At 64.7% G+C, this 54,253-nt stretch carries 57 protein-coding genes and 1 tRNA gene (1 of these 58 only partly in view); 32 read left to right on the top strand and 26 right to left on the bottom strand.

Going from position 1 to position 54,253, the window contains the following annotated elements; translation table 11 throughout:
• On the bottom strand, positions 1-114 hold the 5' portion of the coding sequence (locus AC2TZ7_RS15085) for a pentapeptide repeat-containing protein (RefSeq protein WP_489864848.1). 1,266 nt of this gene lie to the left of the window's left edge; only the first 114 of its 1,380 coding nucleotides appear in the window; the start codon lies at positions 112-114; its stop codon lies beyond the left edge, outside the window.
• A gap of 133 nt (positions 115-247) precedes the next feature.
• On the opposite strand from AC2TZ7_RS15085, the gene proS reads away from it, so the two are divergent.
• The 5 genes from proS to AC2TZ7_RS15060 all read left to right on the top strand — a co-directional run bounded on the left by proS (position 248) and on the right by AC2TZ7_RS15060 (position 4,518).
• Positions 248-1,585 (top strand): proline--tRNA ligase, encoded by a 1,338-nt coding sequence (gene proS / locus AC2TZ7_RS15080; RefSeq protein WP_098411329.1) that lies wholly within the window; start codon positions 248-250, stop codon positions 1,583-1,585.
• The gene (locus AC2TZ7_RS15075) at positions 1,572-2,084 is read left to right on the top strand and encodes a hypothetical protein (RefSeq protein WP_489864847.1); all 513 of its coding nucleotides are present in this window, start codon (positions 1,572-1,574) and stop codon (positions 2,082-2,084) included. The genes proS and AC2TZ7_RS15075 overlap by 14 nt, the downstream gene beginning before the upstream one ends.
• A gap of 145 nt (positions 2,085-2,229) precedes the next feature.
• Entirely contained in the window at positions 2,230-3,522 is a 1,293-nt protein-coding gene (locus tag AC2TZ7_RS15070) for a lipoprotein-releasing ABC transporter permease subunit (protein WP_489864846.1), read from the top strand.
• Positions 3,515-4,198: an ABC transporter ATP-binding protein gene (locus AC2TZ7_RS15065; protein ID WP_078606113.1), complete on the top strand. Its 684-nt coding sequence runs from the start codon at positions 3,515-3,517 to the stop codon at positions 4,196-4,198. Before AC2TZ7_RS15070 ends, AC2TZ7_RS15065 begins: the two co-directional genes overlap by 8 nt.
• On the top strand, positions 4,195-4,518 hold the full coding sequence (locus AC2TZ7_RS15060; protein WP_489864845.1) for an arsenate reductase family protein: 324 nt from the start codon (positions 4,195-4,197) through the stop codon (positions 4,516-4,518). The genes AC2TZ7_RS15065 and AC2TZ7_RS15060 overlap by 4 nt, the downstream gene beginning before the upstream one ends.
• A 91-nt stretch (positions 4,519-4,609) precedes the next feature.
• On the opposite strand, the gene AC2TZ7_RS15055 is transcribed toward AC2TZ7_RS15060, so the two are convergent.
• The 5 genes from AC2TZ7_RS15055 to phaC all read right to left on the bottom strand — a co-directional run bounded on the left by AC2TZ7_RS15055 (position 4,610) and on the right by phaC (position 10,417).
• The gene (locus tag AC2TZ7_RS15055) at positions 4,610-4,816 is read right to left on the bottom strand and encodes a cold-shock protein (protein WP_075775516.1); all 207 of its coding nucleotides are present in this window, start codon (positions 4,814-4,816) and stop codon (positions 4,610-4,612) included.
• Between the two features lie 228 nt (positions 4,817-5,044).
• Positions 5,045-6,994, bottom strand: a complete 1,950-nt coding sequence (thrS, locus tag AC2TZ7_RS15050) for a threonine--tRNA ligase (protein WP_489864844.1) — start codon at positions 6,992-6,994, stop codon at positions 5,045-5,047.
• 338 nt (positions 6,995-7,332) lie between these two features.
• Positions 7,333-7,881: a polyhydroxyalkanoate synthesis repressor PhaR gene (gene phaR, locus AC2TZ7_RS15045; RefSeq protein ID WP_098411325.1), complete on the bottom strand. Its 549-nt coding sequence runs from the start codon at positions 7,879-7,881 to the stop codon at positions 7,333-7,335.
• A 150-nt stretch (positions 7,882-8,031) separates the two neighbouring features.
• The gene (locus AC2TZ7_RS15040) at positions 8,032-8,481 is read right to left on the bottom strand and encodes a phasin, PhaP (RefSeq protein WP_078542726.1); all 450 of its coding nucleotides are present in this window, start codon (positions 8,479-8,481) and stop codon (positions 8,032-8,034) included.
• A 142-nt stretch (positions 8,482-8,623) separates the two neighbouring features.
• Complete coding sequence (gene phaC, locus AC2TZ7_RS15035) at positions 8,624-10,417, bottom strand: class I poly(R)-hydroxyalkanoic acid synthase (RefSeq protein ID WP_489864843.1); 1,794 nt, start codon at positions 10,415-10,417, stop codon at positions 8,624-8,626.
• A gap of 110 nt (positions 10,418-10,527) precedes the next feature.
• Between phaC and phaZ the strand changes: the two genes are divergently transcribed.
• Positions 10,528-11,838 carry a polyhydroxyalkanoate depolymerase gene (gene phaZ / locus AC2TZ7_RS15030; protein WP_098411323.1) on the top strand — a complete coding sequence of 437 codons (1,311 nt, stop codon included), beginning with the start codon at positions 10,528-10,530 and terminating at the stop codon, positions 11,836-11,838.
• 90 nt (positions 11,839-11,928) lie between these two features.
• Here the strand turns inward: phaZ and AC2TZ7_RS15025 are convergent, their stop codons facing one another.
• The 7 genes from AC2TZ7_RS15025 to pepN all read right to left on the bottom strand — a co-directional run bounded on the left by AC2TZ7_RS15025 (position 11,929) and on the right by pepN (position 20,771).
• Positions 11,929-13,176 carry a multidrug effflux MFS transporter gene (locus tag AC2TZ7_RS15025; RefSeq protein ID WP_489864842.1) on the bottom strand — a complete coding sequence of 416 codons (1,248 nt, stop codon included), beginning with the start codon at positions 13,174-13,176 and terminating at the stop codon, positions 11,929-11,931.
• 126 nt (positions 13,177-13,302) lie between these two features.
• Positions 13,303-14,013, bottom strand: a complete 711-nt coding sequence (locus tag AC2TZ7_RS15020) for an alpha/beta fold hydrolase (RefSeq protein ID WP_489864841.1) — start codon at positions 14,011-14,013, stop codon at positions 13,303-13,305.
• 97 nt (positions 14,014-14,110) lie between these two features.
• Entirely contained in the window at positions 14,111-14,854 is a 744-nt protein-coding gene (locus AC2TZ7_RS15015) for an alpha/beta hydrolase (protein WP_489864840.1), read from the bottom strand.
• Between the two features lie 72 nt (positions 14,855-14,926).
• On the bottom strand, positions 14,927-15,898 hold the full coding sequence (locus tag AC2TZ7_RS15010; protein ID WP_489864839.1) for a DUF808 domain-containing protein: 972 nt from the start codon (positions 15,896-15,898) through the stop codon (positions 14,927-14,929).
• Positions 15,899-16,041: 143 nt separating this feature from the next.
• Complete coding sequence (gene gatB, locus AC2TZ7_RS15005; RefSeq protein ID WP_489864838.1) at positions 16,042-17,559, bottom strand: Asp-tRNA(Asn)/Glu-tRNA(Gln) amidotransferase subunit GatB; 1,518 nt, start codon at positions 17,557-17,559, stop codon at positions 16,042-16,044.
• A gap of 86 nt (positions 17,560-17,645) precedes the next feature.
• On the bottom strand, positions 17,646-18,059 hold the full coding sequence (locus AC2TZ7_RS15000) for a hypothetical protein (RefSeq protein ID WP_489864837.1): 414 nt from the start codon (positions 18,057-18,059) through the stop codon (positions 17,646-17,648).
• A gap of 141 nt (positions 18,060-18,200) precedes the next feature.
• Positions 18,201-20,771, bottom strand: coding sequence for an aminopeptidase N (pepN, locus tag AC2TZ7_RS14995; protein WP_489864836.1), 2,571 nt, complete (start codon positions 20,769-20,771; stop codon positions 18,201-18,203).
• A 215-nt stretch (positions 20,772-20,986) separates the two neighbouring features.
• Here pepN and AC2TZ7_RS14990 point away from each other — a divergent pair, with 215 nt between their 5' ends.
• From AC2TZ7_RS14990 to AC2TZ7_RS14950, 9 genes are all read left to right on the top strand, one after another.
• Positions 20,987-21,121, top strand: a complete 135-nt coding sequence (locus tag AC2TZ7_RS14990) for a hypothetical protein (RefSeq protein ID WP_489864835.1) — start codon at positions 20,987-20,989, stop codon at positions 21,119-21,121.
• A gap of 167 nt (positions 21,122-21,288) precedes the next feature.
• Positions 21,289-23,454: a malate synthase G gene (locus AC2TZ7_RS14985; RefSeq protein WP_489864834.1), complete on the top strand. Its 2,166-nt coding sequence runs from the start codon at positions 21,289-21,291 to the stop codon at positions 23,452-23,454.
• Positions 23,451-23,873, top strand: coding sequence for a GlcG/HbpS family heme-binding protein (locus AC2TZ7_RS14980; RefSeq protein ID WP_078547435.1), 423 nt, complete (start codon positions 23,451-23,453; stop codon positions 23,871-23,873). Before AC2TZ7_RS14985 ends, AC2TZ7_RS14980 begins: the two co-directional genes overlap by 4 nt.
• A gap of 155 nt (positions 23,874-24,028) precedes the next feature.
• Positions 24,029-25,774 (top strand): arginine--tRNA ligase, encoded by a 1,746-nt coding sequence (gene argS, locus AC2TZ7_RS14975; RefSeq protein WP_489864833.1) that lies wholly within the window; start codon positions 24,029-24,031, stop codon positions 25,772-25,774.
• Between the two features lie 74 nt (positions 25,775-25,848).
• Positions 25,849-26,895 (top strand): SPOR domain-containing protein, encoded by a 1,047-nt coding sequence (locus tag AC2TZ7_RS14970; RefSeq protein ID WP_489864832.1) that lies wholly within the window; start codon positions 25,849-25,851, stop codon positions 26,893-26,895.
• A complete protein-coding gene (gene nagZ / locus AC2TZ7_RS14965) occupies positions 26,895-27,896 on the top strand; it encodes a beta-N-acetylhexosaminidase (protein ID WP_489864831.1) in 1,002 nt (333 codons plus the stop codon). Before AC2TZ7_RS14970 ends, nagZ begins: the two co-directional genes overlap by 1 nt.
• Complete coding sequence (locus AC2TZ7_RS14960) at positions 27,889-28,671, top strand: segregation and condensation protein A (protein ID WP_078522820.1); 783 nt, start codon at positions 27,889-27,891, stop codon at positions 28,669-28,671. Before nagZ ends, AC2TZ7_RS14960 begins: the two co-directional genes overlap by 8 nt.
• Positions 28,668-29,333, top strand: a complete 666-nt coding sequence (scpB, locus tag AC2TZ7_RS14955) for an SMC-Scp complex subunit ScpB (RefSeq protein WP_078547427.1) — start codon at positions 28,668-28,670, stop codon at positions 29,331-29,333. The genes AC2TZ7_RS14960 and scpB overlap by 4 nt, the downstream gene beginning before the upstream one ends.
• Positions 29,334-29,343: 10 nt before the next feature.
• Positions 29,344-29,559, top strand: coding sequence for a hypothetical protein (locus tag AC2TZ7_RS14950; RefSeq protein ID WP_489864830.1), 216 nt, complete (start codon positions 29,344-29,346; stop codon positions 29,557-29,559).
• 65 nt (positions 29,560-29,624) lie between these two features.
• On the opposite strand, the gene AC2TZ7_RS14945 is transcribed toward AC2TZ7_RS14950, so the two are convergent.
• Positions 29,625-30,626 (bottom strand): aldo/keto reductase, encoded by a 1,002-nt coding sequence (locus AC2TZ7_RS14945; RefSeq protein ID WP_489864829.1) that lies wholly within the window; start codon positions 30,624-30,626, stop codon positions 29,625-29,627.
• Positions 30,627-30,673: 47 nt separating this feature from the next.
• A complete protein-coding gene (locus tag AC2TZ7_RS14940) occupies positions 30,674-31,516 on the bottom strand; it encodes an AAA family ATPase (RefSeq protein ID WP_489864828.1) in 843 nt (280 codons plus the stop codon).
• Positions 31,517-31,754: 238 nt separating this feature from the next.
• On the opposite strand from AC2TZ7_RS14940, the gene dksA reads away from it, so the two are divergent.
• Positions 31,755-32,177: an RNA polymerase-binding protein DksA gene (gene dksA, locus AC2TZ7_RS14935; RefSeq protein ID WP_075775492.1), complete on the top strand. Its 423-nt coding sequence runs from the start codon at positions 31,755-31,757 to the stop codon at positions 32,175-32,177.
• A gap of 123 nt (positions 32,178-32,300) precedes the next feature.
• Positions 32,301-33,473, top strand: a complete 1,173-nt coding sequence (locus tag AC2TZ7_RS14930) for an FAD-dependent monooxygenase (RefSeq protein WP_489864827.1) — start codon at positions 32,301-32,303, stop codon at positions 33,471-33,473.
• Positions 33,474-33,738: 265 nt separating this feature from the next.
• Here AC2TZ7_RS14930 and AC2TZ7_RS14925 read toward each other — a convergent pair whose 3' ends face one another.
• From AC2TZ7_RS14925 to AC2TZ7_RS14890, 8 genes are all read right to left on the bottom strand, one after another.
• Positions 33,739-34,821: a 2'-deoxycytidine 5'-triphosphate deaminase gene (locus AC2TZ7_RS14925; RefSeq protein ID WP_489864826.1), complete on the bottom strand. Its 1,083-nt coding sequence runs from the start codon at positions 34,819-34,821 to the stop codon at positions 33,739-33,741.
• A gap of 61 nt (positions 34,822-34,882) precedes the next feature.
• Positions 34,883-34,960, bottom strand: a tRNA-Pro gene (locus tag AC2TZ7_RS14920).
• Positions 34,961-35,047: 87 nt separating this feature from the next.
• Complete coding sequence (locus tag AC2TZ7_RS14915) at positions 35,048-36,013, bottom strand: MerR family transcriptional regulator (protein WP_489864825.1); 966 nt, start codon at positions 36,011-36,013, stop codon at positions 35,048-35,050.
• Between the two features lie 27 nt (positions 36,014-36,040).
• Positions 36,041-36,340 carry an integration host factor subunit alpha gene (ihfA, locus tag AC2TZ7_RS14910; protein ID WP_075775489.1) on the bottom strand — a complete coding sequence of 100 codons (300 nt, stop codon included), beginning with the start codon at positions 36,338-36,340 and terminating at the stop codon, positions 36,041-36,043.
• Positions 36,341-36,485: 145 nt separating this feature from the next.
• Entirely contained in the window at positions 36,486-37,460 is a 975-nt protein-coding gene (locus tag AC2TZ7_RS14905; RefSeq protein WP_489864824.1) for a beta-ketoacyl-ACP synthase III, read from the bottom strand.
• Complete coding sequence (gene plsX, locus AC2TZ7_RS14900) at positions 37,457-38,578, bottom strand: phosphate acyltransferase PlsX (RefSeq protein WP_098412533.1); 1,122 nt, start codon at positions 38,576-38,578, stop codon at positions 37,457-37,459. Before plsX ends, AC2TZ7_RS14905 begins: the two co-directional genes overlap by 4 nt.
• Before the next feature lie 78 nt (positions 38,579-38,656).
• Positions 38,657-38,863, bottom strand: coding sequence for a 50S ribosomal protein L32 (gene rpmF / locus AC2TZ7_RS14895; protein WP_078522810.1), 207 nt, complete (start codon positions 38,861-38,863; stop codon positions 38,657-38,659).
• A gap of 216 nt (positions 38,864-39,079) precedes the next feature.
• Positions 39,080-39,670, bottom strand: a complete 591-nt coding sequence (locus tag AC2TZ7_RS14890; RefSeq protein WP_489864823.1) for a YceD family protein — start codon at positions 39,668-39,670, stop codon at positions 39,080-39,082.
• A 170-nt stretch (positions 39,671-39,840) separates the two neighbouring features.
• Between AC2TZ7_RS14890 and AC2TZ7_RS14885 the strand changes: the two genes are divergently transcribed.
• The 10 genes from AC2TZ7_RS14885 (at position 39,841) to proB (ending at position 48,976) form a co-directional block, all read left to right on the top strand.
• Positions 39,841-40,293 (top strand): outer membrane protein assembly factor BamE, encoded by a 453-nt coding sequence (locus AC2TZ7_RS14885; protein ID WP_489864822.1) that lies wholly within the window; start codon positions 39,841-39,843, stop codon positions 40,291-40,293.
• 50 nt (positions 40,294-40,343) lie between these two features.
• The gene (locus AC2TZ7_RS14880) at positions 40,344-41,060 is read left to right on the top strand and encodes a GNAT family N-acetyltransferase (RefSeq protein ID WP_489864821.1); all 717 of its coding nucleotides are present in this window, start codon (positions 40,344-40,346) and stop codon (positions 41,058-41,060) included.
• Positions 41,061-41,201: 141 nt separating this feature from the next.
• Positions 41,202-43,031, top strand: coding sequence for an ABC-F family ATP-binding cassette domain-containing protein (locus AC2TZ7_RS14875; RefSeq protein WP_489864820.1), 1,830 nt, complete (start codon positions 41,202-41,204; stop codon positions 43,029-43,031).
• 154 nt (positions 43,032-43,185) lie between these two features.
• The gene (locus AC2TZ7_RS14870) at positions 43,186-44,304 is read left to right on the top strand and encodes a CaiB/BaiF CoA transferase family protein (RefSeq protein WP_489864819.1); all 1,119 of its coding nucleotides are present in this window, start codon (positions 43,186-43,188) and stop codon (positions 44,302-44,304) included.
• A 192-nt stretch (positions 44,305-44,496) separates the two neighbouring features.
• Positions 44,497-45,129 carry a 50S ribosomal protein L21 gene (locus AC2TZ7_RS14865; RefSeq protein WP_489864818.1) on the top strand — a complete coding sequence of 211 codons (633 nt, stop codon included), beginning with the start codon at positions 44,497-44,499 and terminating at the stop codon, positions 45,127-45,129.
• A 12-nt stretch (positions 45,130-45,141) separates the two neighbouring features.
• Positions 45,142-45,411 carry a 50S ribosomal protein L27 gene (rpmA, locus tag AC2TZ7_RS14860; protein ID WP_075775480.1) on the top strand — a complete coding sequence of 90 codons (270 nt, stop codon included), beginning with the start codon at positions 45,142-45,144 and terminating at the stop codon, positions 45,409-45,411.
• Between the two features lie 209 nt (positions 45,412-45,620).
• On the top strand, positions 45,621-46,157 hold the full coding sequence (locus tag AC2TZ7_RS14855; protein ID WP_489864817.1) for a GNAT family N-acetyltransferase: 537 nt from the start codon (positions 45,621-45,623) through the stop codon (positions 46,155-46,157).
• Between the two features lie 72 nt (positions 46,158-46,229).
• Positions 46,230-46,745: a GNAT family N-acetyltransferase gene (locus AC2TZ7_RS14850; RefSeq protein ID WP_489864816.1), complete on the top strand. Its 516-nt coding sequence runs from the start codon at positions 46,230-46,232 to the stop codon at positions 46,743-46,745.
• Positions 46,746-46,841: 96 nt separating this feature from the next.
• Positions 46,842-47,870 carry a GTPase ObgE gene (gene obgE / locus AC2TZ7_RS14845; protein ID WP_489864815.1) on the top strand — a complete coding sequence of 343 codons (1,029 nt, stop codon included), beginning with the start codon at positions 46,842-46,844 and terminating at the stop codon, positions 47,868-47,870.
• On the top strand, positions 47,858-48,976 hold the full coding sequence (proB, locus tag AC2TZ7_RS14840; protein ID WP_489864814.1) for a glutamate 5-kinase: 1,119 nt from the start codon (positions 47,858-47,860) through the stop codon (positions 48,974-48,976). The genes obgE and proB overlap by 13 nt, the downstream gene beginning before the upstream one ends.
• A 19-nt stretch (positions 48,977-48,995) precedes the next feature.
• Here proB and AC2TZ7_RS14835 read toward each other — a convergent pair whose 3' ends face one another.
• A complete protein-coding gene (locus AC2TZ7_RS14835) occupies positions 48,996-49,784 on the bottom strand; it encodes an enoyl-CoA hydratase (RefSeq protein ID WP_078542758.1) in 789 nt (262 codons plus the stop codon).
• A gap of 63 nt (positions 49,785-49,847) precedes the next feature.
• Here AC2TZ7_RS14835 and AC2TZ7_RS14830 point away from each other — a divergent pair, with 63 nt between their 5' ends.
• The 3 genes from AC2TZ7_RS14830 (at position 49,848) to rpsI (ending at position 51,481) form a co-directional block, all read left to right on the top strand.
• Positions 49,848-50,276, top strand: a complete 429-nt coding sequence (locus AC2TZ7_RS14830) for a PaaI family thioesterase (protein ID WP_075775475.1) — start codon at positions 49,848-49,850, stop codon at positions 50,274-50,276.
• Positions 50,277-50,516: 240 nt separating this feature from the next.
• The gene (rplM, locus tag AC2TZ7_RS14825; RefSeq protein WP_078522797.1) at positions 50,517-50,978 is read left to right on the top strand and encodes a 50S ribosomal protein L13; all 462 of its coding nucleotides are present in this window, start codon (positions 50,517-50,519) and stop codon (positions 50,976-50,978) included.
• A 2-nt stretch (positions 50,979-50,980) separates the two neighbouring features.
• Entirely contained in the window at positions 50,981-51,481 is a 501-nt protein-coding gene (gene rpsI / locus AC2TZ7_RS14820; RefSeq protein ID WP_078522796.1) for a 30S ribosomal protein S9, read from the top strand.
• Positions 51,482-51,754: 273 nt separating this feature from the next.
• On the opposite strand, the gene bfr is transcribed toward rpsI, so the two are convergent.
• Together bfr and AC2TZ7_RS14810 are read right to left on the bottom strand one after the other, a co-directional pair.
• A complete protein-coding gene (bfr, locus tag AC2TZ7_RS14815; protein ID WP_078542760.1) occupies positions 51,755-52,240 on the bottom strand; it encodes a bacterioferritin in 486 nt (161 codons plus the stop codon).
• The gene (locus tag AC2TZ7_RS14810) at positions 52,224-52,481 is read right to left on the bottom strand and encodes a (2Fe-2S)-binding protein (protein WP_078547388.1); all 258 of its coding nucleotides are present in this window, start codon (positions 52,479-52,481) and stop codon (positions 52,224-52,226) included. The genes bfr and AC2TZ7_RS14810 overlap by 17 nt, the downstream gene beginning before the upstream one ends.
• Before the next feature lie 182 nt (positions 52,482-52,663).
• Here AC2TZ7_RS14810 and AC2TZ7_RS14805 point away from each other — a divergent pair, with 182 nt between their 5' ends.
• Together AC2TZ7_RS14805 and pssA are read left to right on the top strand one after the other, a co-directional pair.
• Complete coding sequence (locus AC2TZ7_RS14805) at positions 52,664-53,362, top strand: phosphatidylserine decarboxylase (RefSeq protein ID WP_078547370.1); 699 nt, start codon at positions 52,664-52,666, stop codon at positions 53,360-53,362.
• 21 nt (positions 53,363-53,383) lie between these two features.
• Positions 53,384-54,130 (top strand): CDP-diacylglycerol--serine O-phosphatidyltransferase, encoded by a 747-nt coding sequence (gene pssA / locus AC2TZ7_RS14800; protein WP_489864813.1) that lies wholly within the window; start codon positions 53,384-53,386, stop codon positions 54,128-54,130.
• Positions 54,131-54,253: the final 123 nt, after the last annotated feature.

Here is a 54,253-nt window from a genome sequence, read left to right as displayed (position 1 = left end):
CGAAGACAGAACGAAGCCGACCAACCGTCCATAGGGGCGGGCCAGCCTCCAGTCCGGGGCGTCGGTCAGCCCAATCCAGTCGAGAAGGTCTTCGGGACGAGGTTTCTTTGCCATTAAATGCTCGCGTTACAATACCCGTAGCATGGAACAACTCTGCGACGCTGCCAAGACGCCACCATCTTGCCCAACGCCCCCGTTTCCTCTAGGCCAAACGCAACGTCTGACACCAACCCTCGAAGGACCGCTCATGCGCCTGTCCCGCTATTTTCTTCCCGTTCTCAAGGAAACCCCCGCCGAGGCGCAGATCGCCTCGCATCGGCTGATGCTGCGTGCGGGTATGATCAAGCAGCAGCAGGCAGGGATCTATTCCTGGCTGCCGATGGGCTTCAAGGTGCTGCGCCGGATCGAGCAGATCGTGCACGAGGAGCAGGCGCGCGCCGGCCATCTCGCGATCCAGATGCCGACGCTGCAATCGGCCGATCTGTGGCGCGAGTCGGGCCGCTATGACGGCTATGGCGAAGAGATGCTGCGGATCACCGACCGGCAGGGGCGCGATATGCTCTATTCGCCCACCGCCGAGGAAATGGTCACCGATATCTTCCGCGCGCATGTGTCGAGCTACAAGCAGCTGCCGCTGACGCTCTATCAGATCCAGTGGAAATTCCGCGACGAGATCCGCCCGCGCTTCGGCGTGATGCGCGGCCGCGAATTCCTGATGAAGGACGGCTACAACTTCGACCTCAGCAAGGAAGACGCGCTGCACGCCTATAACCGCCACCTCGTCAGCTACCTGCGCACCTATGAGCGCATGGGGCTGCAGGCGATCCCGATGCGCGCCGATAGCGGCCCGATCGGTGGCGATTACACGCATGAATTCCTCGTGCTGGCCGAGACGGGCGAGTCGGAAGTGTTCTACGACAGCGAGATCACCGATCTGACCTTCGGCGACCGCGAGATCGACTATGACGACGTGGCGCAGTGCCAGAGCGTGCTGGAGGAGTTCACCTCGCGCTATGCCCGCACCGACGAGACCCACGACGAGGCGGCCTTCAACGAGGTCCCGGAAGAACGTCGCCGCGTCGCGCGCGGCATCGAGGTCGGTCAGATCTTCTATTTCGGCACGCAGTATTCCGAGGCGCTGGGCGCATCCGTCCAGACCCCGGATGGCACGAAAGTTCCGGTCCATATGGGCTCGCACGGGATCGGCGTGAGCCGTCTCGTCGGCGCGCTGATCGAGGCGAACCACGACGACAAGGGCATCATTTGGCCCGAGGGCGTGACGCCGTTCCATGTCGGTATCGTCAATCTCAAGCAGGGCGATGTCAGCTGCGACAGCGCCTGCGAAGCGCTGTATCGCGCCTTCCTCGATCACGGGCTCGACCCGCTCTATGATGACCGCGAAGAGCGCGCGGGCGCGAAATTCGCCACCATGGACCTGATCGGCCTGCCGTGGCGCATCACCGTCGGTCCGCGCGGGATCGCGGCCAACAAGGTGGAACTGACCTGCCGCCGCACCGGCGAGAGCGAGGAGATGCCGGCGGAAGAGGCGGTCGAGAAGATCGTGGGCATCTATGAAGGGCTTTGATCTGATCTTCGCGGCCAGCGCGGTCGCGGCGAGCCTGCTCGCCGGGCCCGCTTTGGCCGAAGGCACGGGGCAGGGTCTCGTGGCGTGGTCGAGCGAGGCGCTTGGCATCTCGGCGAAAGTGCCGCAGGGCTGGACGTCGGATGAGATGCCGGGGGGCGGGATCCTGTTCTCCGCCCCCGATATCGACCCGCACAAGACCGCCCATGTCGCGCTGCGCGCCCATGTCGATCAGGGGGCCGACCTCACGGTCGCGCATGAACAACTGCTGCACACGATCCTGCTCGATGGCGATACGGTGCTGTCGGATAACGTGACCGAGGACGGGTTCGCTATCCGCTCCAAGGACTCGTTTGGAAAGGTGACGCTGCGCAAGACCGAGCGGCTCGATTGCGCGGGTGGGGCGGTGCTCGCCTCCGTGCAGACCGATTACCCGGCCGATCTGGCCGAGGGCATGGCGCCGCTTCTGGCGGATGTGCCCGGCACGCTGGGCTGCAAATAGGGGGCTCTGCCCCGCCCGTTCCGGGCTCCCCCGGGATATTTCGACCAAGCCGAAACAGGCGCGCTCTCGCCGCTATGACCGGGCGCAGGCTTGACCTTTCGACCCCGCCGCGCCAGCTTGCGCCGAATTTTCGTGGATGGAGCCGATGGCCGCACGCACTGCCCCGTTTTCCCGTTTCGAGTTCATGATCGCATGGCGCTACCTGCGCGCGCGCCGCGCCGAAGGTGGCGTCTCGGTCATGACATGGATTTCCCTGATCGGCATCGCACTGGGCGTGGCCGCCTTGATCGCGACGCTTGCCGTGCGCGCGGGCTTCCGCGCCGAGTTCGTCTCGACCATCGTCGGCTCGAACCCGCAGATCACCGTCTATTCCGCGCCGATGGAAGTGGCCGAGGGCTCGGGCGTCTATTCCAAGCTGATCCGCGACTATGCCGCGCGCACCGAGCGGATCAAGGCGATCCCCGGCGTGGTCAGCGCGGCCCCGGCGGTGCGCGGACAGGCGATGGTCAGCTTCGGCGACCGCTCCAACGTGGCGGATGTCTACGGGCTGGCGCTGTCGGATCTGAAGAATATCCCCAATATCGCGCATTCCGACGACGCGCAGGGCGATATCGACAATTACGGTGAAGGCATCGCGATCGGCATCGGGATGGCGCGCGATCTGGGCGTGACGGTGGGCGACACGGTCAAGGTGATCTCGCCCAACGGGGCCAAGACGCCGTCCGGCACGAGCCCGCGGGTGAACGCCTACAAGATCTCGTATGTGTTCTCGGCCGGGCGGTATGACATCGACCAGACGCGGCTTTATATGCCGTTCAAGGAGGCGCAGAGCTTCTTCAACCGCGAGGGCGGGGTGGATGAGATCGACGTCGACGTGGCCGATCCCGAGCGCATCGCCGAATGGGAGCCTGCGATCATGGATGCGAGCGGCAAGGGCACGCTTTTGTGGACATGGAAGGACGCCTCGTCGAGTTTCCTGCGCGCGCTGACGGTCGAGGACAACGTGATGTTCATCATCCTCTCGATCCTCGTGCTGATCGCCTCGATGAACATCACCTCGGGGCTGATCATGCTGGTGAAGAACAAGGGCCGCGACATCGGCATCCTGCGCACGATGGGGCTCAGCGAGGGCTCGATCCTGCGGGTCTTCTTCCTGTGCGGGGCCTTCACCGGGGTGATCGGGACGCTGGCCGGTCTGGGGATCGGGGTGCTGTTCTCGGTGAATATCGACCACGTCATGGGCTTCGTGAACTGGCTCAATGGCGGCGATGCCTGGGACCCGTCGATCCGCGGTATCTATCACCTGCCCGCGAAATTGCAGCCTTGGGACGTGACCAAGGCGGTGGCGCTGTCGCTGACGCTGAGCTTCATCGTGACCATCTTCCCGGCGCGCCGTGCTGCGCGCATGAACCCGGTGGAGGCGCTGCGCTATGAATGACGTGCTGATCTGCGAACAGTTGGAAAAGTGCTACAACCGGGGCAAGCCGAACGAGATCACGGTACTCAAAGGTCTCGATCTGACCATTCCGAAAGGGCAGGTCGTGGCGCTGGTCGCGCCCTCGGGGGCGGGGAAATCGACGCTTCTGCATATCGCGGGGCTGCTGGACACGCCCGATTCCGGCCGGGTTCTGATCGACGGCGAAGACTTGACCGGTGCGCGCGATGGCAAACGCACGGCGGCGCGGCGCGAGAAGCTGGGCTTCGTCTACCAGTTCCACCACCTGCTGCCGGAGTTCTCGGCGGTCGAGAATATCGTGCTTCCGCAGCTCGCCAATGGCGTCAGCCGCAAGGCCGCGGAAGAGCGGGCCAAGGACCTGTTGAGCCGCGTCGGCATGGCGGGCCGGATGGATCACCGCCCCTCGGCGCTGTCGGGGGGCGAGCAGCAGCGTGTGGCGTTCTGCCGGGCGCTCGCGAACGGGCCGAGCCTGTTGCTGGCCGACGAGCCCACCGGCAATCTCGACCCGGCCACGTCTGACACCGTGTTCGACGTACTGATGGGGCTGGTGCGCGAGACGGGCCTGTCGGCGCTGATCGCGACGCATAACATGGAACTCGCCGCCAAGATGGACCGTGTGTTGCATCTGGATAACGGCGCGCTGGAGGAGGGGATATGATCGTTTACGGGATTTCGACCTGCGACACGGTGCGCAAGGCGCGCAAAGCGCTGGAAGCGGCCGGGCGCGATGTGCAGTTCCGCGACGTGCGGGCTGAGCCTCTGACGGGGGCCGAGGTCGCGGAACTCGAAGCCGCGTTCGGCGACAAGATCGTCAACCGCGCCTCCACGACATGGCGCAACCTGCCCGAGGATGAGCGCGAAAAGCCCGTCGCCGATCTGCTGAGCGAGCACCCCGCGCTGATGAAGCGCCCGGTGATCCGCGAAGGCGACAAGCTCACGCTGGGCTGGGCGAAGGCCACGCAGGCCGAGTGGCTCTGAGAGGGGTGCCCCTCACCAACGACTGAGACAGAAAAACGGCGCGCATCCTGCGATGCGCGCCGTTTCAAATCCTTACCGTCCGATCACCCGATCAGAGCAGGACCAGATCCGATGCCGAGGAGCGGCCGTCGCGACCCGACTGCAGCTCATATTGGATCTTCTGATTGTCATCGAGCCCCTTGAGCCCCGCACGTTCGACAGCAGAGATGTGCACGAACACGTCCTTGCCGCCTTCGTCGGGCGCGATGAAGCCGTAACCCTTGGTGGAATTGAACCATTTCACGGTGCCAGTGGCCATTACCGTCTTCTCCTTCGTAGTCTCCCGGCGCGATATTGCGTCCGGGCCGTGCAGCCAGTCTCTTTCGGGTCTTCCGGCTGCCTTTTTCAGAAGCGAGGCGGTAGGAAAGTCTGTAACACACGCATATTCAAGTCTCTCCGAGAATTACGAAAATGCAATGACATTCCATGAGGGGCGTAAGCCCCTCACAGGTCTGTGAAAATTCGAGATAGGCCGTTGAATTGGCGATTATTCGCGCAAATCGGGCGGCGTCGATTCGGTGATCAGCTGCGCCACGATATCGTCGATCGCCACCGTGGAGGTGCGGGTATCGCCGAGTTTGCGGACCGACACGGTGCGCTCCTCGACCTCTTTCATCCCGATCGCGAAGATATAGGGGACCTTGCCGAGCGAATGTTCGCGGACCTTGTAGTTGATCTTCTCGTTGCGGGTGTCGGCCTCGGCGCGGATGCCGGCGGCGCGCAGCTTCGACGTCACTTCCAGCACGTAGTCGTCGGCATCCGAGACGATCGAGGCCACGACCACCTGACGCGGCGCGAGCCAGAGCGGCATCTTGCCGGCGAAGTTCTCGATCAGCATGCCGATGAAGCGCTCGAACGAGCCCAGCACCGCACGGTGCAGCATCACGGGGCGGTGGCGCTCGCCGTCCGAGCCCACGAATTCCGCATCCAGCCGCTCGGGCAGGTTGGTGTCGACCTGCAGCGTGCCGCATTGCCAGTCGCGCCCGATCGCGTCGGTCAGCACGAATTCCAGCTTCGGCCCGTAGAACGCCCCTTCGCCTTCGAAGATCTCGTAGTCGTAGCCAGCCGCCTTGCAGGCATTGCCGAGCGCGGCTTCCGTGTAATCCCAGCTCTCATCGCTACCGATGCGCTTTTCCGGGCGCGTCGACAGCTTGATGCGCCAGTCGGTGAAGCCGAGATCGTCATAGATCCCCGAGAGGAACTTGATGAACTTCTCGGTTTCCACCTCGATCTGATCCTCGGTGCAGAAGATATGCGCGTCGTCCTGCGTGAAGCCGCGCACGCGCATGATGCCGTGCAGCGCGCCCGAGGGTTCGTAACGCGCGCAGGAGCCGAACTCGGCCATGCGCAGGGGCAGGTCGCGATAGGATTTGACGCCCTGATTGAAGATCTGCACGTGGCAGGGGCAGTTCATCGGCTTGAGCGCGTTGACCGTCTTCTCGCGCGCATGATCCTCGTCGACTTCGACGATGAACATGTTCTCCTGATAGTTCTCCCAGTGGCCCGAGGCTTCCCAGAGCTTGCGGTTCACCACCTGCGGCGTGTTCACCTCGACATAGCCGTCGGCGCGCTGCTTGCGGCGCATGTAGTCCTGCAGCGCGGTGTAGATGGTCCAGCCGTTCGGGTGCCAGAAGATCTGGCCCGGCGCCTCTTCCTGCATGTGGAAGAGGTCCATCTCGCGGCCGAGCTTGCGGTGGTCGCGCTTGGCGGCCTCCTCCATCATCGTGACCCAAGCGTTGAGGTCCTTCTTGGTCTTGAAGGCCACGCCATAGATGCGCTGCAGCATCGGACGGCTGGAATCGCCCAGCCAATAGGCGCCCGCGACATGGGTCAGCTTGAACGCATCCGCCGGAACCTGACCGGTATGCTGCAGGTGCGGACCACGGCAGAGATCCTGCCAGTTGCCATGCCAATACATCCGGATGTCCTCGCCTTGCGGGATCCGGTTGATCAGCTCGACCTTGTAGGGCTCGTTCGTCGTCAGATAGTGGTCGATCGCGTGTTTGCGGCTCCAGACCTCGGTCTTGATGGCGTCGCGCGCGTTGATGATCTCGCGCATCTTCTTCTCGATCGCGCCGAGATCTTCGGGCGTGAAGGGCTCTTCGCGGTCGAAGTCATAAAACCAGCCATTGTCGCGGACCGGGCCGATCGTGACCTTCACGCCGGGATAGAGCTCCTGCACGGCGCGGGCCATGATATGGGCGAGGTCGTGGCGGATCAACTCCAGCGCGGGGCCGTCATCCTGCATCGTGTTGATGGCGATCTGCGCGTCTTCCTGGATCGGCCATTGCAGATCCCAATGCGCGCCGTTCACCTGCGCGGAGATCGCTTTCTTCGCCAGCGACGGCGCGATCGAGGCGGCCACTTCGGCCGGCGTCACGCCCGCGTCGTAGTCGCGCGAATTGCCATCGGGAAAGGTGAGGGAGATCTGGGACATGTCGTCCTCCTCGTCGGTTTGGCGCCCACGGAACGCCCGGTTGCGGGATATATGGTTCCCGAGCCTTTTGCGCGGCTCGCGCGCGGCTGTCAATGGGGCGGGGCAGGGGGAGATGTCGCAGGGGGCGCTGCCCCCGTCGCCGGAGGGCGACAAAACGCAGGAGGGGGCGCTGCCCCCGCCCTGCGGGCCCCCCGGGATATTTCGGCCAAGGCGAAGACCAGAGGCGGCTGCCCCTTCGTTTTGGTCAAAATATCCCGGGGGTGAGGTGCGCAGCACCGAGGGGGCAGAGCCCCCTTGTCTATGGGCCAAGAAAAAGGCGCCGCTCGGGCGCCTCTCGCTTACATCTTGTTGAGCTTGCTCTGCAGATCGGCGAGCTGTTTCTTGATCGAGTCCAACTCGCCGCGATCGTCGCCGCTTTCGGGCGCGGGGCCGGACGAACCTGCCGTACCCCAGCCGGCCATCATGTTCTGCAAGAAGGCCTGTTGCTGCGCCTGCAGCGCCTCGAAGCCCGGCATGGACGACATGGGATTCGGCATCTTGTTCATGTTCTCGAGCATCTGCGAGTGCCCCTCGCGCAGCATCTCGAAGCTGGCTGCGAGGAATTGCGGCACCACCGATTGCGCCGCCCCCGTATAGGAGCGCACCAGATCGGTCAGCACGTCGACCGGCAGGACATTCTCGCCGCGGCTTTCGTGCTCGGCCACGATCTGCAGCAGATATTGCCGCGTCAGGTCGTCGCCCGATTTCAGATCGACAATCTGCACCTCGCGCCCGTCGCGGATGAATTTCGCGATGTCTTCGAGCGTCACGTAATCGCTGGTCTCGGTGTTGTAGAGACGGCGGCTGGCGTAACGCTTGATCAGCAAGGGCTTTTCGTCTTCGGCCATGTGATGCGATCCTCCCCGGATTGTGCTTGTGCAGCGATTGTGTGACGCCGCGCTGCCAAAAGCAATAAAAGAAAAAGGGCGCGCCACGAGGGCGCGCCCGAGATACGCGGGGCCGACTGGGAGGAGGAAGCCGGTGCCCGCGGTGAATTCTTACTTCGCAGCCGCGGTGGCTTTCTTCGTCGCAGCGGTCATGTCGGCGGTCGCCTTCTTGACGTTTGCGGAGGCTTCTTCCGACATGTCCTTGCCGGCAGCCATCATCAGCTCGACGGTGTCCATCTGAACCTTTTTCGCGATTTCAGCGAAAGCGGCCATGTTCTCGGCAGCCATCTCGGCCGAAGCCGATGCGAAGTCGCTCATCGCCTTGGCGTAATCGGCGGGCTCTTCCTTGGTTTTGGTCAGGTCGCCCATCTTGTCGATGGTGCCCTTGGTCCATTTGGTCGAGATTTCGGTCGACTTGCCGGCAGCTTCAAGCGCCACCTGCGACATCTTCTCGCCCAGAGCCGCTTGCGATTTGAAAGCGTCTTGGAATTTCGAGGTGTCGACGGGGAAGGACGCCATCATGTCCTGCATGATCTTGGTGTAGTCTTGGGTCTTAGCCATGTGAGTGCTCCGTTGGGTTGGGGCCCGTGGTCTGGAACGTTGGCGGGGCCCTTTGGGTTACGCAACGTATATACATGCTGCGGCGCAGCATTTCAAGAGAAGAATTGCTGCGCCGCAGAAATTTTCAACCCAAGCGGGAAAGCTATATCTTAACTATCTCTTTGACATAAGTGCCGGGCGCATCAGCCAAAACCGGGTGATCTGCATCGCCGGGCTGGCGTGCGGGCACCATCGCGCCGGACTTCTTGGCCAGCCATTCGCCCCAGCGCGGCCACCAGCTTCCCTCGTGGAACTCCGCCTGCGCGCGCCACTCGGTGGGATTCGCGATCGGGGCGGGGGAGGTGTAATGGCCGTATTTCTTCTTGCTGGGCGGGTTCACGATCCCGGCGATATGGCCCGATTGCGACAGGATGAAGGTTTTGTCCTTCGATCCCATCTTCGCGACCCCGTTGAACGAGGCGACCCAGGGCGCGATGTGATCGGTCTCGCAGGCGATTGCCATCAGCGGCACGTTCACGTCCGAGACCTTGACCGTCTCGCCCAGCACCTCGAAGCCGTCGCGCGCGAAGCGGTCCTTCTGGCAGAGCCCGCGCAGATACTCGACCGCCATCTTGCCCGGCAGGTTCGTCGAGTCGCCGTTCCAGAACAGCAGGTCGAAGGCGGGCGGAGATTCCCCCATCATGTAGCTGCGGATCGCGGGCCGGTAGATCAGGTCGTTCGAGCGCAGGTAGGAGAAGGTGCGCGACATGAAGTAGCTGTCGAGCACCCCGTCGGCCTTGCATTGCCGCTCGATCCCGTCGACGAAATCGTCCTGCAGGAAAACCGCGAATTCGCCCTGATCCGAGAAGTCGGTGAGCGTGGTGAAGAAGGTGGCCGAGTTGATCGACTTGTCCTTGCGCTTGTTCAGCAGGCCCAGTGTCAGCGAGAGCGTGGTGCCCGCGATGCAATAGCCCACCGCGTTGACCTTCTTCTCGCCGGTGATCTTCTTCACCTCGTCGATCGCGGTCAGGTAGCCCTCCTGCACGTAGTCATCCATGCCGACATCGGCATAGCTCTGGTCGGGGTTCTTCCAGCTCACCACGAAGAGGGTGAAGCCCTGATCGACGATCCAGCGGATCAGCGAGTTCTGCGGCTTCAGGTCCATGATGTAGAAACGGTTGATCCAGGGCGGGAAGATCACCAGCGGGGTCTTGTGAACCTTTTCGGTGGTCGGCGTGTACTGGATCAGCTCGAACAGGCGGTTGCGATAGACCACCGCGCCCTCGGCGGTGCCGATATTCTCGCCCACGGTGAAGGCGTCCTTGTCGGCCAGCGTCACCAGTAGGTCGCCGCGGTTCGCCTCGATGTCGCGCACGAGGTTCTCGAGCCCTTTCACGAGGCTCTCGCCCTCGGTCTCGATCGCCTTCTCCAGCGCGTCGGGGTTCGTCGCGAGGAAATTCGTGGGCGCCATCAGGTCGATGATCTGGCGCGAGAAGTAGTTCAGTCGCTGACGGTCCACCGGGTCGAGATCGTCGAGCTTGTCGACTGCCTCTTTCACGCCTTTCGCCGCGATCAGATACTGCTGTTTGATGTAGTTGAAATAGGGGTGGCTGTCCCAGAGTGGATTGGCGAAGCGCGGGTCGGACGGGCCGGGGTCTTCCGGCGGGCGGAACGCGCCCTTGGCGAGGGCCTCCTGCGCTTCGAGGTAATGCTTCATCGCCTGACCCCAGTAATTCACCTGGGCTTCGAGGATTTTCGAGGGTTTTTCGAGCCACTCATTCATCATGGCGGCGGAGGACGTCATGTAGAGATCGGCGCCGGGGCCTTCGAGGGCCGGATTCACCGGTCGCTTATGCGCGATCGCATCGACCATGCGCTCGGTCAGTTCTTCGATGCGGGCGAGGTTCTCCTGCATCTTCTGCGACGCAGCAATTTTGTCCGTCTCCTCGGTTGTCATAAATGATATTCCTCCCTATCCTCTGCACCAGCATAATATCGCCGCAGTCTTGGGGTAAAGCGGCGTTTCCATTGCCGAGTGAGTGCGTGGCCCGCCCCGAGGAGTTGTATATGAAAACGATCATGTCCTACGACCTGATGGAGACCTTCAGGAACACGAACGAGTGGATGGGCGCCTCGGCGCGCGCCATGGCCTCCTACCCGGTCTGGGGTCTCGCCCCGCATCCGATGTTCAAGATCATGTCGGCCTGGGGCCGCGTGACGGAGCGCTCGTTCGCACGGATGGTGATCAAGCCCGACTGGGGCATCCATTCGATCGCGGCGGAGGACGGGCGCGATCACCTCGTCGAGGTCGAGACCGTGCTCGACAAGCCCTTCGGCAGCCTCGTGCATTTCAACGTTCACGGTCGCGAGCCGATGGAGCGGCGCATCCTGCTGGTGGCGCCGATGTCGGGCCATTACGCGACGCTGCTGCGCTCGACCGTGGCCTCGCTGCTGCCCGATGCGGATGTGTGGGTGACCGATTGGCATAATGCGCGCGACATCCCCGTTTCCGAAGGCAAGTTCGATATCGAGGATTATACCCTCTATCTTGTCGATTTCATGAAGAAGATGGGCCCTGACTGCAACGTGATCGCGGTGTGTCAGCCAGCACCGCTCGCGCTGGCGGCGACCGCCTATCTGGCCGAGGAAGACCCGGCCGCGCAGCCGCGCACGCTGACCCTGATCGGCGGTCCGATCGACCCCGACGCACAGGCCACCGAGGTCACCGATTTCGGGCGCCGTGTCACGATGGGCCAGCTCGAGCAGATGGTGATCCAGCGCGTCGGCTTCAAATACAAGGGCGCGGGCCGTCTGGTCTATCCGGGCCTGATGCAGCTCGCCTCGTTCATCTCGATGAACATGGACAAGCACGCGCAGGCCTTCCAGGAAAAGATCTGGAGCGAGGCGCAGGGCGAAGGCTCCGAGCATGACAAGCATTACCGCTTCTATGACGAGTATCTCGCGGTGATGGATATGACGGCGGAGTTCTACCTCTCCACCGTCGAGCGCATCTTCAAGGGCCTCGAGATCGCCCAGAACCGCTTCGAAGTCGCGGGCAAGATGGTCGATATCTCGAAGATCACCAAGGTCGCGGTGAAGACCGTGGAGGGCGAGAAGGACGACATCTCCGCCCCCGGTCAATGCGTCGCCGCCCTCGATCTGTGCTCGGGCGTGCCGGATTCGATGAAGCAGCAGCACCTCGAGCCCGGCGCAGGCCATTACGGCATCTTCGCAGGCTCCAGTTGGCGCAACAACATCCGCCCGCTGGTGCTCGATTTCATCGACGAGAACGCGGACAACCCCGCGCCCGGGAAGGGCAAGCCCGCGACGGTCACGCCGATCCGCAAGAAGCCGGTGAAGACGGCCGAGGCGGGGTGAGACTTCGACCTTCGCGAAATTGAAAACGCCGCTCCAAGGGGGCGGCGTTTTTCGTTTGATGTGGATCACGGCGTTTGGCCGCTTCGCTCCCTATCCGTCGCTCTTAGCCCCCGGCCTGGCTGCCGAGATCGACGTTCCATCACTCCGCAAGGCGAGCACGGTTAGCAAGAGACCGGAAGCTCCCGCCAACAGGAAAGCCACAGGGACGATGACGACGTTTCCTGCATAAAAACTGCCTGCGGCCAGAGCGAAAAGGGTGGCGACGAGGCTGGAACCGGATGCGAGTAGGGATGATCCGATCCCGGCGACGTCGCCGAGGGAGCGCATTGCCATCGCGTTCAGGTTTCCAAATAGGACGCCGATCGCGAAGAACATCCCGAACCCAAGCACCATGAACATCACGAGAGGCAGCTGGTCATTGGTCAGAAGGCAGGCCATGAGCATGCCTGCGCTCGAGGCACACATTCCCACGAAGCCCGAGCGAGCCATTGCGTTGGCCCCGAAGCGTTCGACAAGCATGCCATTCGTATATGATGCCAGGCCGATCCCGCCTGCGAGGATGGCGAAAAGAAGCGGGAAGGCCCGGTCGATACCATAGGCGTCCGAAAATAGTTCCGCCGCAACGCTCAGATAGAAGAGCTGGGCCCCGAAGATGAACCCGGTCGCGATGATCAAGAGAGCGACGCGGCGGTTCGTCAGGATGCGGACGGCGTTCGAAGCCATAGGTTTGAGACGAATGGGAATCCGCCGTTCCGGGGGGAGCGTCTCGGGATGTCGCAGAACCATCCATGAGCTGAGCGCGAGGGCCAGCACAAGATACATGACGAACACGCCTCGCCATCCGGCCAAGTCGACGATGCCCTGACCAAGCGCGGGCCCGATCATGGGGACCAGGACAAAGAGCGTGAACATGAACGACATTACGCGGGCCATCGCGTCACCTTCAAACTGATCGCGGATCATTGCCCGCGTCGCGATCTTGGGGCCGGATACACCAAGGCCCTGAAGGATGCGGCCTATGATTAAGACATCGAGGGAACCGGCCGTCATCGCGAGCAACGTGCCCACGACATAAACGACGAGGCCGGCGATCAGCGCGGTCTTGCGTCCAAAGGCGTCGGAGGCCGGGCCAATCAAGAGCTCGCCGAACGCCATTCCGAAGACGAACAGCGATACTACGTGTTGCGTTCGAAGTGGTGGCTGGGCCCGGAGAGTTTCTTCGATGGAATGAAGTCCGGGAAGTATTGCGTCGATGCTGATGGCGGTGAGTGAAGTCAGAAGCGCGTAAAGGATCAGTGGCGCCCGTCCGCCCCCGTTCGTCGTCTTGTGGTCGGGCAATCTGACCTCCTGTTAGCGATAACAATTTGGCCCTTTAGAATAGGAAACGCTCGGAAAGTCCACCCGACGGCGAATGCGCGATGCGATCGGCGAATGCCTGCTCCGTCCGCAAAGAGACCCTCTGTATCACGCTAACAATAACGGCGCCTCCAGCCAGTCGCGCAGGCCTTGGGTGATCTTCTCGGGTTGCTCCAGCGGGCTCAGGTGGCCTGCGCCGAGGATGAGGCGGAATTCGGCATGCGGCATCAGTTCGGCGAGGAATTCGTGGCGGCGCGGCGGGCAGATCTTGTCGTATTCGCCGCACATCAGCAGCGCGCGGGTTTTCGTGGCGCGCAGCGTGCGTTGCAGGTCGGGGCGGCGCATCAGGGCGCGCGATTGCACCTCGAACGTGTCGGCGCCCAAGCCTGCCGCCATCTCCAGCATCATCGCCTGAATCTCGGCGCGGCCGGGATCGGGAGCGAGGCTCTCGGCGGGGACTTCTTCGAGCATCATCTCGTCGAGCCGCCCGGTGAGCGCCTTCACGATCCGCGTCTCGCGCGCGGCGGCGACCTGCGGCATCTCGGGCAGGGGGGAGACGTCGAGCAGCGCGACCTGACTGACGCGGTCGGGGGCGCGGCGCAGGATCTCGATCGCGACGATCGCGCCCAGCCAATGCCCGACCAGCGCGAATTGCGGCGGGGCCTCGTCGAGCACGGTCTGCGCCATCTCCTCGATCGTCGCGCCACGCAGCCGTGCCACCATCACCGAGCGCTCGGAGGACAGTTCCTGCAGCGGGTGCCAGAACAGCCGTGCGTCGCACATGAATCCGGGTAGAAAGACCAGCGGGTCGCTTGGCATCGCTCGAAACCTCAATCGCGGCGCGTTTTCGCGCTTCTCGCGTCGAGTGTGCCGCAAGGGTCGAGGTCAAGCAAATCGAAATGCCGCAAGCAGCGGATCACAGCCGGGCGAGCACCTCCGCCAGCGCGGTCTCGATCAGCGCGAGGCAATCGGGGTCCGAGAAGCGGTGATCGGCGCCTTTGACCAGGGTCAGGCGCATGTCCGCGCCCTCGGCATGCTCCAGCAGCCGGATCGCGGTTTCGGTGCTGACGGCCTCGTCGGCGGTGCCTTGCAGGAAGCGCGTGGGGAAGGGCAGCGCCAGCGGGCTGCGTAGCACCAGCCGCTCGCGGCCCTCGTTGATCAGGCGGCGCGTGATGACATAGGGCTCGCCGTAATCGGACGGGATCGCGATGGAGCCTTCGCTTTCCAGCTTGTGGCGGGTTTCCTTGTCGAAGCTCGCCCAATAGCCGTCCTCGGTGAAATCGGGGGCGGCGGCGATGGTGACGAGGCCCGCGACTTTCTCGGGATGTTCGCGCGACATCAGGAGCGAGATCCAGCCGCCCATCGAGGAGCCAACGAGGATCTGCGGACCTTCGGTCTTGGCCATGATCACGTCGCGCGCATCCTCGAACCAGTCGCCGATCGCGCCGTCCTCGAATGCGCCGTCCGAGACGCCGTGGCCGGAATAGTCGAAGCGCAGGAAGGCGCGACCTTCACGCTTGGCCCAGTCCTCGAGCGCCAGCGCCTTCGTGCCTTCCATGTCGGATTTGAACCCGCCGAGGAACACCACGCCCGGCCCTTTGCCCGGCGTCAGGTTATAGGCGATGCGGCGGCGTTCTTGGGTCTCGAAATACTCGGTCATCTGCGCTCCCTGCGATCTGTTCGCGCCCAGCCTATCGGGCGGCGCGGGTGGCCTCAACCTGTCCGCTTGCGCTCAGTGCGCGGGCTTTTCCTTGCCGGTGACGGCGCGGTAGATGGGCTGGATGATCCGGGTGACGACGGGGATCAGGACCAGCCCGTAGATCAGCCCGAAGATGCCATCGAAGAACGCGGTGACGGCCCAGCTGACGAAGCCCTCCGCGGTGCCTGCCGCATGGGCGGCGGCCTCGGCCTGATGGTGGATCCAGTCGTAGGGCGCGTGCCAGCCAAGCTCTGCCAGACCGTGCAGCACGATATTGCCGCCGACCCAGATCATCGCGGCGGTGCCGACGATCATCAGGGTCTTCATCAGCCATGGCATCACTTTCACCATGCCGCGCCCGAAGGCCCGGGTCGCAGCAAGGTTGCCGTTCTCGGCCAGCCAGAGCCCCGCATCATCGGCTTTCACGATCAACGCGACCGAGCCATAGACCAGCACCGTCACGCCGATGCCGATGATCGCAAGCGCGATCGCCTCCATCCAGATCGGCTGGCCCGAGGGCAGGGCGGCGAGGCCGATCGTCATTATCTCGGCCGAGAGGATGAAATCGGTCTTCACCGCGGCTTTGACGCGCTTTTCCTCGAGGTGGTCGGCGGTCTCTGCCGCGACATGGCCCTCGGCATCTGGCTCATGCGGTTTGAACAGGTGATAGACCTTCTCCGCGCCCTCGAAACACAGGTAAGAGCCGCCCAGCATCAGCAAGGGTGTGATCAGCCACGGCGCGAAGGCAGACAGCAGCAGCGCGGCTGGCAGCAGGAAGATCAGCTTGTTCTTGATCGAGCCGAGCGCGATTTTTCCCACGATCGGCAATTCGCGGGCGGGCTTGAAACCGTGAACATATTTCGGCGTGACGGCGGCATCGTCGATCAGCGCGCCAGCGGCTTTCGAGCCCGCCTTGGCCGCCTGACCTGCCGCATCGTCGATCGAGGTCGCCGCCACCTTGGCGATCCCCGCCACGTCATCCAGCAATGCCAGCAAGCCACTCATCGCAAACCCTTTCCCAATCACGCCCGCGTGAGCCTAGGGCGCGTCTCCCCAAGCCACAAGCGCGAAGACTTGTTCCCGAATTCTTTCCGTCCCGGCATGAAAAAGGCGCCCGAAGGCGCCTTGATCGGAATTGTTCGTGAGGCTTACAGCCCCAGCTTCTGCGCGACGATCTGGTTGACCGCCTTGGGGTTGGCCTTGCCGCCCGAAGCCTTGATGACCTGACCGACGAACCAGCCAGCCAGTTTCGGGTTGGCTTTGGCCTTCTCGACCTGCTCGGGGTTCGCGGCGATCACCTCGTCCACGGCGGCCTCGATGGCGCCGGTATCGGTGACCTGAATCATGCCGCGCTCTTCCACGATCTTCTCGGGGTCGCCGCCTTCGGTATAGACGATCTCGAACAGGTCCTTCGCGATCTTGCCCGAGATCTTGTCGGACTTGATCAGCCGGATGATCGCGCCAAGCTGCGCGGCATCGACCGGGCTCGACGAGATGTCGTGATCTTCCTTCTTCAGGCGACCGAACAGCTCGTTGATGACCCAGTTCGCGGCGAGCTTGCCGTCACCGGCCTCGGCCACCACGGCCTCGAAGTAATCCGCGTTCTCGACCTCTGCGGTCAGCACCGAGGCGTCATATTCCGACAGGCCCAGCTCCTTGACGAAGCGCGCCTTCTTCTCGTCGGGCAGTTCCGGCATCGTCGCGCCGATATCGTCGACCCAGGCCTGCTCGATTTCCAGCGGCAGCAGGTCGGGGCAGGGGAAGTAGCGGTAATCATGCGCTTCTTCCTTCGAACGCATCGAGCGCGTCTCGCCCTTGTCGGGATCATAGAGGCGGGTTTCCTGCACCACTTCGCCGCCGTCTTCGACGATGGCGATCTGGCGACGCGCCTCGTATTCGATCGCGGCTTGGATGAAGCGCATCGAGTTCATGTTCTTGATCTCGCAGCGCGTGCCGAGATGGCTGAAATCCTGCGTTTCCTGATATTTCTCGTAAGCGCCCGGCTTGCAGATCGAGACGTTCACGTCGGCGCGCAGGTTGCCGTTTTGCATGTTGCCGTCGCAGGTGCCCAAGTAACGCAGGATCTGGCGCAGCTTGCCGACATAGGCCGCCGCTTCCTCGGGGCCGCGGATGTCGGGGCGCGAGACGATTTCCATCAGCGCGACGCCGGTGCGGTTGAGGTCCACGAAGGACATATGCGGGTCCATGTCGTGGATCGACTTGCCCGCATCCTGCTCGAGGTGGATGCGCTCGATCCGGACCTTGCGGGCGACGCCCGGGCCCATGTCGACGATGATTTCGCCCTCACCCACGATGGGGTGATAGAGCTGGCTGATCTGGTAGCCCTGCGGCAGGTCCGGGTAGAAATAGTTCTTCCGGTCGAAGGCCGAGCGCAGGTTGATATCGGCCTTGAGGCCGAGGCCCGTACGCACCGCCTGCGCCACGCAGAACTCGTTGATCACCGGCAGCATGCCGGGCATCGCCGCGTCGACGAAGGCCACGTTCGAGTTCGGCTCTGCGCCGAACTTGGTCGAGGCGCCCGAGAACAGTTTGGCTTTCGAGGCCACCTGCGCGTGGACTTCAAGCCCGATCACCAGCTCCCAATCCGATTTGGCACCGGCAATGACCTTGGGTTCGGGGGCTTGGAATTCGAGATGGTCGAGCATGTCCACATCCTGTCAGTAAAGGCTTGGGCAAGCTTCTAGGACAGGGCAGGGGCGGGAGCAAGAGGGCGACCGCCCCGGATTGGGGATCAGACCACCGGCACCCCATAAGATTCGAAAATCGCGCTGAGCCGGTCGAGCGGCGGCGTCGCCTCGCGCGGAAGGTAGGCGCGGCGTCCGTCGCGCAGCGTGACCATGCATTCGTCGCCCGCAAGCTTGCGCTGCCGCAGCCGCGCCGAATCGATCTGCGCAAGCGGGAACGTGCCCAATTGCCGCCCGTTGCGATAGACTTCCATTCGCGCAGGCGTGATCCGCAGCAGCCCCGAGCGGTTGCGCATCAGCTTGTACAAAGTGAGGGCGAGATAGATCCACGCGGCGACATGAATCCAGGTCGTCGCGGTCAGTTTCATTGCGCCGTAAAGCAGCGCCATCCCGAAGGCGAGGGCGAGATACCCGCCCGCCCGGCGGGCTTGGTGTCGATACTCAAATTCGTTGTCGTCCATGGTCGAGCCCATCCGCGAAATTGCGTGCCGCCCGCATGGCGCGGGCGTCCGCGTTTCGTAGTTCGAGAACCCGGCACGGATGGGCCGAGAATGCGGCCAATCCGTGGTGAGATGGGCGCGCCCGCGGGCGCTGAGCGGAAATCAGCCCAAGAGACGCTGCGTCATCTCCGACAGGTCGCGGCTGAGGCCCGGTTGGGCGGCGATCCGTTCCAACTCGCTGCGCATCTTTTCGCGCCGGCCTTCGTCATAGCGAGTCCACGTCTCGAAAGCGGTGGACATGCGGGCTGCGACCTGCGGATTGACCGGATCGAGTTTGAGCAGCCAATCGGCATAGAAGCGATAGCTCGTCCCGTCCGCGCGGTGGAAGCCCGCGTGATTGCCCGAAAGCCCCGCCATCAATGCCCGGAAGCGGTTCGGCGTCTTCCATGTGAAGAGCGGATCGCGGGTCAGCGCCTCGGCGCGCTCCAGCGCCATCTCTGGCGGGCAATTGGCCAGCTGGACGAGGAACCACTTGTCCATCACCAGCCGGTCGCCCTGCCAGCGGTCGCGGAATTCGGCCATGGCCGCGGCGTCCTGCCCGGTCTGCACCAGAGCTGCGAGCGCGCCGAGGCTTTCGGTCATGTTCTCGGCCGAGGCGAATAGCGCCCCCGCCCGTGCCCCGCCGTCGATGCGGTTCAAAAGCCGCAGGACCGCAAGGCGCAGCGCCCGCGGACCGGCCTGCTCGGGATCGGAGCTATAGGGGCCCGTCGCTTCGGTGCTGGTGAAGATCTCGGCCAGAAGCGTCTTATGCGCATTTGCCAGATCGCGGGCGAGCCCTTCGCGCGCCGCGTAGATCGCCGCCGGATCGGGCGTCTCGCCCTGATCGTAGAGCGCCTGCGCGATGCTGTCCTCGGAGGGCAGGTTCAGGCACAGCGCACGGAAGGCCGGATCGGCGGTCTCGTCGCGCAGCAGCGCCCCGATCGCATCGGAGAAGGACGCGTCGGACTCCTGTCCCAGTACGCGCCCGATCAGCACTTTCTGGGCCAGCGCGCGGCCGGCTTCCCAGCGGTTGAACGGGTCGCGGTCATGGGTCAGCAGGAAGGCCAGCTCGGACGTGTCGGCGTCGCGCTCCAGCCGCACGGGGGCGGAAAAGTCGCGCAGGATCGAGGGCACGGGGCGCGTCGCGAGCCCGTCGAAGGTGAAGCTCTGTTTCGCCTCGGTCATCTCCAGAATGGTGGAGGGCACGACCTCGTCGCCATTCTCGGACAGAAGGCCGACTTCGATCGGAATGTGGCGCGGCAGCTTCTCCGGCTGGCCCGGCGTGGGGCGCGTTTCCTGTTCGAATTCAAGCGTGTATGTGCCGTCCTTGAAGCTGTCGCGCACCCGCAGGGTCGGCGTGCCCGCATCGGTATACCAGCGCTTGAACTGGCTCAGATCGCGGCCCGAGCTGTCCTCGAAGACCTTCAGCCAGTCCTCGATCGTGCAGGCTTGCCCGTCATGGCGCTCGAAATAGAGATCAAGCGCGGCGCGGTAGCCCTCGTGGCCGAGCAAGCGATGCAGCATCCCCACGATCTCGGCGCCCTTCTCGTAGACGGTCGCGGTGTAGAAGTTGTTGATCTCGCGGTAATGATCGGGGCGCGGCGGGTGCGACAGCGGGCCGCGATCCTCGCGGAACTGCCGCCCGCGCAGCGCCAGCACATCGTCGATCCGCTTCGTCGCATGGCCGCGCATGTCGCCGGTGAACTGCTGATCGCGATAGACCGTCAGCCCTTCCTTCAGGCACAGCTGGAACCAGTCGCGGCAGGTGATCCGGTTGCCGGTCCAGTTGTGGAAATACTCATGCGCGATGATGCCCTCGATACGCTCGTAATCGGCATCGGTCGCGGTCTCGGGCGAGGCGAGAACCCATTTGGAGTTGAAGATGTTCAGCCCCTTGTTCTCCATCGCGCCCATATTGAAGTCATCGACGGCCACGATGTTGAAAATGTCCAAGTCGTATTCGCGCCCGTAAGCCTCTTCGTCCCAACGCATCGAGCGGTGGAGCGCCTGCAGGGCGAAGTCGCAGCGATCCTCGTCGCCCGGACGGACCCAGATATTCGTCGCGACCTCGCGGCCCGACATCGTGGTGAATGTGCCTGAATGCGCGCGCAGATCGCCCGCGACCAGCGCGAAGAGATAGGCGGGCTTGGGCCACGGATCGACCCATTCGGCATAGCCGTCGCGGCTCTCGACGAGATCGCCATTCGCCAGCAGCACCGGCTGGTCGCCGGTGATCGTGACGTGGAAGCGCGCCATCACATCGGGGCGGTCCGGGTAGAAGGTGATCTTGCGGAAGCCCTCGGCCTCGCATTGCGTGCAATACATGCCGTTTGACATATAAAGCCCTTCCAGCGCGGTATTCTTCGACGGTGCGATCCGCGTAACGGTTTCCAGCGTGAAGGGCTGCGAGGGCAGAACATGCGCCGGGATCGTCAGGCCCGTCTTGCTCAGTTCGTAGTCGTCAGGCGTCAGCGCCCGCCCGTCCACTGCGACCGAAACAAGCTCCAGATCTTCGCCATCGAGTTCCAGCGCGGCCGCCTCCTGCCGGGGCGAGAAGGAAAGACCCGCGCGCACTTCGGTCGCATCCGGGTCGAGCGTGAAATCAAGCCGCACGGTCTCGAGGGTGAAGGGGTAGGGGCGGTAGTCGCTCAGGCGCTTGGCAGGGGCTTCGGCAGCCGTCAGTTCAGCGGACATTCTAACGATATTCCTAATTAACTTCGGGTTATTTCAGGTGGAGTGCGCCCGCGCGAAAGCAAGTTCGCCTTTGCGTGAGCAGCGCCTCTCGTGACGGGCGGGCGCGATCCGATCTTGGTGTCGCACTCCCGCAGCTGGCGGCACAGTATCCGCCCCACTCGGGGTTTTCAAAGCGGTTTCGCGGACCGCTCGGAGAGACGCGGGTGGCGCGCCGGGTGAACCCGAAGCGGGAGGGCTGCGTTCCCTTGGGTGAAGGGGGGCTGTCCACCACGCAAGCGCCCGAGACGACCGGCGTCGGCACTGCTGAAAGCAATGGCGACGCGACCGAGGCCGACCCGATCCAGCAGTGAGCTCGGACGGGTCTCGCGCGCCTGCGTTGCCCACGTTTCCGTGAGCCGCTGAGCTTTTTGCGCCCATTCACCGTCTTAGCGTCTTCCCGCGCGCTGACGCCAATCCGCTGGACATTCTCGTCCAGCGGTTTCATCTAGTACGCGTCTAAGAAAACCGGGAGGGCACAATGGCACAGCGGGTCGCACGTAACGAACTGCAGGTGGCGGTCGAACTGGCCGCCTTCATCGAGGATCAGGCTTTGCCGGGAACCGGCGTCGCGCCGGAGCGCTTCTGGGAGGGGCTGTCGGACCTGCTGCATACGCAGGGACAGAAGAACCGCGCGCTGCTGGAGACGCGCGAGGCGATCCAGTCCAAGCTCGACGACTGGCACGCGCATCACCGCGCCGAAGGCTTTGATTTCGAAGATTATAAATCCTTTCTGCAAGAGATCGGCTACCTCCTGCCGGAAGGCGACGACTTCAAGATCGAGACGCCGGAAACCGATCCCGAATTCGCCGCCGTCTGCGGTCCGCAGCTTGTCGTGCCGATCACCAATGCGCGCTATGCGCTCAACGCCGCGAATGCGCGCTGGGGCAGCCTTTACGATGCGCTCTACGGCACCGATGCGCTTGGCGATCTGCCGCAGGGCAAGGGCTATGACCCCGAGCGTGGCGCCCGCGTGATCGAGCGCGCGAAGGCATTTCTCGACGAGGCAGTGCCGCTTGCAGGCGGTAGCTGGACCGGTGTGACCGCGCTGCGCGTCGAGAACGGCGTCTTCTTCGTGGAGAACGCGGTGGGCGAAACGGGGCTGGCCGATCCGGCGCAGTTCCTCGGCTTCAACATCTCCGACGAGGGCGCGCTGTCCGAAGTTCTGCTGGAAAATAACGGTCTGCATCTCGTGATCGAGATCGACCCGACCACCGAGGTCGGTCAGGCCGATCCCGCCGATATCGCCGATGTCATCCTTGAGGCCGCGATCAGCACGATCATGGATTGCGAGGACTCGGTCGCCTGTGTCGATGCCGAGGACAAGGTTCAGGCCTATGGCAACTGGCTGGGCCTGATGAAGGGCGATCTGCGCGAAAACGTCCTGAAGAACGGCGAGAAGACGGTCCGGCGGCTCGAAGGCGATTACCAGTTCACCGGTGGCGGTGGCGAGAAGGTCACGCTGAAGGGCCGCTCGCTGATGCTGGTGCGCAATGTCGGCCACCTGATGACCACGCCCGCAATCCTGACCCGCGATGGCGAAGAAGCCTTCGAGGGGCTGATGGACGCGATGGTCACCACGCTTTGCGCGATGCATGACCTCAAGAAGACCGAAGGCCCGCGCAACTCGGTCACCGGCTCGGTCTATGTGGTGAAGCCGAAGATGCACGGCCCCGAAGAGGTCGCCTTCGCGACCGAGATCTTCGACAAGGTCGAAGAGGTTCTGGGCCTGCCGCGCTATACCGTGAAGCTGGGCATCATGGACGAGGAGCGCCGCACCTCGGTCAATCTCAAGGAATGCATCCGCGCCGCGAAGAACCGCGTGGCCTTCATCAACACGGGCTTCCTCGATCGCACGGGCGACGAGATCTACACCTCGATGCAGGCCGGTCCGATGCTCGCCAAGGGCGAGATGAAGGGCCAGCCGTGGATCGAAGCCTATGAGGATCGCAACGTCGATATCGGGCTGGCCTGCGGGCTCGCCGGCAAGGCGCAGATCGGCAAAGGCATGTGGGCGATGCCCGACCGGATGGCCGATATGCTCGAGGCCAAGGTCAATCACCCGCTCGCGGGTGCGAACTGCGCCTGGGTGCCGTCGCCGACGGCGGCCACGCTGCATGCCACGCATTACCACAAGGTCGATGTGAAGCGTCGCCAGCAGGAGATCGCCGCGATGAACCGCCCGGCGCGGCTCGACGATCTGCTGACGATCCCGCTCGCACGCGGCAAGAACTACTCGGAAGAGGAAATCCGCACCGAGATCGAGAACAACGCGCAAGGCATCCTCGGCTATGTCGTGCGCTGGGTCGATCAGGGGGTGGGCTGCTCCAAGGTGCCCGACATCCACGACGTCGGTCTGATGGAAGACCGCGCGACCTGCCGGATTTCCAGTCAGGCGATCGCGAACTGGCTCGAACATGGGCTGGTCAGCGAAGGTCAGGTGATGGAGGCGCTGCGCAAGATGGCCGAGGTCGTCGACCGCCAGAACGAGGGCGATCCGAACTACCGCCCGATGGCGCCCGGCTATGACGGCTTCGCGTTCCAGGCGGCGTGTGATCTGTGCTTCCTGGGTACGGTCCAGCCCTCGGGTTATACGGAACCGGTGCTGCATCAGCGCCGCCTGCAAGTGAAGGAGGAACGCGCATGATCACGCTCGAACAAGCGCAGAAGATGATCGACACCGCGCTCGCGCAAGGTGTGGAAGACGAACTGAAACCGCTCTCGGCGATCGTGCTGGATGCGGGCGGCCACCCGCTGGCTTTCGCGCGCGCCGATGGCGCCGCGCCGGGCCGGTTCGAGATCGCGCGCGCCAAGGCTTATGGCGCGGTGATGCTGGGCATGGGCGGCAAGGCGCAGATGGCGCGGGCCGAAGCGCAGGCCTATTTCATGGCTGCGGTGAACGGCATCTATGACGGCAAGACCTGCCCGGTGCCCGGCGGCGTGCTGATCCGCGACGAGAGCGGGGCGGTGATCGGCGCGATGGGCGTCACCGGCGATACCTCGGACAATGATGCGAAAGTGGCCGTGGCCGGGATCGAGGCTGCGGGCTTCACCGCCGAGGACTGATCCTCTCGCAAGGTTCGATTTCGGGCGGTCCGGCAGACGATGCCGGGCCGCCCGCGTCGTCTTGGCCCCCGCTCGGGCCCCGCTCTGCCCGCGCTCGGGCCATTGACGCGCCCGGCGCGCTCTGGCAGGGGAGAGCGCAAATAAGGACAATGAGAATGCACCTGTTTTCCGACATCCGCGCCGCGGTGATTGCGGCACTTGATCAGATGGTTTCCGAGGGCGCGCTGCCCGAGGGGCTGGACTACGCAAACGTCGCGGTGGAGCCGCCGCGCGATCCGCTGCATGGCGACATGGCGACCAACGCCGCGATGGTGCTGGCCAAGCCCGCCAAATCGAAGCCGCGCGACATCGCCGAGACGCTGGCGGGCAAGCTGGCCGCAGATGACCGGATTGTCAGCGCCGATGTGGCCGGTCCCGGTTTCATCAACCTGCGCCTCGATCCGAAGGTCTGGGCGGATGTGACCCACGCCGTGCTCAAAGAGGGCGCGGATTACGGGCGTTCCGATCTGGGTAAGGGCGTGAAGGTCAACGTGGAATATGTCTCCGCGAACCCCACCGGCCCGATGCATGTGGGCCATACGCGCGGCGCGGTCTTCGGCGATGCGCTGGCGAGCCTGCTGGATTTCGCGGGCTACGACGTCACGCGCGAATATTACATCAACGATGGCGGCGCGCAGGTCGATGTGCTCGCGCGTTCCGCTTACGAGCGTTACCGCGAAGCCTGTGGCCTCGAGCCGGAAATCCGCGAGGGGCTCTATCCCGGCGATTACCTGATCCCGGTCGGCGAGGCGATCAAGGCGAAGTATGGCGAGAGCCTGCTCGACAAGCCCGAGGAAGACTGGCTCGAAGATATCCGCGAATTCGCGACCGAGCAGATGATGGAGATGATCCGCGGGGATCTCGCCTGTCTCGGCGTGAAGATGGACGTGTTCTCCTCCGAGAAATCGCTTTACGGCACCGGCCAGATCGAAGCGGCGCTGAAGCGGCTCGAGGATATGGGTCTGATCTACGAAGGCGTGCTGGACCCGCCGAAGGGCAAGCTGCCCGAGGATTGGGAAGAGCGCGAGCAGACGCTGTTCCGCTCGACCGATTATGGCGATGACGTGGATCGTCCGGTGAAGAAGTCGGATGGTTCCTGGACCTATTTCGCCCCCGATATCGCCTATCACTGGACCAAGATCGACCGTGGTTACGACCTGCTGATCGACGTCTTCGGCGCCGACCATGGCGGCTATGTGAAGCGTATGAAGGCAGCCGTTGCGGCGCTGTCCGATCGCAAGGTGACGCTTGATATCAAGCTGATCCAACTGGTGAAGCTGTTCAAGAATGGCGAGCCCTTCAAGATGTCGAAGCGCGCGGGCACGTTTGTCACGCTGCGCGACGTGGTGGAGCAGGCGGGCGCGGATGTGACCCGCTTCCACATGCTCACCCGCAAGAACGACGCGCCGCTGGATTTCGATTTCGACAAGGTGCTGGAGCAGTCCAAGGACAACCCGGTCTTCTACGTCCAATATGCCCATGCCCGGGTCTGCTCGGTGCTGCGCAAGGCGGCGGAAGCTGGCTGGGACATGTCCGACGCACGTCTGGCCGAGGTCGATCTGTCCGGCGACTGGCATCCGTCCGAGCTGGAACTGGTCAAGAAGATCGCCGAATGGCCGCGTCTTCTGGAGATCGCGGCGCGCGCGAACGAGCCGCACCGGGTGGCGTTCTACCTCTACGATCTCGCGTCCGACCTGCACAGCCTGTGGAACCGTGGCAATGACGAGCCGGCCCTGCGCTTCCTGCAGGAGGGCAACGAGGCCGCATCGGCGGCGAAAATCGCCCTTGCCCGTGCCAGCGCCGTTGTCATTTCCGCCGGTCTTGGTATTCTTGGCGTGACCCCGGCTGAAGAGATGCGATAAACGCACGCCGCCGGGAACAGGCAAATTCCGGGTCAACCGGGCAAGGCCGGGCAACCGGCGGCGAGGCGACGAGCATGACGACCTACGACTACCGCGAGAGTGGGGGTTACGGGCATGAACACCCGCAGCCCCATTACGCGTATCCCGAAGATCCCGCTCCTGAACGTGCGCCACGCGTCGTGTCGCGCTGGGTCAATGTGGCCGGCGCGCTGACATCCGTGGCTATGATCGCGGGTCTGGTGGTCTGGGGCTACAAGCTGGCGATGCGTGATCTCAACGGCGTGCCGGTGATCCGCGCGATGGACGGGCCCGCCCGGATCGCGCCCGAGGATCCGGGCGGCGAACTTGCGCGCCATACCGGTCTTGCGGTGAACGATGTCGCTGGCACGGGGCAGGCGGCGCCTGCGCCCGAGAAAGTGACGCTCGCGCCCAGCCCGGAAGGCTTCACCGACGATGACAAGCCGATGGGCGAGCTGGCGGCTCAGGCCAAGGTGGCTGGCGATGAGGCCAACACTGCGGCCAATCCGGCCGTGGAGGCGGCGATCGCGGCGCTCGAGCCTGCTGCGCTCAATGCCGATCCCTCGCAGGTGAAGGACGCGCCCGACATTCCCGTCAAGCCCGCGCTGATGAGCCCGGCCATGCCTGAGACGCGCCCCGACGCGGTCGCGCAGGAGGCCGCACCCGAGAGCGACACGGTCAGCGGCGTGATCCCGGCCTCGGTGCCGGGCGTTTCGCGCTCGCCGCGCCCGCAGGCCAAGCCGATGCGCGATCAGCTTCTGGCGGCGGCGCTGGAGCAGGCGGTGACGAAGCAGATGTCCTCCGGTCAGGCCGAGGCGGGCGTCGTTGACATCAATCCTGCGGATCTGGCGGCGGGCACGCGCCTCGTGCAGCTTGGCGCCTTCGACACCGAGGCCGCGGCCAAGGGCGAATGGGACCGCATCGCCAAGCGCTTCGATGCGCTGATGTCCGGCAAGAAGCGCGTCGTTCAGAAGGCGAGCTCCGGCGGGCGCGATTTCTATCGCCTGCGCGTCGCGGGCTTCGACGACGTGACCGAAGCGCGCCAGTTCTGCGCCGCCCTCGTGGCCGAGCGGCAGAACTGCATCCCGACGCAGGCGCGCTGATGGGCGTCGCCGCGATCTTCGGCTGCGAGGGGACCGAGCTCTCCGCGCGTGAACGCGATTTCTTCCGCGAGGCCGACCCGTGGGGCTTCATCCTGTTCTCGCGCAATATCGACACGCCCGAGCAGGTCGCCCGGCTGACCGATGCGCTGCGCGGGGCCGTAGGGCGCGATGCGCCGGTGCTTATCGATCAGGAAGGCGGCCGGGTGCAGCGGCTGCGTGGGCCGCAATGGCGCGAATGGCTGCCCCCGCTGGAGCAGGCGAAGCGGGCAGGGGCGCAGGCGCCGCGCTCGTTCTGGCTGCGCTCGCGGATCATGGCGGAGGAGCTGCGCGCGGTCGGCATCGACGTGAACTGCGCGCCCACCTGCGATATCGCGGGAATTCTGACCCATCCTTTCCTGCAAAACCGTTGTCTGGGCGAGGACGCCGCCACCGTGATCGCCAATGCCCGCGCCACGGCCGAGGGGCTGCTGGCAGGCGGCGTGCTGCCGGTGATCAAGCATATTCCGGGCCATGGCCGTGCGATCTCCGACAGCCACAAGGATTTGCCGGTGGTCGAGGCTTCCAAAGCCGATCTGATCGCGCGTGATTTCGCACCCTTCAAGGCGCTCAACGATCTGCCGCTGGGGATGACCGCGCATATCCGCTTCACCGCGCTAGACGATGCCCCCGCGACGCAGAGCGCGAAGATCATTACGATGATCCGTGAAGAGATCGGCTTCGACGGGTTGCTGATGAGCGACGATATCGGGATGGAGGCGCTGGCTGGCGGCTTCGGCACACGCACGGCTGCCGCGCTGGCTGCGGGCTGCGATCTGGTGCTCCATTGCAAGGGCGACATGCCCGCGATGGAGGAGGTGGCGATGGCCGCCCCGGCGATGAGCGAGGCCGCAAAGGCGCGCGCCGAGGCCGCGCTGGACCGGCGCTTGCCGCCCGAGACAGTTGACATGGCCGCGCTCGATGCCGAACTTGAGGCACTCTTGAGCGGCGGCATGGATGAGTGACACCGAAAATCTGTTCGACTCCCAAACGGTAGCGGATCGGCTTCAGGCCGAGGCGCTGATCGTCGATGTCGACGGGTTCGAAGGCCCGCTCGACCTGCTGCTGACGCTTTCGCGCAGCCAGAAAGTCGACCTGCGCAAAATCTCCGTGCTGCAACTGGCCGAGCAATATCTGGCCTTCGTCGACCGCGCGAAGGCGCTGCGCATCGAACTGGCCGCCGATTATCTCGTGATGGCGGCGTGGCTCGCCTTCCTGAAATCGCGGCTGCTGCTGCCGCCCGACCCGGAGGCCGAAGGCCCCTCGGCGGAAGATCTGGCCGAGCATCTGGCCTTCCAGCTGGAACGCCTGCAGGCGATGCGCGAGGCGGCGGCGCAGCTGATGGCGCGCGACCGGCTGGGGCGCGACACCTTTGCGCGCGGCATCTCGGAAGAGGTCGAGCGCGTCCGCAAGGTCACCTATTCGGCCTCACTGATGGACCTGATGCAGGCCTATGCGCGCATCCGCACGCGCGATGAGTTCCGCCCCTACGCGTTCGATCGGACCAATGTCTTCACGATGGAGGAGGCGCTGGACCGGATGCGCGGGCTGATCGGTTTCGCGGGCGGCTGGTCGGAGCTGACCACCTTCCTGCCCGATGGCTGGACTGCCGATCCCAAACGCCGACGCTCGGCCACTGCCGCGACCTTCGCGGCCTCGCTGGAGATGGCCAAGCAGGGCCAGATCGAGCTGCGCCAGAGCGATACGTTCCAACCCATTTCGATCCGGAAGAAGACATGAACGACGAGCCGGAACAGACTGAAGAAAAAGAAGAAACCCTCTTTGCGGCACCGCCCATCGCCGAGCAGGAGCGGATGGTCGAAGCGATCCTTTTCGCCTCTGCCGAACCCGTGCGCCTGCGCGAGATGGAAGAGCGGATGCCGCATGGCTGCGACCCCGCCGAGGCGCTCGTGCATCTGCGCAAACGCTACGAGGGGCGCGGCGTGCGCGTGGTGAAGGTCGGCGATGCCTGGGCCGTGCGCACCGCGCCCGATCTCGCCTTCCTGATGCAGAAGGAGACGGTGGAGGAGCGCAAACTGTCCCGCGCCGCCGTCGAGACGCTCGCGATCATCGCCTATCACCAGCCGGTCACCCGCGCCGAGATCGAAGAGATCCGCGGCGTCGCCGTCTCGCGCGGCACGATCGACCAGTTGCTGGAGATGGAATGGATTCGCTTCGGCCGCCGCCGGATGACGCCGGGCCGCCCCGTCACCTTCGTCGTGACGCAGGAATTCCTCGACCAGTTCAGCCTCGAGAGCGCCCGCGATCTGCCGGGCCTCAAGGAGCTGCGCGCCGCCGGTCTGCTGGACTCGCGTCCCCTTCCGGGTGCAGGCTCGGATGACGACGAAGAGGGCGAGGAGGACGAAGCCCAGACCGGCCAGTCCGAGCTGTTCGAGGATTGAGAGGGATCAGATGAACCTCAACCAGATCATCAACATGATCATCCGGATGTTCCTGCGCCGCGGGATCAACTGGGGGATCAACAAGGGCGTCGGCATGGCCTCGAAGCGGGGCGGCAAGGGCAAGAGCGCGGGCCCGATGACGGCGCATGAGCGTAAAGCCCAGCAGGGCGCGCGCGACGCCGTCAAACGGGCACGTAAGGCGGCGCGGATCACGCGGCGCATGTGAACCCATAGAAAAGGGCGCCGCCGGATGGTCCGGGGCACCCTTTCGCATCTTCACGCATTTTACCCTTACTCGGGCGTCGGCGCATCCTTATGGATCAGCCCCGCCGCGCGCAGGTCTTGCCAGAACTCCGCCGGGATCGGCATGTCCATGGCCGCCGCGTCATCGATCGCCTCGTCGGGACGTCCAAGCCCCACGACCACCGTCTGCACCACATCCGGCGCTTTCGCGAATTGCAGCGCGGCCGCGAGCAGGTTCACGCCGTGATCGAAAGCGACCTCTCTCAGGCGGTCGCGCTTCTCCATCCGCTCTTTCGCGATGACGCTGTTCTTGTCGCCGTAGTGATAGCGGTGCAGCCCTGCAAGGAAGCCCGCATTCAGCGCCGAGCCGATGACGAAGCTGTTGCCGTGTTTGCGCGCCGCCGGGAAGACCGTCTCTACCGCGTGGTCATGTTCCACCAGTGAATACTGGCTCGCCATCAGGTGCAGGTCGGGATCGCTATCTTCAATCGATTTCAGGATCGGCTCGGGCCGGTTCACGCCCATGCCCCAAGCCTTGATCACGCCTTGGTCGCGCAGCTCGCAGAGCGTCGCGAAGCAGCCCTCGACCGCCTCGGGCCACAGCTCCAGCCAGTCCTTCGGGAGCGCGCCGTTATCGGGCGAGAGGTCATGCACGAAAACCACGTCGAGACTGTCGAGCCCGGTGCGCTGCAACGTGTCCTCGATCGAACGCAGCGTGCCCTCGCGGCTGTAGTCATAGATCTCGATATTGGGCGAGGGCGCGTAGGGCATGAGCTGCTGGTTGCGATGCTCTGGCCCGGCTTTCAGCAGTCGCCCGACCTTCGAGCTGAGCACGAAGCTCTCGCGCGGCTTGTGATGCAGGAACTGCCCGTAGCGGCGCTCGGCCAGACCGACCCCGTAATGCGGCGCCACGTCGAAATAGCGGATGCCCGCCTCCCATGCGGCTTCGAGCGTGTCCGCCGCCTGCCGGTCGGTCGTGACGCGGAACTCGTTGCCAAGGGCGACGCCGCCCATGCCGATCTGGTGGGGGAGTTTGTATCTGTCGGACATGGGGTCACCTTCTCTTTCGTTGTGAGGGGCCGGATGAGGGCGGGCGTCTACCGCCCCTGCCGCCGCGCCATGAAGGCCAGCCGCTCGAACAGATGCACGTCCTGCTCGTTCTTCAGAAGCGCCCCGTGCAGCTTCGGCAGCAGGCTCGCGCCTTCGCGTTTCAGGTCTTCGGGGTTCAGATCCTCGGCCAGCAGCAGTTTCAGCCAGTCGAGCACTTCGCTCGTCGAGGGTTTCTTCTTCAGGCCCGGCGTTTCGCGGATCTCGTAGAACTGGCTCAGCGCCTCGGTCAGCAGGCGGTCCTTGATGTCGGGGAAGTGGACGGCGACGATGTCTTTCATCACCTCCGGCTCGGGGAAGCGGATGTAGTGGAAGAAGCAGCGGCGCAGGAAGGCGTCGGGCAGTTCCTTCTCGTTGTTCGAGGTGATGATGACGACGGGGCGGTGGGCCGCGCGGATCGTCTCGCCGGTCTCGTAGACGTGGAACTCCATCTTATCGAGTTCCTGCAGCAGGTCGTTGGGGAACTCGATATCGGCCTTGTCGACCTCGTCGATCAGCAGCACGACTTTCTTACCCGCCTCGAAGGCCTGCCAGAGCTTGCCCTTGCGGATGTAGTTCTTCACATCGTTGACGCGTTCGTCGCCCAGCTGGCTGTCGCGCAGCCGGCTCACCGCGTCATATTCGTAAAGCCCCTGCTGCGCCTTGGTGGTGGATTTGATGTTCCACTCGACCATCTCCATCCCGAGGCTCTGCGCCACCTGCCGCGCGAGTTCCGTCTTGCCGGTGCCCGGTTCGCCCTTCACCAGAAGGGGGCGCTCCAGCGCCACGGCGGCATTGACCGCGACGGTCAGATCGGGCGGGGCGACATAGCTGTCGGTCGATTGAAATTGCACGGGGAACACGCTCCGGTTTCGAGATCGCTGCGCAATGATCTTGCGCAAATCGTTTGCAACCTATCTGCGCCAAAATGCTGCCGCAACCCGGGCGTAAGATTTGATGAGGAAACACGCAGTCCGGGTGAATGCGGACGTGACAATACAGTGTTCTTGGGGTATTGCCTCGCCCGAGGAGAGTTGGCCGATGGCGAATGACGATCATGGTGACGCCCCCGGCACGTATGAGAGGGCAGGTATGAGAGCTGAAGTATTCCTTCCGGATGATTATCGTCCGGCCGAGAATGAACCCTTCATGAATGACCGGCAGCTGGAGTATTTCCGCAGAAAGCTTCTGGCGTGGAAGGCCGAACTTCTCGAACAATCCGCTGAAACGCTCGAAGGTCTCGCGGAATCCGCGCGCAACGTTCCCGATATTGCCGATCGCGCCTCCGAGGAAACCGATCGTGCGCTGGAACTGCGCACCCGCGACCGTCAGCGCAAGCTGGTCAGCAAGATCGACTCGGCGCTGCGTCGGATCGAAAATGGCGAATATGGCTATTGCGAGAAGACCGGGGAGCCGATCTCGCTCAAGCGTCTCGATGCGCGTCCGATCGCGACGATGACGCTGGAAGCGCAGGAAAAGCACGAGCGCCGCGAACGGGTGCATCGCGACGACTGATCGCCTGCGCGGACTGCGTGTGGTGATGCACAAAACGCGCGTTGCCTTCGGGCGGGAAGGCGCGCAAAACATTTCGACACCGGCACCGCCAAGGTGCCGGTGTTCGCTTTTGAAGGAGGTCCCATGCTGATCGGGCGCAAGGTTACGGTTCTGGGTGCGGGGATCGCGGGGCTGACGGTAGCGCGGGCTCTGGCGATGCGCGGCGCGGATGTCGAGGTGCTCGAACAGGCCGAAGCGATCCGCGAGGTGGGCGCCGGGCTGCAGGTCTCGCCCAACGGGGCGGCGGTGCTGCGGGCGCTGGGGCTGGGTGAGGCGCTGGAGGCTGCCGGGCCGCGCGCCGAGGCGGTGCGGCTCGTCGATGGCGAGACCGGGAGCCAGGTCGCCAAGCTCGACATGGCGCGGCTGCGCCCCGATGCGGATTACCATTTCGTCCATCGCGCTCGGCTGATCGAATTGCTGGCCGATGGGGCGCGCGAGGCGGGGGTGAAAATCCGCCTGTTGCAACAGATCGAGCGGGTGGACCTGTCCGGGCCGCATCCGGTGCTGCACACCAAGCAGGGCGCCGAGATCGAGACCGACCTGCTGATCGGCGCGGACGGGCTCAACTCCAAGACGCGCGAGGCGCTTAACGGGCGGGTGGCGCCGTTCTTCACCCATCAGGTGGCGTGGCGCGCGCTGGTGCCGTGCGACGATTCCGAGCCGAAGATCGCGCAGGTCTTCATGGGCGCGGGCAAGCATCTGGTGAGCTATCCGCTGGGCCGGGGGCTGCGCAATGTCGTGGCCGTCGAGGAGCGGCATCGCTGGGTCGAGGAAAGCTGGGCACTCGAGGATGACCCGATCAATCTGCGGACCGCCTTCGAGGATTTCTGCCCGACCGTGCGGGGATGGCTCGATCAGGTCGAGAAGGTGAACCTCTGGGGCCTGTTCCGTCACCCCGTGGCCGAGCGCTGGTTCGCGCCCGGTGTCGCGATTCTGGGCGACGCCGCGCATCCGACGCTGCCCTTCCTTGCGCAAGGGGCTGTGATGGCGATGGAGGATGCCTGGGTTCTGGCCGAGGCGCTTGCCAATTACGAGACCGACGACGTGGCCTTCGCCGCCTATCAGAACGCGCGCTGGGATCGCTGCGATCAGATCGTGACTGCTGCGAACAAGAACGCGCGGAACTATCACCTGTCGGGAGCGCCGCGCACCATCGGGCATCTCGCGCTGCGTGCCGCCTCGCGCTTTACGCCGGAGCGGCTGGTGGGGCGGTTCGACTGGATCTATGGCCACGACGTGACGCAGCAGGCGGGGTAGGGCGATGGTGCCCGCCTGAGGGCGCGGGGCGACCAGCCCCGGGCCGCGCCCGACCCTCCCCACGGGAGGGCGCATAGGCGGTGTCAGCGCGGGCTCGACCGACCTGCGGGCTTGCGAGATAAAGTGCCAGGCCACAAAGTGCGCCAATCGCCCACCCGAGGCTCGGGCGCTGCCCTCAGTCGCTACAGAGTCGCTGCCCCGGCCCTTCGCTTGCGCTTCGGGCGTTCGCCGGGCGTCCTTCCACTGGAAGGCCGCTTTTCCCGGCTCACCCCATCCGGAAATGCTTGGCGAGCTTCAGGCCCTGTCCCTGATAGTTCGAGGCGATGTCCTTGCCGTAAAGCTGGCGCGGCTCCTCGGCCATGCGCTCATAGACGAGACGGCCCACGACCTGCCCGTGTTCGAGCGCGAAGGGGGCTTCGTGGCAGCGCACTTCCAACACCCCGCGCGAGCCCGTCCCGCCGGCAGCGCCATGTCCGAAGCCGGGATCGAAGAAGCCCGCATAATGAACGCGGAATTCGCCGACCATCGCCAGATAGGGCGCCATTTCTGCGGCGTGATCGGGCGGGATCGTCACGGCCTCTCGGCTGACGAGGATATAGAACGCGCCGGGATCGAGGATGATGCGGCCATCGGAGGCGCGCACCTCTTCCCAGAAATCGCGGGCCGGGTAATGGCCGATCTTGTCGATGTCGATCACCCCGGTATGGGGCTTGGCGCGGTAGCCCACCAGATCGCCCTCGGCGGGCTTGAGATCGACCGAGAAGCCCAGACCCTCGTCGATCACCGCGGGGCCATCCACAAGCGGCTCCTGCTGATGCAGGATCTTCAGCTCGGCATCGCTGAGCACCGCCTGCCCGGCGCGGAAGCGGATCTGGTTGAGTCGCATTCCCGGCCGCACCAGCACCGAGAAACTGCGCGGGCAGATCTCGGCATAGAGCGGGCCGTTATAGCCTTCGGGGATTCGGTCGAACTCGGTGCCGTCATCGGTGATCAGGCGAGTCAGCAGATCGAGCCGTCCGGTGGAGCTTTTGGCATTGGCGACCGCCGTGACGCCCTCGGGCAGCGCGAGGGTCTCCATCAGCGGCACGAGATAGACGCAGCCCTTTTCCAGCACCACGCCGTCATCGGTCAGCGCCATGCGGTGCATCTCGAAGTCATGCAGGCGGTGCGAGACCTTCGCGCCCTTGCCCGCGAGGAACGAGGCGCGCAGCCGGTAGGCCACGGTGCCGAGCCGCAAATCGAGGCTCGCTGGTTGGATCTGTTCGGGAATGATGGCTGGCTCGGCGGCGATCTCGCCCCGCGAAATCATCTCTTGCAGCATCGTGTCTGGCAGCACGCCGATGGTCATCCGATCCCTCCTCCGGATACACGAACGCCCACCCCGATAAGAGGGTGGGCGTTTGTCGAAATGGTCGGGCTGGCGAGATTCGAACTCACGACCTTCCGTCCCCCAGACGGACGCGCTAACCAAGCTGCGCCACAGCCCGACGAGGGGGATATAGTGCGAACCGGGCGGCGGGTGCAAGCAGTTAGTGAGAGAAAATTCACGCCAATTCGTCCGGGGTTGCGATCACTCATTCCGCTCGCTCGGAGCCATGCTGTGCGAGCCGCACCTGAAGGGCCTGCGCACGCAGGCGCAACATGCGCAGATCGCCCCGATCGGCGGGGCTCAGCCGCGCCGGATCGAGCGTGCGCAGCCCATGTAACAGCCGTGCGAGATCGGCCCGCGCGGCGATCTTCGCGGCGCGTTCCTGCGGACCACGGTCGATCGTCATGGCCACGACTGGGGCCATCGGCTCCGGCTCGGGTTCGACATCGAGCGCCATCGGGGCTTCCACGTCGTCATCCGACTCGTCCACTTCGGGGGATTCGCCGGAGGCGGTTTCCGACTCGTCGAAGAAGGAAGGCTGCGACGGGGCAGGGAAGGGCGTCACCGAGCCGCCCTGTTGGGCCTCGACGGGTGCTTCCTCGGCGGGGGCAAGATCGGGCAGTTCCTCGGGGCGCTCAGGCGACGCCTCGGTCTGGGACTCGTCTTGAGCTGTATCTTGAGCGCTGTCCTCGAGAGAGGCCGCCTCTTGCGGGGCTTCCTCCTGCGGGGCGATTTCTTCCGATGCGGCCTCGGTCGTCTCGGGCGCGGGCGCGCTCGGGGTCGCGTCCTGCGCCTGAGGCGCCTCTTGCGGGGCCGGGCTGTGCTGGGGCGCGGCAACCGGGGCAATCGGCTCCGGGGTGCTCTGCGTGGCCTCATCGGCCTCGCGCTCATCCTCGACGCTGACCTCGCCACGCGCAGCCACTTCGCGGATGCCTTCCTCGCGCAGCAGTTTCTGCACGCCGCGGATGGTCATGCCTTCTTCATGCAGCAGATGCTTGATACCGCCCAGAAGCGCCACATCGGCAGGCCGGTAATACCGCCGCCCGCCTGCACGCTTCACGGGTTTCACTTGCGTGAACTTGCTCTCCCAGAACCGAAGAACATGGGTCGGCGTGTCGAGAAGGTCTGAAACCTCAGAGATCGTCCGAAACGCGTCGGCGGATTTACCCATCGGTAGGACCTGTCATTTGTTATCGGGTTACTTCGAGTTGCCCGCCGCCACGCGGTCCTTCATCAGATGCGAGGGACGGAAGGACAGCACGCGACGCGGCGAGATCGGAACCTCTTCGCCGGTCTTGGGATTGCGGCCCATGCGCTTGGCTTTCTCGCGCACCGAGAAGGTGCCGAAAGAGCTGATCTTGACCGTCTCCCCCTCCACGAGGGCGTCGGACATATGCTGCAGCACGCTTTCAACGAGCTGCGCCGATTCATTGCGCGACAATCCAACTTCGCGGAACACCGCTTCGCTCAGATCCATGCGCGTCAGGGTCTTCGACATCCTATCCCCCCGGATAAACGATTTCGCTAACAGTGACCGACCGCAATTCCCGAGTCAATATCAAGCACTTGGCGGACGGGATTGATGCGCGGGCTCACGCGCGTTTGCGCGCAAGCCGGGCAAAACGTGTGCACAGAGGCCGCGTTTACCAGCGCAGGACGACCGAACCCCATGCCAGACCGCCGCCGATCGCCTCGGTGACCAGCACCTGGCCTTCCTTGATCTGGCCGCGTTGCTTGCCGACCGAGAGGGCCAGCGGGATCGAGGCTGCGGAGGTGTTGCCGTGGTCCTGAACCGTGACGATCACGCGGTCCATCGGCAGCTGCATCCGCTCGGCCGTGGCCGCGATGATGCGCAGGTTGGCCTGATGCGGCACGATCCAGTCGACGTTCTCGCCGGTCAGCCCGGCCTTATCGAGCGCCTTATGCGCGGTCTCGGCCAGTTTGGTGACGGCATGTTTGAAGACAGCGTTGCCCTGCATGCGCAGGTGGCCCGCCGTGCCGGTGGTGGAGACGCCACCATCGACATAGAGCAGGTCCTTGTAGCGCCCGTCGGAATGCAGGTCGGACGACAGGATGCCGCGATCATTCGCCGTGCCGGTGCCTTCGGCGGCCTCGAGGACCAGCGCGCCCGCGCCGTCGCCGAAGAGCACGCAGGTGCCGCGGTCGGTCCAGTCCATGATCCGCGAGAAGGTCTCGGCACCGATCACCAGCACGCGCTCTGCCTGACCGGAAAGGATCAGTCCGTTCGCATTGGTCAGCGCGAAGATGAAGCCAGCGCAGACGGCCTGCACGTCATAGGCAAAGCCCGTGGTCGAGCCCAAGCCCGCCTGAACCATCGTGGCGACGGAGGGGAAGGTGCTGTCGGGCGTGGAGGTCGCGACGACGATCGCGTCGATCTGGTCGACGCTCATATTCGCGTCTTCGAGCGCGGCTTTCGCGGCCTTGATCGCGAGATCGGAGGTGTATTCCCCTTCGGCGGCGATATGACGGCGCTCGATCCCGGTACGGCCTCGAATCCATTCATCCGTGGTATCGAGCGTTTTCTCGAACTCGGCGTTCTCGACAACGCGCTCGGGCAGGTAATGGCCTACGCCGCGCACCACGGATCTGATCGTCATTGGCTGCTCTCGCTTTTCTCGGCGGCAGATGGCGCGCCGGATTTGGTCTCATCCTGCCCCGAGGGAAGGGTGGTGGCAACCCGTGCGGCAAGCTTCGCGCCGAAGCCCGAGCGTGCCAGACGGGCGGCCAGTTCGATCGCGGCGGCGAAGCTGGTGGCATCCGCCGAGCCGTGCGATTTCACGACCGTGCCGTTGAGGCCGAGGAAGACGCCGCCATTGGCGCGGCGCGGATCGGTCTTGTGACGCAGGCGCTTGAGCGCGCCCATCGCGAAGAGGGCGCCCAGCTTCGACATCACCGAAGAGGTCAGCGCCTCGCGCAGGAGTTCGGCCACGAATTTCGCGGTGCCCTCGCCGGTTTTCAGCGCGACATTGCCGGTGAAGCCGTCGGTCACGATCACGTCGGCGCGCGCACCGGCCAGCTCGTTGCCCTCGACGAATCCCGCGAAGTCGAACTGCCCCGCCTCTTGCGCGTTGCTGATCAGCTCATAGGCTTCTCGCAGCTCGGGGCGGCCCTTGTGCTCTTCGGTGCCGATATTCAGCAGCCCGATGCGCGGACGCTCCAGCCCCAGCGCGTTGCGCGCGTAGGAAGTGCCCATCAGGGCGTAGGTCAGAAGATCCTCCGCATCGGCTTTCACGTCGGCGCCCATATCGAGCATGACGTTCCAGCCCGCAGGCCCGCGGGAGGGCCAGAAGGAGGCGATCGCCGGACGGTTCACGCCCGGCATTTTGCGCAGCCGCATCATCGAGATCAGCATCAGCGCCCCGGTATTCCCGCAGGAAACCGCGACATCGGCCTCCTTGTCGCGCACCGATTCGATGGCCGACCACATGGAGGTGTCCTGCCCGGTGCGCAGAACCTGCGCGGGCTTGTCCTCCATCGTGACGGTTCGTTCGGCGTGGCGCAGATCGACACAGTCGCCAAGATCGTGCTTGGCGATCAGCGGTTCGAGCTGCGGGCGCGGGCCGTGGATGATGAAATGCAGATCGGGGTGAGCGCGATGCGCCTTCGCGACGCCGGCGATCGTGGCCTCGGGGCCAAGATCACCACCCATCGCATCGACGGACAGAACGACAGCGCCGGCATTCGCCGGCGCTTTGCCCTTCTGGGCGGCTCGCATTTCTGCGGCCTTCATCTGCGATCCCGACTGCGGCTGGTCCTGCGTATCTTGCATGACGTGCGGCGCGGGTCGACGGGCTTACGCCGCGTCGTCGTCCAGATCGACCTCTTCGGTCAGAGCGACGACCTCACGGTCGGCGTAGTGACCGCAGGACGGGCAGACGTGGTGCGGGCGCTTGAGTTCGCCGCAGCTGGGGCATTCCGCCGGGTTGCCAGCGGTAAGCGAGTCGTGGGCGCGGCGCATGTTACGGCGCGAACGCGTGACTTTATTCTGAGGGACAGCCATGTCTCAACCTCGGGGTTTCGGGGGCCAGTAGCCCGTGTTTGCGGCGTTACAGCCCTGATTTTCCTTGTGGTTTCGTCACTTGGCCGAAAGCGTCTCTCGGGGTGCGAAGCCAAACGTCGAATGAGGCCGGGAACATACTCGGATTCTTTTTCCGTGCAAGCCTTTTTTCCGGCCATTTTTCAAGCGGTTTCGGGCGGCCCGAAGCCGCGTCTTCCACTATGCGTCGCCCTTACCGTTTTCGCCCTTGGCAAGCAAGTCGCGCAGATTGGCAAAAGGCTTCATCTGCTCGTCGCTGAGCGGCTCCGCGCCCGGCTCGGTCACCTGCGCGCCTTCCAGTTCCGCGTCTGCTGCACGCGGATAAAGCGGCAGGGCCAGCTCCATCGCCTCGAGCGCGACCACGCCGAGACTCACCGTCGTGGGCAGCGGTTCGGCGGTGTCATCCTCGGGCATCTCGACCTCTTCGGAGGTCGGCATCTCCATATCGGCGAGATAACGCCGCACGACCTCTTCGCGAATATCGGTCGTGACTGGGGCGAGGGTGATCACACAATCCTGAACCACGCGAGCCTCGAGGGTCGCGCGCAATTCCCAGTCCGAGCGCCCCTTCGGCGCGAGCTCGCCCTTGAGGCGCAACGCCTCGACGCCGCGAATATCCGCCCAGTCTGCGATCGCCTTGAGCCGCTCTCCCTTGGCTTCGATGTCGAAGCGCGTGGGCTTGCGGCTGGGCAGATCGGCCAGCCGCATGGGCTCGCTCCAGATCGTCTCGGGGGCGGCGGGCAGGTCGGGATCGACGGGGGTCTGTGTCATGTCCGGCTCCTTGTTTTGGGTCGCCCGGCGTTGTCCGGCGACCCCTTGCATGCGCCCGAGTGCCCAATCGGCGCGCTCTAGCGCTTGAGGGCGGCGCAGTCATGATGTAAGCGTCACTAAAAGCCCGAAGTGTCAGAGGCAATAGGGGGTTGCAGGTGGGGATCGGTTCTATGATGCGCAAGGCCATGCTGTTTATCGCGTTCGGCGTGGTGCTTTTCGCGGGTGCCTGTTCTCCGATTTACCGCAACCATGGCTATGTGCCGATTGACGAAGACCTCGCGCAGATCGAGGTCGGCAAGAGCACGCGTGACGATGTCGCGACCGCGATCGGGCGGCCCAGCTCGACCGGGCTGCTGGAAGGCTCGGGCTGGTATTACGTCGGTTCGCGCTGGAAAACCGTGACTTGGCACGCCCCTGAGGAAATCAAGCGCGAAGTCGTCGCCGTGTCGTTCAACGACAATGGCGTCGTGTCCAATGTCGAACGCTTCGGCCTTGAGAAAGGTCAGGTCGTGACGCTGTCGCGCCGCGTGACCGAGAGCAAGGTCAAGGGCGTCGGCTTCCTGCGTCAGCTGATGGGCTCGATCGGTCGTGTCAGTGCCGGCCAGGTTCTCGGCAACAACTGATCGCGGCGGGGCGGCCGATCGCCGGCCGCCACCATGACCCGCGAGGTCGCATGTCCCTGAGTTTCGCAAAAGGCGCCTATCAGGTCCGCGAGGCGACAAGCCCGACAGATAGAGAGGCCGTGCTGCGCCTGCGCGCCGATGCGTTCCGGGCCGGGGCTTCCGATGCAGATCGCTTCGACCCGCTCTGCCGCCACATCCTGATTTGCGACGATCACGGACCCGCCGCCGCCGCGCGGCTTTTGCTGCTGGAGGGTGGGGCCGCGCTGCCTGAGGGCTATTGCGCCCAGTTCTACGATCTCGCGCCGCTCGCCGCATGGGCCGGGCCGATCCTCGAGCTGGGGCGCTTCTGCACCCGTCCGGGCCTGCGCGACCCGGACGTGCTGCGTCTGGGCTGGGCCGCGATCACGCGGATTGCGGAGGAGAGCGGGGCCGGGCTGCTGATCGGGTGTTCCTCTTTCACGGGCAGCGACTGGCAGGCGCATCGCGCAGGTCTCGCCCATCTCGCATCCCGCGCGCTTGGTCCCGCCGCGTTGCGCCCACGTCCCAAAGCCCCCGAACGCGTGGACTATCCCGCGGCGCTGGCGGGGGAGGCGGGCGATGTCAGCGCGTTGCCGCCGCTGCTGCGCAGCTATCTCGGCATGGGGGGATGGGTGTCGGATCACGCGGTGATCGACCGCGACCTCGACACCTGTCACGTCTTCACCGCACTGGAGATCGCCGCGATCCCCGAGGCGCGGCGGCGCAGCCTGCGGGCGCTGGCGCGATAAGCCGGGCGGCTGGGCGGCTTGAGAGGGCGGAGGCCTCCGGCGGGGATATTTGTCTCAAGGAGAAGGAGGCGCGGGCGCGCATAGGGGCTGCGTCGCGCATGGCCCATTGACCTTTCGCCAAGGCCCGCTTAGCTCGCGAGCATGGCACGTGCACCGCTTTTACAGCTTTCCGACATCTCGCTCACCTTCGGCGGCAATCCCGTTTTCGAAGGGCTCTCCCTCACCGTCCAGCAAGGCGACCGCGTCGCGCTGGTGGGCCGAAACGGCTCGGGCAAATCCACCTTGATGAAGGTGATGGCCGGGCTGGTAGAGCCGGATTCGGGCACGCGGGTCGTGCCGCCGGGCATTTCCGTGGGCTATATGGAGCAGGAGCCCGATTTGTCGGGCTTCGCGACCTTGGGCGATTTCGCCGCCTCCGAACTGGACCCGGCCGAGGCTTACAAAGTCGAGATGGTCGCAGAGGGGCTGAAGTTCAAACCCGAGACCCCGGTCGAGACCGCCTCGGGGGGCGAGCGTCGCCGCGCGGCGCTGGCCAAGCTTCTGGCCGAGGGGCCGGAGCTGATGCTGCTCGACGAGCCGACGAACCATCTCGATATCGAGGCGATCGCCTGGCTGGAAAACCAGCTGAAGGAGACCCGCAAGGCTTTCGTGCTGATCTCGCACGACCGCGCCTTCCTGCGCGCACTGACGCGGGCCACGCTCTGGATCGACCGGGGCGAGGTGCGGCGTAACGAGCAGGGTTTCGAGACTTTCGAGGATTGGCGAGAGAAAGCGTGGGCCGAGGAAGACGAGGCCCGTCATAAGTTGAACCGCAAGATCAAGGCCGAGGCGCGTTGGGCGGTCGAGGGCATCTCGGCCCGGCGCAAGCGCAATCAGGGCCGGGTGCGCGCGCTGCAGGCGCTGCGCGCCGAACGCGCGGGTCAGATCAAGCGGCAGGGCGTCGCTGCGATGGAGCTCGACTCGGGCCAGCAATCGGGCAAGCGGGTGATCGAGGCCACGGGCCTGTCCAAGCGCTATGGCGACAAGCAGATCGTGAAGGATTTCGACTTGCGCGTGCTGCGCGGGGATCGCGTGGCCTTCGTCGGTCCCAACGGCGTGGGCAAGACGACGCTTCTGAAGATGCTGACCGGCGAGGTCGCACCCGATGAAGGCGCGGTGAAGCTGGGCACGAATCTCGAGATCGCCGTCTTCGATCAGGCACGCGCGACGCTCAACCCCGAGCAGACGCTGTGGGACGGGCTGGTGAACGACCCGGACATGGCGGTGAAGGGGCGCTCCGATCAGGTGATGGTGCGCGGCACGCCGAAACATGTCGTGGGCTACCTGAAGGACTTCCTGTTCGATGAACAGCAGGCGCGCGGCCCGATCCGGGCGCTTTCGGGTGGCGAGCGCGCGCGGCTCTTGCTGGCGCGGATCATGGCGAAGCCGTCGAACCTGCTGATTCTCGACGAACCGACCAACGATCTCGATGTAGAGACGCTCGATCTGCTGCAGGACCTGCTGGGCGAATATGACGGCACGGTGCTGCTGGTCAGCCACGACCGCGATTTCATCGACCGGGTCGCCAGCACGACCATCGCGATGGAAGGCGACGGGCGCGCCACCGTCTATGCGGGCGGCTGGTCGGATTATCAGGCGCAGAAGGCCGAGGCCGCGCCGGAGGCCAAGCCCGCGCCGAAGAAGGACGCACCCAAGGCAGAGGCGAAACCCGCCGCGTCCCAGAAAGCTGCGCCGAAGAAAACCGGCCTCAGCTTTACCGAGAAACACCGGCTGGAAGAGCTGCCCGGCGTGATCGAAAAGCTCGAGCATGAGATTTCCAAAATCAACGAATTGCTCGCCGATCCCGATCTCTTCACCCGCGAGCCTGTGAAATTCGCCAAGGCCACCGAGATGCTGAGCGACCGCCAGTCGGCGCTCGACGCGGCCGAGGTCGAATGGCTCGAGCTCGAAGAGAAGGCGCAAGAGGCCTGACCTTGCCGCGTGCGGCTCGGTCGGATGCCTCCGGCGGGGATATTTGATCCAAGCCGAAGGGGAGGGCATTCTCTTTCGGATTGGCAGAAATATCCCGGGGGCTGGCGGAGCCAGCGGGGCAGAGCCCCTCTGACGGGGCGACAAGGAGGGGCGCATGACCAAGCGAACCGGGGGCAAGGGGACGGGGCCGCTCAGCGGGCTGCGCATTGTCGAGATTTCCGGGCTGGGGCCGACGCCATTTGCGGCGATGTGTCTGGCCGATTTCCGGGCCGAGGTGATCCGTATCGCGCGGCCCGGCTCGGGCGGGGCGGAGAATCACGTTCTGGGGCTGGAGGTCGACGTGCTCGACCGGGGCCGCGACGTGGTGGAGCTGGATCTCAAATCCGACTCCGGGCGCGAGGCGGTGCGCACGCTGATCGCGCGCGCCGATGGCGTGATCGAGGGGATGCGCCCGGGCGTGATGGAGCGGCTGGGGCTGGGGCCCGAGGATTTCTCCGATCATCCGGCGCTGGTCTATGGAAGGATGACCGGCTGGGGGCAGGAGGGGCCGCTGTCGCAAACCGCGGGCCATGATATCAACTACCTGTCTCTGACCGGGGCGCTGCACGCGATGGGCGGAGAGGCGCCCGCGATCCCGCTCAATCTTCTGGGCGATTTCGGCGGTGGCGGGATCTATCTGGCCTTCGGGATGCTGGCGGCGCTGTGGCAGGCGCGCGAGACCGGTCGGGGGCAGGTCGTCGATTGCGCCATCACCGACGGGGTCGCGCATCTGATGGCGATGATCACCGGCATGGCCGGGCAGGGGGCCTGGGTGGATCGGCGGCAGGCGAATCTGCTCGACGGGGCCGCGCCGTTCTACACGGTCTATGAATGCGCCTGCGGCGGGCATATGGCGGTCGGGGCGCTCGAGCCGCAATTCTATGCCGCGCTGATCGCGGGGCTGGGATTCGCGCCCCAGGACTTGCCTGCGCGCGAGCCGCGTGCGAATTGGCCGGCCTTGCGAGATGTCTTCGCCGAGCGCTTCGCGACTCGCAGCCGGGATGACTGGGCCGAGGTCTTCGCGGGCAGCGATGCCTGCGCGACGCCGGTGCTGTCGATTGCCGAAGCCATCGCGCATCCGCAGAACGCCGAACGGGAGGCGTATGTCGAGCTCGACGGCATCGCCCAGCCCGCGCCCGCGCCGCGGCTCTCGGCCACGCCGGGGCAGGCGGGCGCGCAGGGGCGAAGGCTCTCTGCGGCGGAGGCGCTCGCCCGCTGGAGCGATTGCGGATAAAACCTCGATTTTCCTTGACAGATGGGGGCTGATCCCCGATATCGGCCCGACCCGGCGGAGAGTCTTCTTTCCGCCGGGCCTCGTTTTTGCAACTTCGCTCCCGTGAGGAGCGCGCAGTCCGACGGCGGGCCGACAGGTCCAACGAACTCCGATCAGGGGCCACAGGGCGCGGATGAAGAAAAGGAAAGACCCATGTTTGCGGTCCTCAAGACCGGCGGCAAGCAATACAAGGTTCAGGCGGGCGATCTGCTCCGCGTGGAACTGCTCGCAGCCGAAGCTGGCGATAAAGTCCAGTTCAACGAGATTCTGATGGTCGGCGGCGACAAGCCCCAGTTCGGCACCCCGCTCGTCGAAGGTGCGGCCGTGCAGGCGGAAGTCATCGACAACATCAAGGCCGACAAGGTCATCACCTACCACAAGCGTCGTCGTAAGCACTCGTCGCAGCGCACCCGTGGTCACCGCCAGCAGCTGACCCTGCTGCGCGTCACCGACGTCCTCGCCACCGGCGGCGACAAGTCGGGCGTGAAGGAAGCCGTGGGCACCGCGATCGCACGTCGTGCGGCGCATGGTGGTAAAGGCGAAGCCGCTCCGGCCAAGCCCGCCAAGGCCGCTGCTGCTCCGAAAGCCGCGCCGAAGGCTGATGCCGCCGTCGCGGAAGCGGACGATCTGAAGGTCATCACCGGTCTCGGCCCGGCGGCCGAGAAGAAGCTGAACGAAGCTGGCATCACCACCTTCGCCCAGCTCGCTTCGGTCGATCCCGAAACCTTTGAAGCTACCAAGGTCAAGCCCGACTGGGTCGAGCAGGCCAAAGAGCTCGCGAAATAAGGAGAGACACCCATGGCACACAAGAAAGCAGGCGGTTCATCCCGTAACGGCCGCGACTCTGCGGGTCGTCGTCTTGGCGTGAAACTGTTCGGCGGTCAGGCAGCGATCCCGGGCAACATCATCGTGCGTCAGCGCGGCACCAAGTGGTGGCCGGGTGAGGGCGTCGGCCTCGGCAAGGATCACACCATCTTTGCAACGGCTGAAGGCCGCGTCACCTTCCATAAAGGCCTCAAGGGCCGCACCTTCGTATCGGTCCTCCCGGCTGCGGAGGCCGCCGAGTAACCCGACCGACGAAAGTGTCACAAAATCGGGGGATCGGCTGAAAGGCCGGTCCCCTTTCTCGTTGCGGTGCAGCACGCAAATGTTTGCAATCGCGGCGAGAAAATTTACCGGGTCGGGGGATGTATCGTCATCTTCCTGTCCTATTTATTTACTAGGACCACGCGGCAGGAGGGGCCGCCGGTTCGCCCGCGTTTCGAGGAGGAGCGCCCATGTACCAGGAGACGATTTCCACCCAACCCGTGATCGAAACGGAGCGCTTCGTGCTGCGCCCGCTGCGCCGTTCGGATGCCGGTCTGATCGAGATGTATTCCGGCGATAAACGCGTCGCCGAAGGCACGCGCGCGATACCGCATCCGCTGCCGCCCGGCACGGCCGAGAATTTCATCACACGCGCACAGGCTGAAGACCGCGTCGAAGACGTCTGGGCGATCGATGGCTCGCGTCATGGCATGGGCGAGCTTCTGGGTGTCGTCTCGCTGACCCGTCTCGACGACGATCAGTCCGAGATCGGTTATTGGGTTGGGCCGGGCTTCTGGAATACGGGCCTCGCCTCCGAGGCGGTCGCGGCGATCATCTCGGCGAACCCGCAAAACGCGCGCACGCTTTTTGCCGAGGTCTTTCAGGACAATCCGGGTTCGGCCCGTGTCCTGACCAATTGCGGCTTCGAGTATCTGGGCGATGCGGAAAGCTGGTCGCTCGCGCGCGGTCGCCATGTTCCGACTTGGACCTATCTGCGCAAGATGTAGTGCAGACCGAGAGCGGGAACGGGAGGGCGCTGCCCTCCCGAACCCTCCCGGGATATTTGGACCAAGAGGAAGATGCATCTCATTGAAACGCCGCGCCTCGTCTTGCGTCCGCTGACTTCGGAAGATGTCGATGCGATCACGCATGCCGCGAATGATTTCGAGGTCGCGCGCTGGCTCACGCGGATGCCGCATCCCTACAGCAAAACCGATGCCGAGGCGCTGGTCGCTGCCAATCGCGAGAATTTCGGGCGAGTCTGGGGAATCACGCGACAGGGCGATTTTTGTGGATTGTTCGGGAAGGTCGGCGAGTTCGGTTATTGGTTGGGTCGAGGTCATTGGGGCAATGGCTATGCCACCGAGGCCGGTCGCGCCGTCATCGCTGCGCATTTCGAGGTCCCGGACGCGCGGCCACTTGCGGCGGGCTATTTCGAGGGCAATCGCCGCTCGCGCAGGGTTCTCGAGAAGCTCGGGTTCCGCACCATAGGCGAGTCGCTTGTCGATAACCGGGCGCTTGGGCGCAAGCTCCGGCACTTCGACATGATCTGCGAGACCCCGCCTCGCGACGCGCATTCCCCTTCCTCTTGGTGAAAATATCCCGGGGGTGTGGGGGCAGCGCCCCCACGCGGCGCTTGATCCTGCGCGCGCGGGCAGCTATCCCGGCGCCTTGATGAAAGGGGCCTGACCATGAAATTCCTCGATCTCGCCAAGGTCTATATCCGCTCGGGTGGCGGCGGCGCGGGCTGCGTCTCGTTCCGGCGCGAGAAATATATCGAATTCGGCGGCCCCGATGGCGGCGACGGCGGCAAGGGCGGCTCGGTCTGGATCGAGGCGGTCGAAGGGCTCAATACGCTGATCGATTTCCGTTACCAGCAGCATTTCTTCGCCAAGTCCGGCCAGCACGGCATGGGCAGCCAATGCACCGGCAAGGACGGCGATGACGTCGTGCTGAAAGTGCCGGTCGGGACCGAGATCCTCGACGAGGATCAGGAGACGCTGATCGCCGACATGACCGAGGTGGGCCAGCGCGTGCTGCTTGCCAAGGGTGGCAATGGCGGCTGGGGCAACCTGCATTTCAAATCCTCGACCAACCGCGCGCCGCAACGCGCGAATCCCGGTCAGGAAGGTGTCGAGCGCACGATCTGGCTGCGCCTGAAGCTGATCGCGGATGCCGGGCTTCTGGGTCTGCCCAATGCGGGCAAGTCGACTTTCCTGGCTGCGACCTCGAATGCGCGGCCCAAGATCGCGGATTATCCGTTCACGACGCTGGTCCCGAACCTCGGCGTCGTCGGCATCGACGGGCGCGAATTTGTCGTGGCCGATATTCCGGGGCTGATCGAGGGCGCCTCTGAGGGGCGGGGTCTGGGCGATCAGTTCCTCGGTCATGTCGAGCGCTGCTCGGTGCTGCTGCATCTGGTGGATGGCACGGCGGAGGACCCGGTCGAGGATTGGCGCACGATCATCGGCGAGTTGGAGGCCTATTCGGAAATCCTCGCTCAGAAGCCGCGCGTCACCGTGCTCAACAAGATCGACGCGATTGACGAAGAGACGCTGGCCGAGCGCAAGGCGGAGCTGGAAGAGGCCTCGGGTGGCCGCGTGATGCTGATGTCGGGCGTGTCGAAGAAGGGCGTGCCGGATGTGCTGCGCGCGCTTTGGGCGGAGATCGCCAAGGACAAGCCGAAGCCGGAGGACGAGGGCGGAGCATGGCAACCGTAAGCGCGCCCGCTTTGGCGCAGGCGAAGCGTCTGGTGATCAAGATCGGATCGGCGCTGCTTGTCGATCAGAGCGGATTGCGCGCGGACTGGCTGCGCTCGCTGGCCGCCGATGTGGCGGCTTTGCGCGCCCGCGGCACGGGCGTCGTGATCGTCTCGTCCGGCTCGATTGCGCTGGGGCGACGGGTGCTCGGTCTCGCGGGCGAAACGCTGCCGCTGGAGCAGAGCCAGGCCGCGGCGGCGGTGGGTCAGATCCGCCTCGCGCGGGCCTATGAGGAAGTGCTGGGGCCGCATGACGTGAGCACCGCGCAGGTTCTGGTGACGCTGGAAGACACTGCGGACCGGCGTCGCTACCTCAATTCGCGCGCGACGCTGGAGACGCTGCTGAGCCTCGGCGTCGTGCCCATCGTGAACGAGAACGACACGGTCGCGACCGACGAGATCCGCTTCGGCGACAATGACCGGCTGGCCGCCCAGATCGCCGTGACGATCGGGGCGGATCAGCTGCTCCTGCTGTCCGATGTCGACGGGCTCTACACCGCGAACCCCAAGACCGATCCGAGCGCCGAGCATCTGCCGGTGATCGAGCATATCACGCCGGAGATCGAGGCGATGGCGGGCGATCCCGTCTCCGGCCTCTCGAAGGGTGGGATGAAGACGAAATTGCTGGCCGCGAAGGTCGCGGTGGCGGGGGGCTGTGCGATGGCGATCGCGGAAGGCTTTGTCGAGCATCCGGTTGCCGCACTGGAGCAGGGCGGGCGCTGCAGCTGGTTCCTGCCCGAGGGAGATCCGCAGGCCGCGCGCAAACGCTGGATTGCGGCGATGAAGCCGCGGGGCGAGCTGTTCGTCGATGAGGGGGCGGCCAATGCGCTGCGCTCGGGCAAGTCGCTGCTGCCCGCCGGGATCACCAAGGTCGTCGGGCGCTTCGGGCGCGGCGACCCGGTCACCATCGCGGGGCCGGATCGGGCGGTTCTGGGCAAAGGGCTCGTGCGCTATACCGGCGACGAGGCGCGGCTGATCGCGGGGCACCGCTCGGGCGAGATCGAGGAGATCCTCGGCTATCCCGGCCGCGCGGCGCTGATCCATCGCGACGATATGGTGGTGGGCTGAGCGGGGGTACCCCGCCCCCTCATTCGGCCCAGTCCGGCTTGCGTTTCTCGATGAAGGCCTGCACGCCTTCCTTCGTATCACGCCAGAGCATGTTCTCGACCATCACCGCGGCCGTGTGCTCATAGGCCTGCGCGAGGTCCATATTGGCCTGATCGTAGAAGGCGCGTTTACCGATCTTCACGGCGGCGCCCAGCTTGCCTGCGATGGTCTGCGCCAGCTTCTCGGTCTCGGCGCCAAGCTCCTCATGCGGCGCGATGCGATTGACCAATCCGACCTCGCGGGCACGGGCGGCATCGATGAACTCGCCGGTGGTCAGCATCTCGAAAGCCACCTTGCGCGGCACGTTGCGCGAGAGCGCCACCATAGGCGTCGAGCAGAACAGCCCGATATTCACCCCGTTCACGCCAAACCGCGTCCCCTCGGCCGCCACAGCCAGATCGCAGGACGCGACCAGCTGACAGCCGGCGGCGGTCGCGATGCCATGCGCCTCGGCGATCACCGGCTGCGGCAGGGCGGGGATCATCTGCATCACCTCGGCGCAGCGGAAGAAGAGATCGGCGAAATAGGCGCGGCCCTGATCCTCGGCCTCGCGCCCGCGCTGCATCTCCTTGAGGTCATGGCCCGCGCAGAACGCCTTGCCCGCGCCGCGCAGCACGACGACCTTGATGCTTGTATCCTCGGCCAGCTCGGAAAACCGCGCCTTGAGCGCGGCCAGCATCGCATCGGACAGCGCGTTGAGGCTGCCGGGGCTGTTCATCGTCAGATGCGCCACCGCGCCATTATCCTCGCGGATCACCAGATCGGTCATTGAAACTCCTCCTCTTTGGCGAAACTCTAGGGGCGAGCGAGGGACAAGGAAAGGGGAGGGCGCATGGCGCTGGTAATGGATCGCGACGAGCTCGCGGAATTTCTCGACGAGGCGTTTCCGCAGGTGAAAGGCGACTTCGCGATCGACGCGCTCGATGAGGACGAGCTCGTGGTGCGCCTGAAGGTGGAAGAGCGCCATTTGCGGCCCGGCGGCACGGTCTCGGGCCCGAACATGTTCGCGCTGGCCGATGTCGGGATCTATATCGCGATCCTCGCGCGGATCGGGCGCGTGGCGCTGGCGGTGACGACGAATGCGAGCATGGATTTCATGCGCAAGCCCGCCGCAGGGGCCGACCTTATCGCGAAGATCCGGGTGCTCAAGCTGGGCCGCGTCCTCGCCGTGGGCGATGCGCTGATCTATTCCGAGGGCGACGATCGGCCCGTCGCGCGCGCAAGCATGACCTATTCGATTCCGCCGCGGGCGATGGGGTAGGGGGCTGCACTCTTTGCGCCTTCGCCTTGGCGCAAATATCCCGGGGGAGGCGCGGATGCGCCGGGGGCAGAGCCCCCAACCCGGCCCAACATCGCGTCGAGAGGTGGGGTATTTTAATACCTAATTTTTATCGCATTGTTTTTGCTGATAAAATTCAGAAATGATGCACTTGAAAACGCGTCCGGAATCGCGCAAAAGCCCCCATCAGAATTCGAAATACCCCACAAGGGCAGATCACAGATGAAAACCTACACCGCAAAACCCGCGGAGATCGAGAAGAAATGGGTCATCATCGACGCTGAAGGCGTCGTGCTGGGCCGTCTCGCGTCGATCGTCGCAATGCGTCTGCGTGGCAAGCACAAGGCCACCTTCACGCCGCACATGGATATGGGCGACAACGTCATCGTCATCAACGCCGACAAGGTGCAGATGACCGGCAAGAAGCGTGACGACAAGACCTACTACTGGCACACCAACCACCCCGGTGGGATCAAGTCGCGCACCGCGCGTCAGATCCTCGAGGGCGCGCATCCCGAGCGCGTGGTTATGAAGGCGGTCGAGCGCATGATCTCGCGTAACCGTCTGGGTCGTGCGCAGATGGCGAACCTGCGTGTCTACGCTGGTGCCGAGCATCCGCACGAAGCGCAACAGCCTGAAGTTCTCGACGTCAAGTCGATGAACAAGAAGAACACCCGGAGCTGATCATGGCCGACGATATCAAGACCCTCGACGATCTGAAATCGGTCGTGACCGGCTCGGACAACGCTGGCGCCACCGAAACCGAAACCTCCACGCCCCGTGAGCCCGTGCGCGACGCGCAAGGCCGCTCCTATGCCACCGGCAAGCGTAAAGACGCGGTCGCCCGCGTCTGGGTCAAGCCGGGCACCGGCAAGGTCGAAGTGAACGGCAAGGCGATGGACAAGTACTTCGCGCGTCCCGTGCTTCAGCTGATCGTGAACCAGCCCTTCGGCGTGGCGAATGTGGACGGCCAGTTCGACGTCTACGCGACCGTCGCAGGCGGCGGCCTCTCGGGCCAGGCCGGTGCAGTCAAGCACGGCATCTCGAAAGCGCTGCAGCTCTACGATCCCTCGCTGCGTCCGGCTCTGAAAGCCGCAGGCTTCCTGACCCGCGACTCGCGCGTTGTGGAACGTAAGAAATACGGCCGTGCGAAAGCCCGTCGTAGCTTCCAGTTCTCGAAGCGCTAAACTTCGCGAATACGATTTGGAAAGCGGCTCCCATTCGGGGGCCGCTTTTCGTTTGGGGCTCCGCCCCCGGCGCGTGCCGCGCCTCCCCCGGGATATTTCGGGCAGTTGGAAGGGCCGCGCGGGCTCTGATTTCCAACTGCGTCAAATATCCCGGGGGTGAATTCGGCGAAGCCGAAGCGGGGGCGGCGCCCCCAGATCTGTCATCCGCAACAATGAAGAAGGCGCCCCGTTCGGAGCGCCTTCGAGCATCTTCGACCTGCGCGGGGCAGGAGTTTACTCCGCCTCGTCCATCTTGGCTGCGTTGAGCAGGGCGTAATTCTGCGCGCCCACGCGGTCGTAGAGGTCGAGTTGTGTTTCGAGGAAATCGACATGGCCTTCCTCATCCGCGATCAGCTCTTCGAACAGATCCTTCGAGACGTAATCGCGCACGCTTTCGCAATGGTCGCGCGCCTCGCGATAGAGGGTCAGCGCGTCATGCTCTCCTGCGAGGTCGCATTCGAGCGTCTCGCGCGGGCCCTCGCCGATGCGCAGCGGGTCGAGCTTCTGCAGGTTCGGATGGCCTTCGAGGAACAGGATGCGCGCGATCAGCTTGTCGGCGTGATGCATCTCCTCGATCGATTCCTCGCGCGATTTCTTCGCCATCGCGGCAAGGCCCCAATCCTCCTGCATTCGGAAGTGCAGCCAGTATTGCGAAACGGCCGTCAATTCGCTGCGCAGAGCTGCGTTGAGATAGTCGATAACCTTAGCGTCGCCCTTCATGTCGTCTTCCTTCCATTGGTGCCTGTCTCAGCCCGGTCAGTTCGACCGGCACTTTCAAATTGGTATTCTTGCGCATCGTGGAAAGAAAGAGCGGCATGCATCCGCCGCAATCGGCCCGCTTCCCGAGTGCGTGATAGATCTTGCCCGGCGTGATGATCGTGCTCGGGTCCGAAGCCCGCATCCAGTCGATCGCGGCGTGGATGTCGCGATCGGTGATGGTCTGACAATGGCAGATGATCATGGTCGTGCGCCCTGGTTCCGGGGAGGGGGGATTCCTGTCCGCCTATAGGTGAGTAGTTTTATCGGAAATGTCAATCCGACAGAAAGAGTCAGGGATAAGGTCGCCTCCGGCACCAGTTTCCCGCCCCGTTTCCATCGCCGCGCAACTGGGGTAAGCACGGGCAAACAGTTCAAGAGGCCCGTATGTCCGTCTCCATGCTCTCCACCTTCGTCAAACCGATGCATCCCGAAGGGCGCAAGTTCGTCGCCATCTTCGCGGGCATCACTTTCATCCTGTTCCTGATCTGGGAGCCTCTGGGCTGGATCGGGGTCGGGCTGACCGTCTGGTGCTATTACTTCTTCCGCGATCCGCCGCGGGTGACGCCCACCCGCGAGGGGCTGATGGTCTCGCCCGCCGATGGCGTGGTCTCGCTGCTGGAGCCGGCGGTGCCGCCGGCGGAGCTGGGTCTTGGCGACAAGCCGATGACCCGTGTCTCGGTCTTCATGTCGGTCTTCAATTGCCACGTGAACCGGCTGCCCTGTGCAGGCCGGATCTCGAAGGTCGCCTATCGTCCCGGCAAATTCCTCAATGCCTCGCTCGACAAGGCGAGCTCGGACAATGAGCGCAACGGGCTTGCCGTGACGCTGCCCGACGGGCGCCAATACGGGGTGGTGCAGATCGCAGGGCTGGTGGCCCGACGCATCCTGTGCTGGTCGAAGGAAGGCCAGAGCCTGATGACCGGCGAACGGTTCGGGCTGATCCGGTTCGGCTCGCGTCTCGATATCTACCTGCCCGAAGGGGTGAACCCGCTCGTCTGCATCGGCCAGAACATGGTCGCGGGCGAAACCGTGATTGCCGATCTCGAAAGCACGGAACAAGCGCGCTCCGGCGGCATTCGGTAAGAGAGGCTCGAGGAGGGCGCGATGAAAGACCACGAACTCGACCCGCATGAAAAGGACCGGTTGCCATTTCTGCAGCTGGTGCCGAACCTCGTCACGATTGCCGGGATGGGGCTGGGGCTGACCTCGATCCGTTTCGCGATGGATGACCGGTTCGAGAGCGCGGTGGTGCTGATCCTGCTCGCGGCGCTGATCGACGGGATGGACGGGTTGCTCGCGCGGCGACTCAACGCGTCCTCGGATTTCGGGGCGGAACTCGACAGCCTGTCCGACTTCCTCTGCTTCGGAGTCGCGCCGGGGCTTCTGCTTTACCGCTTCGCCCTGGGGGAGACCCACGCTTTCGGCTGGGTCTTCGTGCTGGTCTATACCGGTGCGGCCTGTCTGCGCCTCGCACGGTTCAATGTGATGCGCGCCGAGCCCGAGTCGATGCGCCACTTCACGGGGGTGCCCGCACCCGCAGGGGCAGGGCTCGCACTACTGCCGATGTTCATCAGCTTTGCCGATCTCGGCGATGCGCGCGCGGTGCCCGTGGCCGTGGCGGTCTGGCTGGGCTTTGTCGGCCTGCTGATGATCTCGCGGATCAAGACCTTCTCGCCCAAAGCGATGCGCATTCCGCGCCGCGCGGTGGGCGTGCTGCTGATCGGCACGGTCATCGCGGTGGGGATGGTCTTCACGCGGATCTGGTTGCTGATGGTGATCCTCGCGGCGATCTACGCGGTGATGCTGATCCCCGCGATCTGGAAAGCGCGCGGGAGAATTCTGCGCGCCTGACCTCGACCCCTCTTCGACATTGCCGAACGCCGCTCCTTCGGGGGCGGCGTTCGCGATTCTGGGGGGTGTGAGGGCAGGGGAGGCGATTCACCGAAGAGAGGGGGCGATTCACTCGGTCATCAG

Source organism: Thioclava sp. ISO4, assembly GCF_058105145.1.
Note: the sequence above shows the minus strand (reverse complement) of the source record. Positions and strands in the feature narration are given on the sequence as shown.

What these genes read in the sequence shown, in the direction of transcription:
- proS (WP_098411329.1), top strand. Translation starts at nt 248, where the DNA reads ATGCGCCTGTCCCGCTATTTTCTTCCCGTTCTCAAGGAAACCCCCGCC.
- phaR (WP_098411325.1), bottom strand. Translation starts at nt 7,881, where the DNA reads ATGGCCGAAGACGAAAAGCCCTTGCTGATCAAGCGTTACGCCAGCCGC.
- AC2TZ7_RS14885 (WP_489864822.1), top strand. Translation starts at nt 39,841, where the DNA reads ATGATGCGCAAGGCCATGCTGTTTATCGCGTTCGGCGTGGTGCTTTTC.
- rplM (WP_078522797.1), top strand. Translation starts at nt 50,517, where the DNA reads ATGAAAACCTACACCGCAAAACCCGCGGAGATCGAGAAGAAATGGGTC.
- AC2TZ7_RS14865 (WP_489864818.1), top strand. Translation starts at nt 44,497, where the DNA reads ATGTTTGCGGTCCTCAAGACCGGCGGCAAGCAATACAAGGTTCAGGCG.
- AC2TZ7_RS14930 (WP_489864827.1), top strand. Translation starts at nt 32,301, where the DNA reads ATGCTGATCGGGCGCAAGGTTACGGTTCTGGGTGCGGGGATCGCGGGG.
- AC2TZ7_RS15015 (WP_489864840.1), bottom strand. Translation starts at nt 14,854, where the DNA reads ATGACCGAGTATTTCGAGACCCAAGAACGCCGCCGCATCGCCTATAAC.
- AC2TZ7_RS15020 (WP_489864841.1), bottom strand. Translation starts at nt 14,013, where the DNA reads ATGCCAAGCGACCCGCTGGTCTTTCTACCCGGATTCATGTGCGACGCA.
- AC2TZ7_RS14925 (WP_489864826.1), bottom strand. Translation starts at nt 34,821, where the DNA reads ATGACCATCGGCGTGCTGCCAGACACGATGCTGCAAGAGATGATTTCG.
- ihfA (WP_075775489.1), bottom strand. Translation starts at nt 36,340, where the DNA reads ATGTCGAAGACCCTGACGCGCATGGATCTGAGCGAAGCGGTGTTCCGC.
- dksA (WP_075775492.1), top strand. Translation starts at nt 31,755, where the DNA reads ATGAGAGCTGAAGTATTCCTTCCGGATGATTATCGTCCGGCCGAGAAT.
- thrS (WP_489864844.1), bottom strand. Translation starts at nt 6,994, where the DNA reads ATGTCCCAGATCTCCCTCACCTTTCCCGATGGCAATTCGCGCGACTAC.
- proB (WP_489864814.1), top strand. Translation starts at nt 47,858, where the DNA reads ATGGCAACCGTAAGCGCGCCCGCTTTGGCGCAGGCGAAGCGTCTGGTG.
- rpmF (WP_078522810.1), bottom strand. Translation starts at nt 38,863, where the DNA reads ATGGCTGTCCCTCAGAATAAAGTCACGCGTTCGCGCCGTAACATGCGC.
- argS (WP_489864833.1), top strand. Translation starts at nt 24,029, where the DNA reads ATGCACCTGTTTTCCGACATCCGCGCCGCGGTGATTGCGGCACTTGAT.
- nagZ (WP_489864831.1), top strand. Translation starts at nt 26,895, where the DNA reads ATGGGCGTCGCCGCGATCTTCGGCTGCGAGGGGACCGAGCTCTCCGCG.
- AC2TZ7_RS14980 (WP_078547435.1), top strand. Translation starts at nt 23,451, where the DNA reads ATGATCACGCTCGAACAAGCGCAGAAGATGATCGACACCGCGCTCGCG.
- AC2TZ7_RS14805 (WP_078547370.1), top strand. Translation starts at nt 52,664, where the DNA reads ATGTCCGTCTCCATGCTCTCCACCTTCGTCAAACCGATGCATCCCGAA.
- AC2TZ7_RS14830 (WP_075775475.1), top strand. Translation starts at nt 49,848, where the DNA reads ATGGCGCTGGTAATGGATCGCGACGAGCTCGCGGAATTTCTCGACGAG.
- AC2TZ7_RS15065 (WP_078606113.1), top strand. Translation starts at nt 3,515, where the DNA reads ATGAATGACGTGCTGATCTGCGAACAGTTGGAAAAGTGCTACAACCGG.
- AC2TZ7_RS15075 (WP_489864847.1), top strand. Translation starts at nt 1,572, where the DNA reads ATGAAGGGCTTTGATCTGATCTTCGCGGCCAGCGCGGTCGCGGCGAGC.
- AC2TZ7_RS14945 (WP_489864829.1), bottom strand. Translation starts at nt 30,626, where the DNA reads ATGTCCGACAGATACAAACTCCCCCACCAGATCGGCATGGGCGGCGTC.
- AC2TZ7_RS14970 (WP_489864832.1), top strand. Translation starts at nt 25,849, where the DNA reads ATGACGACCTACGACTACCGCGAGAGTGGGGGTTACGGGCATGAACAC.
- phaZ (WP_098411323.1), top strand. Translation starts at nt 10,528, where the DNA reads ATGAAAACGATCATGTCCTACGACCTGATGGAGACCTTCAGGAACACG.
- AC2TZ7_RS15010 (WP_489864839.1), bottom strand. Translation starts at nt 15,898, where the DNA reads ATGAGTGGCTTGCTGGCATTGCTGGATGACGTGGCGGGGATCGCCAAG.
- AC2TZ7_RS14915 (WP_489864825.1), bottom strand. Translation starts at nt 36,013, where the DNA reads ATGGGTAAATCCGCCGACGCGTTTCGGACGATCTCTGAGGTTTCAGAC.
- rpmA (WP_075775480.1), top strand. Translation starts at nt 45,142, where the DNA reads ATGGCACACAAGAAAGCAGGCGGTTCATCCCGTAACGGCCGCGACTCT.
- AC2TZ7_RS14950 (WP_489864830.1), top strand. Translation starts at nt 29,344, where the DNA reads ATGAACCTCAACCAGATCATCAACATGATCATCCGGATGTTCCTGCGC.
- AC2TZ7_RS14880 (WP_489864821.1), top strand. Translation starts at nt 40,344, where the DNA reads ATGTCCCTGAGTTTCGCAAAAGGCGCCTATCAGGTCCGCGAGGCGACA.
- AC2TZ7_RS14985 (WP_489864834.1), top strand. Translation starts at nt 21,289, where the DNA reads ATGGCACAGCGGGTCGCACGTAACGAACTGCAGGTGGCGGTCGAACTG.
- AC2TZ7_RS14960 (WP_078522820.1), top strand. Translation starts at nt 27,889, where the DNA reads ATGAGTGACACCGAAAATCTGTTCGACTCCCAAACGGTAGCGGATCGG.
- AC2TZ7_RS14875 (WP_489864820.1), top strand. Translation starts at nt 41,202, where the DNA reads ATGGCACGTGCACCGCTTTTACAGCTTTCCGACATCTCGCTCACCTTC.
- bfr (WP_078542760.1), bottom strand. Translation starts at nt 52,240, where the DNA reads ATGAAGGGCGACGCTAAGGTTATCGACTATCTCAACGCAGCTCTGCGC.
- scpB (WP_078547427.1), top strand. Translation starts at nt 28,668, where the DNA reads ATGAACGACGAGCCGGAACAGACTGAAGAAAAAGAAGAAACCCTCTTT.
- plsX (WP_098412533.1), bottom strand. Translation starts at nt 38,578, where the DNA reads ATGCGAGCCGCCCAGAAGGGCAAAGCGCCGGCGAATGCCGGCGCTGTC.
- phaC (WP_489864843.1), bottom strand. Translation starts at nt 10,417, where the DNA reads ATGACAACCGAGGAGACGGACAAAATTGCTGCGTCGCAGAAGATGCAG.
- AC2TZ7_RS15055 (WP_075775516.1), bottom strand. Translation starts at nt 4,816, where the DNA reads ATGGCCACTGGCACCGTGAAATGGTTCAATTCCACCAAGGGTTACGGC.
- obgE (WP_489864815.1), top strand. Translation starts at nt 46,842, where the DNA reads ATGAAATTCCTCGATCTCGCCAAGGTCTATATCCGCTCGGGTGGCGGC.
- AC2TZ7_RS14835 (WP_078542758.1), bottom strand. Translation starts at nt 49,784, where the DNA reads ATGACCGATCTGGTGATCCGCGAGGATAATGGCGCGGTGGCGCATCTG.
- AC2TZ7_RS14855 (WP_489864817.1), top strand. Translation starts at nt 45,621, where the DNA reads ATGTACCAGGAGACGATTTCCACCCAACCCGTGATCGAAACGGAGCGC.
- AC2TZ7_RS14890 (WP_489864823.1), bottom strand. Translation starts at nt 39,670, where the DNA reads ATGACACAGACCCCCGTCGATCCCGACCTGCCCGCCGCCCCCGAGACG.
- AC2TZ7_RS15060 (WP_489864845.1), top strand. Translation starts at nt 4,195, where the DNA reads ATGATCGTTTACGGGATTTCGACCTGCGACACGGTGCGCAAGGCGCGC.
- AC2TZ7_RS14850 (WP_489864816.1), top strand. Translation starts at nt 46,230, where the DNA reads ATGCATCTCATTGAAACGCCGCGCCTCGTCTTGCGTCCGCTGACTTCG.
- pepN (WP_489864836.1), bottom strand. Translation starts at nt 20,771, where the DNA reads ATGTCCGCTGAACTGACGGCTGCCGAAGCCCCTGCCAAGCGCCTGAGC.
- pssA (WP_489864813.1), top strand. Translation starts at nt 53,384, where the DNA reads ATGAAAGACCACGAACTCGACCCGCATGAAAAGGACCGGTTGCCATTT.
- gatB (WP_489864838.1), bottom strand. Translation starts at nt 17,559, where the DNA reads ATGCTCGACCATCTCGAATTCCAAGCCCCCGAACCCAAGGTCATTGCC.
- AC2TZ7_RS15070 (WP_489864846.1), top strand. Translation starts at nt 2,230, where the DNA reads ATGGCCGCACGCACTGCCCCGTTTTCCCGTTTCGAGTTCATGATCGCA.
- AC2TZ7_RS14905 (WP_489864824.1), bottom strand. Translation starts at nt 37,460, where the DNA reads ATGACGATCAGATCCGTGGTGCGCGGCGTAGGCCATTACCTGCCCGAG.
- AC2TZ7_RS15040 (WP_078542726.1), bottom strand. Translation starts at nt 8,481, where the DNA reads ATGGCTAAGACCCAAGACTACACCAAGATCATGCAGGACATGATGGCG.
- AC2TZ7_RS15000 (WP_489864837.1), bottom strand. Translation starts at nt 18,059, where the DNA reads ATGGACGACAACGAATTTGAGTATCGACACCAAGCCCGCCGGGCGGGC.
- AC2TZ7_RS14870 (WP_489864819.1), top strand. Translation starts at nt 43,186, where the DNA reads ATGACCAAGCGAACCGGGGGCAAGGGGACGGGGCCGCTCAGCGGGCTG.
- AC2TZ7_RS14810 (WP_078547388.1), bottom strand. Translation starts at nt 52,481, where the DNA reads ATGATCATCTGCCATTGTCAGACCATCACCGATCGCGACATCCACGCC.
- rpsI (WP_078522796.1), top strand. Translation starts at nt 50,981, where the DNA reads ATGGCCGACGATATCAAGACCCTCGACGATCTGAAATCGGTCGTGACC.